Annotated in this window: 46 protein-coding genes; 33 read left to right on the top strand and 13 right to left on the bottom strand. The window is 36.2% G+C overall.

Going from position 1 to position 45,646, the window contains the following annotated elements:
* Nucleotides 1–249: 249 nt before the first annotated feature.
* The gene (locus tag BU038_RS04340) at nt 250–768 is read left to right on the top strand and encodes an AAA family ATPase (protein WP_107604983.1); all 519 of its coding nucleotides are present in this window, start codon (nt 250–252) and stop codon (nt 766–768) included.
* An 89-nt stretch (nt 769–857) separates the two neighbouring features.
* Here the strand turns inward: BU038_RS04340 and BU038_RS04335 are convergent, their stop codons facing one another.
* Complete coding sequence (locus BU038_RS04335) at nt 858–1,748, bottom strand: fructose bisphosphate aldolase (protein WP_107604982.1); 891 nt, start codon at nt 1,746–1,748, stop codon at nt 858–860.
* A 229-nt stretch (nt 1,749–1,977) separates the two neighbouring features.
* On the opposite strand from BU038_RS04335, the gene BU038_RS04330 reads away from it, so the two are divergent.
* Entirely contained in the window at nt 1,978–2,679 is a 702-nt protein-coding gene (locus tag BU038_RS04330; RefSeq protein WP_241963145.1) for an MOSC domain-containing protein, read from the top strand.
* 758 nt (nt 2,680–3,437) lie between these two features.
* Here the strand turns inward: BU038_RS04330 and BU038_RS04325 are convergent.
* Nucleotides 3,438–3,698, bottom strand: coding sequence for a zinc ribbon domain-containing protein (locus BU038_RS04325; RefSeq protein WP_107604980.1), 261 nt, complete (start codon nt 3,696–3,698; stop codon nt 3,438–3,440).
* Nucleotides 3,698–4,891: a formamidase gene (gene fmdA, locus BU038_RS04320; RefSeq protein ID WP_107604979.1), complete on the bottom strand. Its 1,194-nt coding sequence runs from the start codon at nt 4,889–4,891 to the stop codon at nt 3,698–3,700. The genes BU038_RS04325 and fmdA overlap by 1 nt, the downstream gene beginning before the upstream one ends.
* 178 nt (nt 4,892–5,069) lie before the next feature.
* Here fmdA and BU038_RS04315 point away from each other — a divergent pair, with 178 nt between their 5' ends.
* Complete coding sequence (locus tag BU038_RS04315) at nt 5,070–5,423, top strand: DoxX family protein (RefSeq protein ID WP_107604978.1); 354 nt, start codon at nt 5,070–5,072, stop codon at nt 5,421–5,423.
* Nucleotides 5,424–5,502: 79 nt separating this feature from the next.
* On the opposite strand, the gene BU038_RS04310 is transcribed toward BU038_RS04315, so the two are convergent.
* Together BU038_RS04310 and BU038_RS04305 are read right to left on the bottom strand one after the other, a co-directional pair.
* Entirely contained in the window at nt 5,503–6,183 is a 681-nt protein-coding gene (locus tag BU038_RS04310) for a type 1 glutamine amidotransferase domain-containing protein (protein ID WP_107604977.1), read from the bottom strand.
* Nucleotides 6,184–6,234: 51 nt separating this feature from the next.
* The gene (locus BU038_RS04305; RefSeq protein WP_107604976.1) at nt 6,235–7,152 is read right to left on the bottom strand and encodes an NAD-dependent epimerase/dehydratase family protein; all 918 of its coding nucleotides are present in this window, start codon (nt 7,150–7,152) and stop codon (nt 6,235–6,237) included.
* Nucleotides 7,153–7,499: 347 nt separating this feature from the next.
* On the opposite strand from BU038_RS04305, the gene adhE reads away from it, so the two are divergent.
* Nucleotides 7,500–10,121 (top strand): bifunctional acetaldehyde-CoA/alcohol dehydrogenase, encoded by a 2,622-nt coding sequence (gene adhE / locus BU038_RS04300; protein ID WP_107604975.1) that lies wholly within the window; start codon nt 7,500–7,502, stop codon nt 10,119–10,121.
* Nucleotides 10,122–10,253: 132 nt separating this feature from the next.
* Here the strand turns inward: adhE and BU038_RS04295 are convergent, their stop codons facing one another.
* Both BU038_RS04295 and BU038_RS04290 read right to left on the bottom strand, forming a co-directional pair.
* Nucleotides 10,254–11,207: an alpha/beta hydrolase gene (locus BU038_RS04295; protein ID WP_107604974.1), complete on the bottom strand. Its 954-nt coding sequence runs from the start codon at nt 11,205–11,207 to the stop codon at nt 10,254–10,256.
* 93 nt (nt 11,208–11,300) lie between these two features.
* A complete protein-coding gene (locus BU038_RS04290) occupies nt 11,301–11,606 on the bottom strand; it encodes an ArsR/SmtB family transcription factor (RefSeq protein ID WP_107604973.1) in 306 nt (101 codons plus the stop codon).
* 266 nt (nt 11,607–11,872) lie between these two features.
* On the opposite strand from BU038_RS04290, the gene BU038_RS04285 reads away from it, so the two are divergent.
* The 7 genes from BU038_RS04285 to BU038_RS04255 all read left to right on the top strand — a co-directional run bounded on the left by BU038_RS04285 (nt 11,873) and on the right by BU038_RS04255 (nt 18,134).
* Entirely contained in the window at nt 11,873–12,934 is a 1,062-nt protein-coding gene (locus tag BU038_RS04285) for a MupG family TIM beta-alpha barrel fold protein (protein ID WP_107604972.1), read from the top strand.
* Nucleotides 12,924–13,808, top strand: a complete 885-nt coding sequence (gene murQ, locus BU038_RS04280; protein WP_107604971.1) for an N-acetylmuramic acid 6-phosphate etherase — start codon at nt 12,924–12,926, stop codon at nt 13,806–13,808. Before BU038_RS04285 ends, murQ begins: the two co-directional genes overlap by 11 nt.
* Nucleotides 13,809–13,822: 14 nt before the next feature.
* Nucleotides 13,823–15,277 (top strand): PTS transporter subunit EIIC, encoded by a 1,455-nt coding sequence (locus tag BU038_RS04275; RefSeq protein WP_107604970.1) that lies wholly within the window; start codon nt 13,823–13,825, stop codon nt 15,275–15,277.
* Between the two features lie 5 nt (nt 15,278–15,282).
* Nucleotides 15,283–16,143 (top strand): MurR/RpiR family transcriptional regulator, encoded by an 861-nt coding sequence (locus BU038_RS04270; RefSeq protein WP_107604969.1) that lies wholly within the window; start codon nt 15,283–15,285, stop codon nt 16,141–16,143.
* 32 nt (nt 16,144–16,175) lie between these two features.
* On the top strand, nt 16,176–17,039 hold the full coding sequence (locus tag BU038_RS04265; RefSeq protein ID WP_107604968.1) for an alpha/beta fold hydrolase: 864 nt from the start codon (nt 16,176–16,178) through the stop codon (nt 17,037–17,039).
* 110 nt (nt 17,040–17,149) lie between these two features.
* Nucleotides 17,150–17,767: a CadD family cadmium resistance transporter gene (locus BU038_RS04260; protein ID WP_107604967.1), complete on the top strand. Its 618-nt coding sequence runs from the start codon at nt 17,150–17,152 to the stop codon at nt 17,765–17,767.
* Nucleotides 17,768–17,807: 40 nt separating this feature from the next.
* Nucleotides 17,808–18,134: an ArsR/SmtB family transcription factor gene (locus BU038_RS04255; RefSeq protein WP_428843589.1), complete on the top strand. Its 327-nt coding sequence runs from the start codon at nt 17,808–17,810 to the stop codon at nt 18,132–18,134.
* Nucleotides 18,135–18,494: 360 nt separating this feature from the next.
* On the opposite strand, the gene BU038_RS04245 is transcribed toward BU038_RS04255, so the two are convergent.
* The 4 genes from BU038_RS04245 to BU038_RS04230 form a co-directional block, all read right to left on the bottom strand.
* A complete protein-coding gene (locus BU038_RS04245) occupies nt 18,495–19,217 on the bottom strand; it encodes a peptide ABC transporter permease (RefSeq protein WP_107604964.1) in 723 nt (240 codons plus the stop codon).
* An 18-nt stretch (nt 19,218–19,235) separates the two neighbouring features.
* Complete coding sequence (locus BU038_RS04240; RefSeq protein WP_107604963.1) at nt 19,236–19,868, bottom strand: ABC transporter ATP-binding protein; 633 nt, start codon at nt 19,866–19,868, stop codon at nt 19,236–19,238.
* 371 nt (nt 19,869–20,239) lie between these two features.
* Entirely contained in the window at nt 20,240–21,367 is a 1,128-nt protein-coding gene (locus BU038_RS04235; RefSeq protein ID WP_107604962.1) for a 5,10-methylene-tetrahydrofolate dehydrogenase, read from the bottom strand.
* 20 nt (nt 21,368–21,387) lie between these two features.
* A complete protein-coding gene (locus BU038_RS04230) occupies nt 21,388–22,596 on the bottom strand; it encodes a hypothetical protein (RefSeq protein WP_107604961.1) in 1,209 nt (402 codons plus the stop codon).
* Nucleotides 22,597–22,793: 197 nt separating this feature from the next.
* On the opposite strand from BU038_RS04230, the gene BU038_RS04225 reads away from it, so the two are divergent.
* The 11 genes from BU038_RS04225 to BU038_RS04175 all read left to right on the top strand — a co-directional run bounded on the left by BU038_RS04225 (nt 22,794) and on the right by BU038_RS04175 (nt 32,475).
* The gene (locus BU038_RS04225) at nt 22,794–23,678 is read left to right on the top strand and encodes a hypothetical protein (RefSeq protein ID WP_107604960.1); all 885 of its coding nucleotides are present in this window, start codon (nt 22,794–22,796) and stop codon (nt 23,676–23,678) included.
* Between the two features lie 10 nt (nt 23,679–23,688).
* Nucleotides 23,689–24,387 carry a hypothetical protein gene (locus BU038_RS04220; protein WP_107604959.1) on the top strand — a complete coding sequence of 233 codons (699 nt, stop codon included), beginning with the start codon at nt 23,689–23,691 and terminating at the stop codon, nt 24,385–24,387.
* Nucleotides 24,388–24,569: 182 nt separating this feature from the next.
* Nucleotides 24,570–25,130: a tyrosine-type recombinase/integrase gene (locus tag BU038_RS04215; RefSeq protein WP_107604958.1), complete on the top strand. Its 561-nt coding sequence runs from the start codon at nt 24,570–24,572 to the stop codon at nt 25,128–25,130.
* Between the two features lie 46 nt (nt 25,131–25,176).
* Nucleotides 25,177–27,660, top strand: coding sequence for a DUF4040 family protein (locus BU038_RS04210; RefSeq protein ID WP_107604957.1), 2,484 nt, complete (start codon nt 25,177–25,179; stop codon nt 27,658–27,660).
* The gene (locus BU038_RS04205) at nt 27,647–28,072 is read left to right on the top strand and encodes a monovalent cation/H+ antiporter subunit B (protein ID WP_002479965.1); all 426 of its coding nucleotides are present in this window, start codon (nt 27,647–27,649) and stop codon (nt 28,070–28,072) included. Before BU038_RS04210 ends, BU038_RS04205 begins: the two co-directional genes overlap by 14 nt.
* The gene (locus tag BU038_RS04200) at nt 28,069–28,416 is read left to right on the top strand and encodes a Na(+)/H(+) antiporter subunit C (RefSeq protein WP_107604956.1); all 348 of its coding nucleotides are present in this window, start codon (nt 28,069–28,071) and stop codon (nt 28,414–28,416) included. The genes BU038_RS04205 and BU038_RS04200 overlap by 4 nt, the downstream gene beginning before the upstream one ends.
* Nucleotides 28,403–29,899 carry a Na+/H+ antiporter subunit D gene (locus BU038_RS04195; RefSeq protein WP_428843588.1) on the top strand — a complete coding sequence of 499 codons (1,497 nt, stop codon included), beginning with the start codon at nt 28,403–28,405 and terminating at the stop codon, nt 29,897–29,899. Before BU038_RS04200 ends, BU038_RS04195 begins: the two co-directional genes overlap by 14 nt.
* A complete protein-coding gene (locus BU038_RS04190; protein WP_107604954.1) occupies nt 29,899–30,387 on the top strand; it encodes a Na+/H+ antiporter subunit E in 489 nt (162 codons plus the stop codon). Before BU038_RS04195 ends, BU038_RS04190 begins: the two co-directional genes overlap by 1 nt.
* The gene (locus BU038_RS04185; RefSeq protein WP_023015570.1) at nt 30,384–30,680 is read left to right on the top strand and encodes a Na(+)/H(+) antiporter subunit F1; all 297 of its coding nucleotides are present in this window, start codon (nt 30,384–30,386) and stop codon (nt 30,678–30,680) included. Before BU038_RS04190 ends, BU038_RS04185 begins: the two co-directional genes overlap by 4 nt.
* A complete protein-coding gene (locus BU038_RS04180) occupies nt 30,658–31,128 on the top strand; it encodes a Na+/H+ antiporter subunit G (protein ID WP_107604953.1) in 471 nt (156 codons plus the stop codon). The genes BU038_RS04185 and BU038_RS04180 overlap by 23 nt, the downstream gene beginning before the upstream one ends.
* Nucleotides 31,129–31,482: 354 nt before the next feature.
* Entirely contained in the window at nt 31,483–32,475 is a 993-nt protein-coding gene (locus BU038_RS04175) for a D-lactate dehydrogenase (protein WP_107604952.1), read from the top strand.
* 136 nt (nt 32,476–32,611) lie between these two features.
* Here the strand turns inward: BU038_RS04175 and BU038_RS04170 are convergent, their stop codons facing one another.
* Complete coding sequence (locus tag BU038_RS04170) at nt 32,612–33,985, bottom strand: amino acid permease (protein ID WP_107604951.1); 1,374 nt, start codon at nt 33,983–33,985, stop codon at nt 32,612–32,614.
* Between the two features lie 299 nt (nt 33,986–34,284).
* Between BU038_RS04170 and BU038_RS04165 the strand changes: the two genes are divergently transcribed.
* The 4 genes from BU038_RS04165 to BU038_RS04150 all read left to right on the top strand — a co-directional run bounded on the left by BU038_RS04165 (nt 34,285) and on the right by BU038_RS04150 (nt 38,029).
* On the top strand, nt 34,285–34,953 hold the full coding sequence (locus BU038_RS04165) for an NDxxF motif lipoprotein (RefSeq protein ID WP_107604950.1): 669 nt from the start codon (nt 34,285–34,287) through the stop codon (nt 34,951–34,953).
* 122 nt (nt 34,954–35,075) lie between these two features.
* Nucleotides 35,076–35,975 carry an ABC transporter ATP-binding protein gene (locus BU038_RS04160; RefSeq protein ID WP_107604949.1) on the top strand — a complete coding sequence of 300 codons (900 nt, stop codon included), beginning with the start codon at nt 35,076–35,078 and terminating at the stop codon, nt 35,973–35,975.
* A gap of 1 nt (nt 35,976) precedes the next feature.
* Nucleotides 35,977–37,569, top strand: coding sequence for an ABC transporter permease (locus tag BU038_RS04155; protein WP_107604948.1), 1,593 nt, complete (start codon nt 35,977–35,979; stop codon nt 37,567–37,569).
* A 109-nt stretch (nt 37,570–37,678) separates the two neighbouring features.
* Nucleotides 37,679–38,029, top strand: coding sequence for a zinc ribbon domain-containing protein YjdM (locus BU038_RS04150; RefSeq protein ID WP_002479954.1), 351 nt, complete (start codon nt 37,679–37,681; stop codon nt 38,027–38,029).
* A 71-nt stretch (nt 38,030–38,100) separates the two neighbouring features.
* Here BU038_RS04150 and BU038_RS04145 read toward each other — a convergent pair whose 3' ends face one another.
* On the bottom strand, nt 38,101–38,337 hold the full coding sequence (locus BU038_RS04145; RefSeq protein WP_107604947.1) for a hypothetical protein: 237 nt from the start codon (nt 38,335–38,337) through the stop codon (nt 38,101–38,103).
* 185 nt (nt 38,338–38,522) lie between these two features.
* Between BU038_RS04145 and dhaK the strand changes: the two genes are divergently transcribed.
* From dhaK to BU038_RS04110, 7 genes are all read left to right on the top strand, one after another.
* Nucleotides 38,523–39,488, top strand: coding sequence for a dihydroxyacetone kinase subunit DhaK (gene dhaK / locus BU038_RS04140; protein ID WP_107604946.1), 966 nt, complete (start codon nt 38,523–38,525; stop codon nt 39,486–39,488).
* Nucleotides 39,489–39,509: 21 nt separating this feature from the next.
* Nucleotides 39,510–40,088, top strand: a complete 579-nt coding sequence (gene dhaL / locus BU038_RS04135; protein ID WP_107604945.1) for a dihydroxyacetone kinase subunit DhaL — start codon at nt 39,510–39,512, stop codon at nt 40,086–40,088.
* A 4-nt stretch (nt 40,089–40,092) separates the two neighbouring features.
* Nucleotides 40,093–40,455, top strand: a complete 363-nt coding sequence (gene dhaM, locus BU038_RS04130) for a dihydroxyacetone kinase phosphoryl donor subunit DhaM (RefSeq protein WP_107604944.1) — start codon at nt 40,093–40,095, stop codon at nt 40,453–40,455.
* Nucleotides 40,456–40,628: 173 nt separating this feature from the next.
* A complete protein-coding gene (gene tagD, locus BU038_RS04125; RefSeq protein WP_107604943.1) occupies nt 40,629–41,024 on the top strand; it encodes a glycerol-3-phosphate cytidylyltransferase in 396 nt (131 codons plus the stop codon).
* Nucleotides 41,025–41,295: 271 nt separating this feature from the next.
* Nucleotides 41,296–41,688: a glycerol-3-phosphate cytidylyltransferase gene (tagD, locus tag BU038_RS04120; RefSeq protein ID WP_002479946.1), complete on the top strand. Its 393-nt coding sequence runs from the start codon at nt 41,296–41,298 to the stop codon at nt 41,686–41,688.
* A gap of 47 nt (nt 41,689–41,735) precedes the next feature.
* Nucleotides 41,736–44,237, top strand: coding sequence for a glycosyltransferase (locus BU038_RS04115; RefSeq protein WP_107604942.1), 2,502 nt, complete (start codon nt 41,736–41,738; stop codon nt 44,235–44,237).
* 259 nt (nt 44,238–44,496) lie between these two features.
* Nucleotides 44,497–45,591 carry an acyltransferase family protein gene (locus BU038_RS04110; RefSeq protein WP_107604941.1) on the top strand — a complete coding sequence of 365 codons (1,095 nt, stop codon included), beginning with the start codon at nt 44,497–44,499 and terminating at the stop codon, nt 45,589–45,591.
* Nucleotides 45,592–45,646: the final 55 nt, after the last annotated feature.

Below are 45,646 nucleotides of genomic sequence, written 5' to 3'. Positions count from 1 at the left end.
ATATTAGGAAATTAGCAGCTCTACGAGCTGAAAATTTCTTGGACAAAATAAAAAAGGAACGATTTTCATTTTTATATGTGAAAATCGTCCTTTTTATTAGGTTCCAGAACAATTATGTCCCGGCCCCTTTTTGTGTGATAAGATAAATCAGTTTTTCGAACATAGATTTGCGTGTATTCGCATAGATGAATATAATCTTGATTAAACACATGACAACGATTCACTATTAAGAGGAATGAGGCGGATAATATGGCGGAAAGGATTCTGGTGATTGGCAGCCCTGGTTCTGGAAAATCAACATTTGCTAAACAGTTAAGTCAGAAAATGAATATTCCAGTCTTTCATTTAGATAAACTGTTTTGGAAAAATGATCATGAAACAATTAATCAAGAAGAGTTTGTAAGACAAATTGAAAAAGTAATTGCTGAAAATGAATCTTGGATTATAGATGGAAATTATAGGGATACTTTACTTTTACGCTTAGAAAAAGCAGAGCTTGTCATTTGGTTGAAAGCACCACGTTGGAAATGTATTTGGAATGTCACGAAACGTTATGTCAGGTTATTACGAAATGAAGATACTGGCGGTAATCCGAAGTCACTGCGGTTTGAATTTGTAAAATATATTTGGGACTTCCCAAGTAATCATTTTCCTTTTATGATTCAAGCTAAAGCAAATAGTATTAATCGAGTAAAATGGATTGAACTGAATGGTTTTAAAGAAATAGAGCGTTTTATACGAGAAAGTGAAATCAAGATAAACCACTAAACCAAATAATTAATTTGGACGAGTGGAGGTAGTTAACGCAAATAAAAAAGCGAACCTCGGAGGAGATTCGCTTTATCGCATAATTGTGATTATGCTTTGTTTACTGATGCGTCGTAGATTGTATCAATCGCATCTTGTAATTTATTGTTAAATTCTTCGTCTGATTGGTTAACGTTTAAGTCAGTTACTAATGCACGAGAGAAGCTTGCGATTAAGCCATCGTTTTCTTTCAAGATTTTGTTTGCTTCTTCACGGCTGTAACCACCAGATAATGCAACAACACGTACCACTTGAGGGTGTTCGATAAGTTCTTTATAAGTGTTTGCTTTTGTTGGAATTGTTAATTTCAACATAACATGTTGGTCTTTGTTTAAGTTGTCTAATTCAGCTTTGATTGCTGCTGCTAAGTTTTCTTCGATTGCTTCTTTATCTTCTGCGTGAATGTTAACTTCTGGTTCGATGATTGGTACTAAACCAGCCGCAATGATTTCTTTAGCAACTTCGAATTGTTGTTTAACAACTTTTTCAATACCTTCTTTGTTGTTTTCTAAAATGTTAGAACGCATTTTTGTACCGAAGATATGACGTTCGTTTGCGCGTTTCAATAATTCATCTAAATCTGGAATAGGTTTCATTAATTGAACGCCTTCGTTTTGGTCAGCTAATCCTTTGTCGACTTTCAAGAATGGTACAACACCTTTGCTTGCTAGGAAGTCACCAGTGTATTGTCCTTCGATTTCACGATCCATTGTTTGTTCGAATAGGATAGCTCCTAGGATTTTGTCCCCGTTGAAAGCAGGTGAAGTAATGATGCGTGTACGCATTTCGTGTACAAGGTCAAACATTTCATCATCGTTTGAGTATTCATTTTCTTCAATTCCGTAAGCTTTAAGCGCTTTAGGAGTACTACCACCGCTTTGGTCTAATGCTGCGATAAATCCTTTACCATTTTTAATTTTGTCAAATTGTTCTTGGTTCATTTATTGACACTCCTCTTTCCGCATTTTGCTATATCTCTTTCATCTCTAGTATGGTAAAAATGAAGTGATTTCGCAAATAGTTTAACTCAAAATTGTAAAATAAATCACAAACTTATTTTAATTGGATGCATCCGCTTGAAAGTGTGATATGAAACATCTTAGTAGTATTCATTTAAAACTAAAATACGTTACAATAGTGTGAAAGGGATTTGTTGAAAGGGTGAAGACGGTGAGCAGAATAGAAACGTTATTTGTAGGCGGTGTGGAAACAGTAGGGCATCCGCACGCCGTTAATAAACTAGATCAGCAATGGATGACTGCTGCGTATAAGAAAGCCATGCCGATTCCTGTCTTTCTGACTAAAGACGGTCTAGAGGGCGATGATGTAGGAGATAAGAAACATCATGGCGGACCAGAAAAAGCATTATTTGCCTACAGTGCCATTCATTATGATAAATGGGCTGAAGAATATCCAGATGCAGAATTTAAAGCTGGGACAAATGGTGAAAATGTATCTGTTATAGACATGGATGAAACGACTGTATGTATCGGAGATATTTATCGTGTCGGTGAAGCGTTAGTACAAGTTTCACAACCACGCAGACCTTGTTGGAAACCAGGCAGACGTGTGAAATGGATTGATTTCGGTCAACGCATTCAAGATACAGGTCGTACAGGTTGGTATTTCAGAGTGCTTGAGGAAGGACGAATTCAACAAGGCGATGTGTTTGAGTTAGTTGAGCGTCCTTGTGAAACATGGACAATTGCGAAGATGAATGATGTATTATATCATCATACGGATCATCCGCAACTGCTGCGTGAATTAATGGATAATGACTATACACCGCAATCTTGGAAGGAAGAGTTAAGTCAATTGCTTGAAGGAGAAGCGGTGGATCATACACCAAGACTCTATGGTCCGAACATTTAAAATAAATACTTATTATAATAAAAATAAAAGACACATGCGCCGAAATGACGACATGTGTCTCAGACTGTCGACAAAGTCTTATGGACTTGTCGGCATTTTTTTATTTTTTAACATTTTACATGTTTTTATCCGTAAGGACGAGTTAGATTATAGATAGAAATAATATTCAAAAGAGAAATGAATGAGGGCTTTGCATTTCTCTACTAACCAGTGTTATAATACAGATAACGAAAATGATTAACAATTAATGCACCAATCCCCACACTATTGCAGTAGTGTGGGGATTTTTTCGGTGTTGGCTTATAAAGTCGCCTATTAATACGCTATAACGATAGTTTGTCTACAGTTTGAAAGACACATGCGCCGAAATGGCGACATGTGTCTTTCTTATTCATCTTACCTTATAGTCTGTCAACCTCATGGCTGCGAAGGGGAGAAAACAACTATGAGTTATTTATGACAGATTAACCTTTTACTTTTGTGGCAATGATTGGATAGGATTATTTAATCCAGTGGTGTTGCACGTTAACATCTTCAATAGGTTTATTATTTTTAATTATGTGCAACGTTCATATGCCAAGTGTTTAAATGGACATCAAGCATCATTCATTGAGGAGGGTATAACTCAACGTAGATGGATGTACCTGGTTTATTATTTTTAATTTGTAGGTTTATCGTTCGCATGCAAATGGGCTGTAAGTTTGAATGCGATTTTTATCATTTGTATGATGGGTATTCGATTTTTTTGTAGTATTGATTTAGACCATCCAAGGACGGTTATGCGTATTTTGTTGTTTCGGTTTATTTGGGAGTTTATCGTGCGAAACAACTTTTGGTTCTTGACCAGATTCAATTCTTCTCTTCAATTTGGAATCAATTTTTGAAGTGTTGAATGGGACGAAGACGCGCTTAGCGTCTTGATTGCAGTCAGGGCAAACTGCATAATCGTGATTTTCATTCATAGACTGATTTAGCGTAAATTCACCGTGATGTGCGCATGCATAAGTGTAATTGGGCATTACTCATCAGGCTCCAAATTTGGGATGATGTCATCTCTGAAGATTTCACGAGGTATTGCAATCGTACAACAAGCGTTTGGAACATCCACGATACCAGCAACTGTACCTTGGACGGGCGCTGTTCCAAGTAACATATAAGCTTGTTCACCTGTAAAGCCTCGTGTTTTTAAGAATTCAATTGCGTTTAAGCAAGCGTTGCGATAAGCGGTATTCGCATTTAAGTACTCTTGTTTACCGCTGAATTCATCTACTGAAATACCTTCGAATACAATATAATCTGTATAGTTCGGCATAACAGGCCCAGGTTTGAAGGCTGGGTTCTTTTTAATTTGATATTTTTCCATGCCATTTTTAATCACGTTGACACGTAAATCAATCCAACCAGGCATTTCGATACCGCCGCAGAATGTAATTTCGCCATCACCTTGTGAGAAATGCAGATCGCCGACAGATAATTTTGCGCCGTCGACAAAGACTGGGAAATAAATGCGGGAACCTTTCGATAAGTTTTTGATATCACAGTTACCGCCGTTTTCTCTAGGAGGAACGGTTCTGGCACCTTCTTTAGCGACACGGTCGAAATCTTTGCCTTCTAAAGTGCCAAGCACTACAGCATCCGTATCAGGCAAGTTCGCTAATACCGGCTCTCTGTTCGGATCTGTATCTACCAATGCTTGTTCACGTCGGTTCCATTCATCCAACATTTCTTGGGAAGGCGCGACCCCAATCAATCCTGGGTGAATCAATCCGACAAATTCGACACCAGGTACATGACGACTTGTCGCATAAATACCGTTGAAATCCCAAATCGACTTTTGAGCATTCGGATAATGATCGACGAGGAAACTTCCACCGTTTGTCACGTCGAAAATTCCGTTAAAGCCCCATTCGTGTTCTGGGAATGCGCCGATATCTAAGATGTCGACGACGAGTAAGTCGCCAGGCTCGACTCCGTTGACATATACGGGACCACTCAGTACATGTACACGGTTCAAGTTGACATACTTGATATCGCTTGGGTCGTCATTGTTTGAGACTTGACCATCGGTCCAGTCTAAACATTCCACACGGAATGATTCCCCGGGTTCAACTGAAAATGCAGCCGGAATGTCCGGATGCCATCGGTTGTGTCCGGGATGTGCTTGCTGATCCATTTTCTTATTCAAATCCACACTAAATAATTTCTTAGGCATATGCCTACCCCCTTGCCGAAATAATTTGTGACTGAAAGATTCTGACTAGAAATAGTATTCCTCAAAAAGTTACATTTTAAACTCGTTTTCTGAATTTTTGTGAAAATATTTGTTTTTTTGTTAAAAAGTAACAATTTGTGAAATAATAGAAAGATGACTCTAAAAAGAAGGTGACAACATGCGTAAAGGATTACGTTTAGTTTTAGGAGGATTATTCAGTTTAGCAGGTGTCATGCACTTTGTGCGTTCTGACGCTTTTACTCGCATTGTTCCAAAGTATTTACCATTGCGCAAAACTGCAGTAATTGTAACTGGTGTTGTTGAGTTAATCATTGGCGGTGTTCTATTTTGGAAACGTCCAAGCCAAGCATTTAAACGTGGCATCAATGCCTTTTTAATCTCAGTATTTCCAGCTAATATTTATATGGCGCGCAAGCAATTACCGCTAGGCGATTATCAACCTCCTAAGTGGGCTTTATACAGTCGCTTACCACTACAATTTGTTTTAATGGCATTAATTCGTAAATTGTAAATAAATGATAAAAATAAAAGCTTCTTCTTGTCTTGAATTAAGCAAGAAGAAGCTTTATTTATAGTGTTTAATAATTCAATTAAAGAAGTCGACTGACTGCTTGTGCTACTTGTTTAGGTGATTGCGGATTTTGACCTGTTACTAGTCGTCCATCTGTTTCAACTTCAGGTGTGAAAGGTAACACGGCTTTTTGATAATCTGCACCACGACGTTTAATTTCATCTTCTAACATGAACGGTACAAGTTTTTTACGATTTGCGAGCAACTCTTCTGTATTAGAAAAGCCTGTCATTTGTTTTTGGTCAATGAAGTATCTGCCATTGTTGTCTTTAACATTTAATAATGCTGCGACACCATGACATACTGCTGCTACAATGCCGTTGTGACCATAAACTTCATTAATCGCATGTTGGATATCTTTATTATTAGGGAAATCAAACATCACACCATGGCCGCCAGTGAAATAGATGACATCGTATTTTGTCGGATCTGCTTCTTTGATTGATTTAGAGTATTTTAATTGTGCCATAAATTTTTCGTCATCATAATAACGTTTTGTCACTTTATCTAAAAAGACAGGGTTCAAGCTAACTGGGTCTATTGGTGTTTCTCCGCCTTCAACACTGAAAATGTCGATTTCGTAGTTGCCGTCATTAAAATAATCATAAAAGTGAACAAGTTCTCCTAACCAAAGTCCTGTCGGTTTTGAAAATTCACCGAAATGATCTGTACTCGTGTTGACTATCATAATTTTTTTCATACTTTAACCTTCTTTCCATGGAAAAAATCCACTACTTTTAAATTACCCTGTTTATGCTTTAAATACTTCTTTAATTCCTTCATCGTAAGAAGTGATGTTAAATTCTGGGAAACGCTTTTTGAATTTATCAGAATTAAATATATTATTATATTTATATCTTGGTAATAACTCCATCAATTCTTTGACCTGTTCATTAAACAAACTGCCGATTTTAAATGCCCACATCGGTAAAACTTGATAACCGACTTTTTGATTTAAGATAGTTTCTGTTTTCTGTATTAATTTTTCATATGTCAGGCTGCCGGCAGTCGGTAAATGCCAAGTTTGACCATAAGCGTCTGGTGTATTACCAAGCAGTGCTAATGCGCGACTTGCATCTGGTGTCCAAATTAAAGTACGTAACACTGAAGCACTAACAGGAACAATCGCTTTTTTACCTGCTTTGATACGATTAAATACTAAAGTATTGGTGATACTTTGTGTTTTATCAGGACCATAGAATTCAGGTGCACGACCAATGACAGCTTGAAGATTTTGTTCGTTCATTGCTTTGATAACCATTTCAGCCATTTGTGCACGAACCACAGATTTACGTCCAACAGGAACAAATGGACTGGATTCTGTTTGGACATTTGCGTTCTTTTCATACATATAAGTGTTGTCGAAGAAAGCGAGTTTAGCATTTGTTTCAAGACAAGCTTTAATAACGTTTTCCATCATAACAGGGAAGCGTTGTTCCCACATTTCAGAATTTGCGGGTAATCCAACCGCAAAATATACGATGTCGCTCCCTTTAATCGCTTGATAAGCTTCTTCATATTTCATTAGATCCGCTGCGACGAGTTCATCACTGTCGTGAATCTTTTTAGGTTTTCTACCCACTAAACGAATGTCTTTTGTGTAATTATTATATAGTTCATTTGCGATTTCATGACCAATTTGACCATTACTTCCTAGCACTGTTTGCATGCTTGATCACTCCAAATTTGTGTATTTATTTTTACATTTTCCTTAAGTTTAAGTTCGTAAACATAGTTGGTAAAATTTATTTTACCTTGGTCAGGGGCAAATAGGAACTGATATGCTCAAGTCAATTTAAAAACTTTTTGAACAATTAAAGGTGTTAATGTAAGCGCTTAATTACTTGCGGTTCTAAGTCTTATATGAATTTATTAAATTATGATGTTCACACAATCGTAACGAAATAAAATAAAAATATGTGTTTTTCATTTACTCCAAGTAAAAAATAAGATATTCTGTTTGTGAAATAATTCACAAAGTAATTCAGAAGCATTCATGTCGAGGAGGAAATAGAAATGGCTACATCTACTCAAAATGAGAAACAACCAACAGAAGTACAACCTGAAATTAATCCCACGCAACAAATGATTGATGCACTTGCAGAAAATGGACAACATGCATTACGTGAATTAGCAAAGCTTGATCAAACGCAAATTGATCACATTGTTCATGCGATGGCAATGGCAGCTGTAGACAAACATATGGAACTTGCGAAAGCTGCCTATGAAGAAACAGGCCGCGGTATTTATGAAGACAAAGCTATCAAGAACCTATATGCATCAGAATATATCTGGCAATCTATCAAATACAATAAAACAATCGGCGTCATTGATGAAGATGAACAACGTGGTTTGACGTATGTGGCTTCACCTGTCGGTGTAGTGTGTGGTGTAACACCAACAACGAACCCGACTTCTACAACAATCTTTAAAGCAATCATCGCAATTAAAACGGGTAACCCGATTATCTTTGCCTTCCATCCAAGTGCACAACAATCTTCTGCACGTGCAGCGAAAGTCATTTATGAAGCAGCACTTAAAGCAGGTGCCCCAGAACATATTATTCAATGGATTGAACATCCATCACTGGAAGCCACTAAATTATTAATGAACCATGACAAAGTTGCATTAGTACTTGCGACAGGTGGTGCAGGTATGGTGAAATCTGCATACTCAACAGGTAAACCAGCATTAGGTGTAGGACCAGGTAACGTACCTGCGTATATCGAAAAGTCAGCGAAAATCAAACGTGCAGTTAATGATGTCATTGTATCTAAGACATTTGATAACGGCATGATTTGTGCTTCTGAACAAGGTGTGATTGTAGATAAAGAAATCTATGATGAAGTGAAAAAAGAGTTTGAAGCACATCAATGTTATGTCGTGAAGAAAAAAGAATTATCTAAATTAGAAAGTATCGTGATGCGTGAAGACCGTTGTGCAGTTAATGCAGATATCGTAGGTAAACCAGCCACTGAAATTGCCGCATCAGTCGGTATTAAAGTGCCTGAAGGTACGAAAATGTTGATTGCGGAACTTGAAGGTGTAGGACCGGATTATCCGCTATCTCGTGAAAAATTATCTCCGGTACTCGCAATGGTAAAAGCAGAGAATCGTGAACATGGCTTAGAATTATGTGAAGGTATGCTTGATTTAGGCGGTTTAGGTCATACTGCAGTCGTGCATACAGAAGATGAAGCTTTACAAAAAGAATTCGGTATTCGCATGAATGCTTGTCGTGTGTTAGTCAACTCTCCATCAGCTGAAGGGGGTATAGGTAATATCTATAATGAAATGATTCCATCATTAACATTAGGTTGCGGCTCTTATGGACATAACTCAGTTTCTCATAACGTTTCAGCTGTCGATTTAATCAATATAAAAACAATCGCTAAAAGGAGAAATAATATGCAATGGTTCAAACTTCCACCTAAAATTTTCTTTGAGAAAAATTCACTTATGTACTTAACGCAAATGAAAGAAGTTGAACGCGTTGTTATTGTGACAGATGAAGGCATGGTAAACCTTGGTTATGCGAAACGTGTACAAGAAGTACTTGCCAGACGCAATGATGCTCCTGATGTGCGTATCTTCAGCGATGTTGAACCTAACCCATCAACGAATACTGTCTATAAAGGTTTAGAATTAATGGTTGAATTCCAACCAGATACAATTATCGCAATCGGTGGCGGATCTGTTATGGATGCGGCGAAAGGTATGTGGGCATTCTTCGAACACCCTGATTTATCATTCTTCGGTGCGAAACAAAAATTCTTAGATATCCGTAAACGTGCATATAAAATTATGCCAGCACAACGTGCGAAAATGGTATGTATTCCAACTACTTCAGGTACAGGTTCAGAAGTTACACCATTTGCGGTTATTACAGATAGTGATACGCATGTGAAATATCCATTAGCTGATTACGCATTAACACCAGATGTAGCCATCGTAGATTCACAATTTGTATTAAGTGTACCAAGAGGGGTCACTGCTGATACAGGTATGGACGTTTTAACACACGCGATTGAATCTTATGTATCAGTTATGGCGAGTGATTATACACGTGGTTTAAGCTTACAAGCGATTAAAATTGTCTTCGAAGATTTGAAAGCTTCAGCGAATGATGGAGATCCAGATGCAAGAGAACGTATGCATAATGCGTCAACACTTGCAGGTATGGCGTTTGCGAATGCATTCCTAGGTATCAGTCACTCAATTGCCCATAAAATCGGTGGAGAATACAACATTCCACATGGTCGTACGAATGCGATTTTATTGCCACACGTCATTAGATATAATGCGAAAGATCCGCAAAAACATGCGATGTTCCCTAAATATGATTACTTCAGAGCGGACCAAGATTATGCAGATATTGCGAAATTCTTAGGTTTGAAAGGTAAAACAACAGAAGATTTAGTAGAAGCTTTGGCAGATGCTGTTTATGAATTAGGTCAAAGCGTAGGTATCGAAATGAACCTTAAAGCACAAGGTTTAACACAAGAAGTATTAGATGCGACAGTAGATCGCATGGCAGAACTTGCATACGAAGACCAATGTACAACTGCTAACCCGAAAGAACCATTAATCAGTGAACTAAAAGATATTATTATTACTGCTTATGATTATCAAAAATAAGTCGCGATGACTTTTCCAAATGACTAAAATTCAATCATCCATTCAAAACACGTTCCTTCATGCAGGGACGTGTTTTTGGTATATAGAAAAAGACCGATGCCAGAAGCATCAGTCTTAAAGTGAATCATTCATTTATTGTTTGTTTTGTTTATTGATCCAGTCTGTAGATAAATCCATCGCTGCACGTGCTGCGTTTGTTTGGTCTAAATCGTTAACCATCACAAAGTCATGAATTGTACCTTGCATGCGTGCATGTGTCACATCATTGCGAGCTTCTCTTAATTTGTGCGCATAAGCTTCGCCTTCATCACGTAATACATCAGCTTCAGCGTTGATAATCATCGCTTTTGGCAAGTCTTTTAATTCTTCTAATGATGCACGTAAAGGTGAAGCAGTAATTTCTGCACGCTCATTTTCATCTGTTGTATATTGATCCCAGAACCACTGCATACCTTCTTTTGTTAAATAGCAACCTTCTGCGAATTCATTATAAGAATCTGTATCAAAGGCTGCATTCGTTACTGGATAATAGAGTAATTGTTGATGGATTGGTAAGCCATTACGTTGTTTTGTCATTAATGTCATAACCGCTGACATATTACCGCCGACTGAATCGCCAGCTACTGTTAAGCGGTTTAAGTCTAAATTTTTGTCCTCTGCGACATCTTTTAATTGTTGTAAGACATCATAGTTTTGTTCAATTGCTGTCGGATATTTAGCTTCAGGTGATAAATCGTAATCAGGGAAGACAACAACTGAGTTTGTACGTGCCGCAAGTTCTCTGACAAGTTTATCGTGTGTATGTGGGCTTCCGAATACCCAACCTGCACCATGAATATAATAAATCACTGGTAATTTTTCTTGGTTTCCTTTTGGACGAATGAATCGAACAGGAACTTCGCCATAAGATTTTGTTTCAAATGTTGTATCCTCAATATCTACATCATATTTTTGAATATCTGAAGACTGTACATCTTCTAATAATTTTCGACCTTCTTCTGGAGGTAACTCATATATACGTGGATGTGGGTCATTGGCTTTCGCAAAGTCAAGTGCTGCTTGTTCTAAAATAATTTTTTGAGTCATAATCAAGCTCCTTCATATATAGAATGTCTCTTTCTCTGGTAAAAGTATACCACTATGTTTACGAACTTAAACATAGATATGCTCAAAAGCAGCTTAGCGTTTTAAATCATCTTCAAGAGAAGCGGTTAATGCTTTTAACCAATCGAGTGTTGGACCTAAGTCAGAACGATAATAACGTTCAAGTCCTTTTTGTTCAACAGAAAGTATTCCGGCCTCTAACATCAGCTTCAAATGGTGTGAGACTGCAGGGCGTGAAATAGAGACAAGTTCAGTTAATTGGTTTACTGTCAAAGGTCCTTTTTTACATAACAAAACTAACAGCTCTTGTCGTCTGCCATCTTGTAAAATATTTAAAATCGGTGTGCCTTCATTAAAAAGTTGCAGTGTTTCTTTAATCATAGTCGGCCTCTTTTCTAGCGTTAATGTGATATTACTGACTATTGTAGCACGTCTGTTTGGTGTAGTGGAGGGTTGAGTTTAAAAATTAAAATTGAACTGTCATTACAAAAATATCTATAATCTATTTTGATATTGTAATGTAATTTCAATTATGTAATAATGTAAGCGATTACACATGATTGACTGCAGTTGTTTAATTCACAATGTTACATACAAAAAGCAGTTGATTGGGATGAAAATAAGAATAAATAAAAGAGGTGGTTGAATTGAATTTAGGGTTTTCTGTCTATTTAGGAGAAGCATTTGATGAAGCGTATATCGACAAAATGTTGAACCATGGATTTCGGTATATATTTACGTCTCTTCAAATTCCAGAAGATAACCAAGATACGTATTTGACGCGGTTAAAGCAATTAGCAGAGATTAATGCGAACCGTGCACAAATTATCGCTGATGTGAATGGAGAAACTTTGCGTCAACTCGGGCTGTCTTTAAAGGAACCAGAAACGATTCGCGAGGCGGGCATTGATATTGTTCGTTTGGATGAAGCGGTAGATATGGATAGTTTGGCAGAGTACGTAGAAGCGAAATATTCAGTGATGTTGAATGCGAGTACTGATGCATTTCAAATTTTAAGAGAGCTGAGTGATCGTGCAATATCTCAGGAAAACATTTTAGTTGCACATAATTATTATCCAAGGCCTGATACAGGTTTAGCACGTTCTTTCTTTCAACATATCAATGAACGTTTAAAAGGTGCGTTTCCTGAAATTCAAATCATGGCGTTTGTGCCTGGTACTCAATTGAGAGGGCCTATTTACCGTGGTTTACCTACACTAGAAGATCATCGAGCATATCATCCATTAGCCGCATCAGTTGAACTTGAACAGGATTTATGTGATATCGCTTGTATCGGTGACAGCCAAATTGATGCGTTCCTAATCCATCAATTTGATGCTTACTTCAGATTAAAACGTGTTGTTTTACGAACAAATTTAAGCTCAGATAGTAAGTATTTAGGGGTTTATCACAATCGCCCAGATGTTGCACGTGATGTGGTGAGAGCGATTGAAGCACGTAAATCATTTACTGAACAAGTAACGCCAAACAATGTCGTAGAACGTCGTAAAGGAGCTGTGACATTAGATAATGAATTATATGGCCGTTATATGAATGAACTTCAAATTGTAAGGTGTGATTTACCTAAGGATGAAGCGGTCAATGTATTAGGTTATGTCGACGCCCGTGATTTAGATTGTATTAACATAATTGGGTCGAATACCGCATTTGAATTCGTTTCAGTTGAGGAGGAAAGTCATGGACATTAATAAAATGACAACTGAACAACGCAATAAGAAAACGATGCACCTTGATGAATTAAGCACAGAAAATTTTGTTGCTTTGATGAACCAAGAAGATCAAACTGTTGCCCAAGCGATTGCCAAAGAAAATGCATCTATTGCACGTGTGATTGATACTGTTATTGAAGGATTTAAACAAGGTGGCAGATTAATTTATATGGGGGCAGGCACGAGCGGCAGATTAGGTGTATTAGATGCTGCTGAATGTGTGCCGACCTTCGGTGTGACACGTGATGATGTGATTGGGTTAATTGCAGGTGGTGCTAAAGCAATGACTGAAGCTGTAGAAGGCGCTGAAGATAGTAAAGCGCTTGGTGAACAAGATTTAAAAGATATTGAACTTAATAAAGTAGATACAGTGATCGGATTAGCAGCGAGCGGCAGAACGCCTTATGTCATTGGAGGACTGGAATATGCGAACGCGATAGGTGCGAATACAGCAGCGATTGCTTGTAATAAAGATACGGCAATTGGTGCAGTGGCTGAGATTGCGATTGAAATAGAAGTAGGTCCTGAAATTCTGACAGGTTCTACACGCTTGAAGTCCGGAACAGCACAAAAATTAGTATTGAATATGATATCTACAGGCGCAATGGTCGGCATCGGTAAAGTTTATGAAAATTTGATGGTAGACGTGCAACCAACGAATGAAAAACTGAGAAGACGCGCGCTAAATATCATTTCGGAAGTGGTTAATACCTCTGAAACAGAGAGCAAAAAGTTATTTCATGACAGTAAAGGTCACGTGAAAGCTGCGATTGTCATGGGATTACATGATATTTCATATGAAGAAGCTGTTGAACGTTTAAAAAAAGCTGATGGTTTTATCAGAAAAACATGAGGAGCTGAACAACAATGTCAAAAGAAAAAAAGATTGCCCAGGAAATATTAAGTAATGTTGGCGGTAAAGCAAATTTAGAACGTGTGATTCATTGTATGACACGTGTGCGTATGGATATTATTGATTACTCTAAAGTGAATCTTGAAAGACTCAAAGCAATAGATGGTGTGATGGGAGTTGTAGAAGATGAAACGCTACAAGTTATTGTAGGCCCAGGTACTGTTAATAAAGTCGCACATGAAATGAGTGAAATGATTGGCACGCCTTTAGGTGAAAAAATCGTTCATCATGAACCTTCACATCAAACAGATAAAGAGCATGTAGAATCAGAAGCACAACTCTTTAAAAGTCAGATGAAGGATAAGCAGAAAAAATCTAAATGGAAAAAAGTACTAAGAGTCATCGCAAACATCTTTGTACCTCTAATTCCAGCGTTTGTCGGGGCCGGTTTAATCGGTGGGATTGCGGCCGTACTGACGAACTTATTATCAGCTGGCTATATTGAAGGTGCAATGTGGAAACAGCTGACTTTAGTCTTTGATATTATCAAAAGCGGTTTACTAGCTTATTTAGTCATCTATGTCGGGATTAATGCGGCGAGAGAATTTGGCGCAACACCAGGGCTCGGCGGTGTGATTGGCGGTACTACTATGTTGACAGGTATGACACCTGAACAACCGTTGCATAATATCTTTAACGGTGAAGCATTAGCGCCTGGACAAGGTGGGGTTATCGGTGTCATCTTTGCGGTATGGTTACTGTCAATTGTTGAAAAACGTCTGCATAAAATTATTCCGAATGCGGTGGACATTATTGTAACACCTACAATTACGTTATTGATTATGGGACTTGCGACGATTTTCTTAATTATGCCGATTGCAGGGGTAATCTCAGAAGGTCTGCTCGGTATCATTAACTGGGTGTTAGATATTGGCGGCGCATTTAGCGGCTTTATCCTTGGTGCGACATTCTTGCCATTAGTTATGTTTGGTTTACATCAAGTTTTAACACCGATTCATATAGAAATGATCAACCAAGATCATGCTACGTTCTTATTGCCGATTCTTGCGATGGCTGGTGCAGGTCAAGTTGGCGCAGCATTAGCACTTTGGGTAAGATGTCGTAAGAATAAAAAGATTATTCGTTTATTAAAAGGTGCATTACCTGCAGGAATATTAGGTATTGGAGAACCTTTAATTTATGGTGTGACTTTACCATTAGGTCGTCCATTCATTACCGCGTGTATTGGTGGCGGTATTGGCGGTGCAGTCATAGGCGGTATTGGACATATTGGTGCGGTTGCTATTGGACCAAGTGGTTTATCATTGATTCCTTTGATTTATGACAATATGTATTTAGGTTACATTGCAGGTATATTAGCTGCGTATGCAGGAGGATTTATCGCGACGTACTTCTTCGGAACAACCAAAGAAATGACTGCACCTCAAGCTGTTGAAGAAGAGGTGTAAAACCTATGAGAAATGAACAACTATTAATTTATATTGAAGAACAGATGGAACAGCTGACTAAAAATGAGCAGCAAGTGGCACGTTATTTGGTTGAAGCACCAGAAGCAGTATTAGAAATGAGTGCACAAGCGTTAGGCAAAAAGACACAAACGAGTTCAGCCACTGTGATTCGTTGTGTGCACAAATTAGGATTCAAAGGATTAGTTGATTTGAAGTTAGCCATTTCAAGTTATTTACCTAACCATCAGGCAAGTGTGTATCAAGAAATGGAACAAGATGAACCTGCAAATGAAATTAAGAATAAACTGTTCAATCGAGCAGCGTATACTTTGAAAACAACTGAAACTTTATTAGATGATCAAACGTTAGAAACGATTGCTGAAAAGTTAAGACATTGCAAGAAATTAGTAGTGTTTGGCGTAGGGGCAAGCCATATTGTGGCAGAAGATATCTTCCAAAAATTTACAAGAGCAGGGATGAATGTTGTTCATAGTTCAGATGCACATATTATCGCAACAACACTAGCTGGCAATAGCAATGAAGATACTTTAATGATAGGTATTTCAAACTCTGGTCAAAATCGAGAAACATTAAAATTAGCACAAGTAGCACGCCATTATCATGTTCCAGTTATCGGTATGACTAGTCGTCAAAATTCAGACCTCGCAACTTATGCGGATGAGTGTTTATTCCATGACGCAAGTTCAGATCGTAGTTTACGATTAGCCGCAACGAGTTCGTTAATCGCACAGCTCATCACTGTTGATACCTTATTCTACACGTATCTTGCGAAAGACTATACAAACCATATCGCACATTTAAGTCAGACAAGAGATGCAGTTGATTTATATGTTGATGAAGATTGAGGTATGATGATAGTAATGATGGAGTTAAAGGAATGAGAGAAATGTATGCTTTAGAAACAAATAATGCAATCATTCGTTATGACATGATGGGACATGGACCGATTTTGTTATGTATTCCTGGTGCAAGCGGAATTAATGATAGTTACTTGGATTTAGCACATAAGCTAGAAGATGATTTTACTGTAGTCTTACCTGATAGACGAGGATATGGCGCAAGTGAATTGTTAACGGCTTTACCAAGTTCTATCGCAAACACCAAAGATACGTATTGTTTAACCATGGATGTTGAAGATATTAAAACATTAATACAAACATTGAGTAATCATCCTGTTTATCTCTTTGCGACAGACACAGGCGCTGTACCTGCATTAGAATTTGCGTGTATGTATCCTGAATTAGTTCAGACATTACTGATACATGAACCTTTAAATACTTCAGCATTTCCAAATGGAGAAGATTATGTGAAACAAACTGAACAAATTGCACGTACTGCAATGATTGAAGGCGTGTCGGCTGCAATGCGCCAATATGAACGTCTAATCAATCCTTCACACTCAGATATGCAGGTGTTAGTAGAGAATACCATTGCACCATGTGCTGTTTGTTCGCCAAGTACTTCACAAATACGCAGTAGTGAATCCACAAATATTTGGCTTCAATATGAACTACGTCAATATTTAAATTATCAAATTGATATAGAAACTTTGAAGACCAAAGATGTTTCAATCAAGTTCTTACAAGGTGAACAATCGAAAGAATCGTTAGGGTATGAAGCGGCTAAATATTTTGCACATAGCTTAAACACAAATGTGTTTAAAGTTGTAGGTGGTCATTATGGTTATGCACAACAACCTAAACGATTTGCGAAAGAAATTAAAAAGATACTGCGCTCATAATGATAGATGTTAAGACCTTCGCTATATGAAGGTCTTTTTATTATGACCTGTGATTTTAATTTTTAAAGTGTTATAATACATTCAAATTTATTTTTGAATGAGGTGACAAAGTGATACAGACCGCTTTGACTGCAGTTGTGCTTTATACTGCGACTGCTTTAGATTTGTTAGTGATTTTATTAATTTATTTCGCACGTGCGCAAACCAAACATGAGTATCGAGATATTTATATTGGACAATTTTTAGGTTCAGGTGCCTTAATTGTGATCAGTTTGTTTTTTGCATTTGTCTTACACTTTGTGCCTGAAAAGTGGATGTTAGGTTTATTAGGCATTATCCCTTTATATTTAGGAATCAAAGTCGCATTATTTGATGATTGTGAAGGAGAAGCACGCGCAAAGAGAGAGTTGGATAAAAAAGGACTATCTAAATTAGTCGGTATTGTTGCGCTTGTTACTCTAGCGAGTTGTGGAGCAGATAATATCGGTTTATTTGTACCGTATTTTGTCAGTTTGACTTTGGCGCAAGTTATTGTGACATTAATTGTGTTTATCATCATGATTTTCTTATTAGTATTCTCTGCACAAAAATTAGCAAACGTCCCAGGTATTGGTGAAACTGTAGAGAAATATAATCGATGGATTATGGCGATTATCTATATTGGTTTAGGTTTATACATTTTGATTGAAAATAGAACCATACAAACGTTATTAAGTTTTGTTTCATAGAAAGGATGGGAGATAGGTGTCTAATGAACAATGTGACATCATGTATGTGCATGAAGATAAAGTGAAAAATGCTTCTGAATTTTTAAATGACACACATACTATTAAAGCAATGAATACTTTAAGCGCAATCGGTGATGAAAAGAAATTAACGATTTTATTTGCGTTGCTTGAAGAAAAGAAACTGTGTGTTTGCGACATTGCGAAATTACTCAAAATGAGCATCGCCTCTACCTCTCATCATTTACGCATACTCTATAAAAAAGAAGTTATAGATTTTCAAAAAGAAGGGAAAATGGCGTATTATTTCATCAAAGATTCTCAAGTCGATAAATTGTTGCGCTTTATGCTGGCAGAAGTAAAAAGCTAAAAACATTCGAATATATAAAAGAATAACTATTGTGAATCACGATTGAAGAATGATAGACACAACAGTTGTTGAAAAATATATAATGCTATTTATCTTGCCTTTTGCGATTAGCATTATAAATGATAGAAGCACCAGCAATATAAATTAATGGACCAACAATCAAAATAATAGAAGCCATGTTTGCTTGGATATAAAATTTAAATAATAGAAAACCTAAAAAGGCAACAATTAAATAGACAGGTATCATGAAGGGTTTCCAAAACGTTGAGTCATTCATATTTGATGTACACACCTTTCTATTAGGAAATATACAGAAAAAAGAGGCGGATTAAACTCTGCCTCTTTTATATATAGCCTCTTTTATAATCCTAGCTGCAACCAACGTTTTCTCGCAAAGAAAAGTACGAGGAAGTTGATCGCAAAAAGTAAAAGGAAATACACAATCAGCAATGTAATATCGTAAGAAGTCAGTGCTAAGGTATCTCCATTCAATGTAGCATCAACGTTAGGATACATGGCATTGCTTGCTTCAAACGGGGCAAGGATGCCGAAGATAGTAGGGTTAAGTATGACTAAAACAATAGAAATAACCCAATAGATTAGACTAGCAATAACGCTGATTAAAATTCTGGAAATTAAAATACTGATAGTCCCAATGATTAAGATATACTGCAATATTAGTAAAGAAAACATGATGATTAAAAAGAAATAATGTGAGAAATTACCAAACATTAAAGAAATGGCAGTGATGCCTATACATACGAACACAAAACATTCTAGGAAAATGACAAACATCTTTTTGTAAAAGAAAGTAAAGTCTGTATTTCCTAATAGCTTATAAAATAAGATATTTTGATCTGCATACTCTTTATTGAAGTAGTAAGCGATGATGAATGAAAAGAGTATGAATCCAGTTTCTACCGCAATCGTATAAGTGTTGAAGAAATATTCTCCATAAGATAGACTTTGACCGTCATTCATAAAGGTGGTAAAACCATAACCTAAAACGAATAGTAATAAAAAAAGCGAACCAAGAATCAGTGTTATTTTGTTAAACGCTGTTTTTCTTAACTCTAACCTCATTTTGTACACCTCAAGTTTTTAGAAACAAATGTATTCATCGACAACTGCTTCTTTAGAATCATATTCTTCAATCGTCAGGTCTTTAAATAAAAAGTACTTACCAGGAAGGTATGTTAAATCTTTTGCGCTATGTGTAATATTGATAATTACTTTTTCAGGATTATCCGAAATATAGTTATTAAAGAAAGTATAGAAGTCGTGTACTGTTGTTTCATCTAAGTCTTTTGTGATCTCATCTAAAATAATGATAGGTTTGTCTTCTGATAGAAAACTTAATAGCTTCAGCTTTTCTTGTTGTCCTTTGTTTAATTTTCGAATAGGGATATAATTAGGAATCGATTCAATTCCTAACATCTCACCTAAGTAATCGATTTTGACGGTACAAATAAAATAGCTCTTGAGTAATTGAACGAGAAAATCTTTAGTGATATCTCTTGGAATACATGATGCATTACTAATCAAAGTTGTATTTTCTGTAATCTCTGGGCTCATATGACCGCTGTGATTAAGTACGAAATCTTTAGCTAATTGAGACTTGCCAACTTCATTTCTTCCAATAATATGATTGATTTCACCTTTGTGAAATACCAAGTCAGTTGGCTGTAATAGGATTTTGCTTTTGATACGCAATACATACTGTTTGATTTCCATTTAACTCGGCTCCCTCGCTAAAATTGTAAAGTTTTCGAGTGATTCTGTTTAACAAGTTTTAACAAAATTTTTAGGAATTCTTAAATATAGCGTATCATAAATATCAAATCATTATAATTTGTCTTTTGGTAATAATTTGTGAATTTTTTGTCATGCGTGAGAAAATTACAAAAAATAATTCGCTTACAAGACAAACCGATTATTTCTTTGATAATCACTTGGAGATTAAAGTGTTTTGTATAGAAGTGTTGATATTAAGCGGTTTTAAGAGGTTCGGATGTCTGAACGCAGACAACCGTGAGGCTACCACACTTCAAAAAGAATAGTAAATAAAAAAGAAACCAAGATGTCATTGCATCTTGGCTTTTCAATTAGTTATTATCAGAGCGTTCTTTAATTAGTGCTTTTCTCATTTGTTGTCTAGAACCGTATGTGCTTTCACGCACCAGTTCTTCGTTACGCATACCTGCACCGATGGCACCAGCGATAGTTGAAAGAGAAGCTGCGAACCATGCGATGGAAAGATAGAGTGTAAATGTAGCAGGATGTCCAAGCTCTAATGTCTTTCCTAAGAAAGGTGCTGGTAATAAAACGGAAGATGCGATCAAGTATATCGTAAACAACGTGACGTAATAAATAACGACTGAGGTAGTTAATGTTGTTAGGGTCGTTAAATTATATAACCGTGTAATACGTTTGTTAATACTGAAGCGTTCACTTTCCCATAAGTTATGCGCTAAGATAATCCATAAAATCATGCCGAAAATCGCAAAGAGTGACATGACTGTTAATCTCCATGTTGTAAAGGTATTACTTAGAGACCACATAGTAGAGAAGATTAGACCGGATGCACCAGTTGTAAATGCGATCGCAATCACACTATTCATACTTTGCATTAATCTTAAAGGGTTGTTCGCAAAAGTCATGCCACTGAGTAAACGGAAATAACCGGAGGCTTTTGATGCGACAATATAACGAATATGCATTGTATGGGTATCATCAGTGTAAGTACGGATTTTCCTTAATTTTGAGAAAGGGAAAATCTCACGATAAGTTGCTTGATGATTTTCATCTTCATTCTTTTGGTTAGGATTGTCACTGAAAAACAAGTTGATTTCATGAATGATTGTCAGCACGGTTTTTTCTAAACGTTTCGTAACCGGACGCCAACCGTATGCGGGGATAGAAATAATACTTGCTCCGTTTTCTTCGTTAATATCAACTGCGATGACTGATTGATTATCATGAAGTAATGGTAAATCAGTTAAACTGATAATATAGTTCCAGTTATAACGATCTAAGTAATCTTCAGTTTTTTGATAAGCTTGGTCTGCGTCTTCAGCAGAACCTGTTAATGCATCAACAATCACTTCGATTTTCCATTCGTATTGAGATGAAATGTAGTCGCTTAATAAACCCGGTAATGTTTCTACAAGTTTATGCGAGAGCTTATTTGCAATACCAGGTGAAGCGATGATGCCTACGACAAGTTGTTCCATATACATAGAGCCTCCTTTCTTTAATTGTTTTGATTGTTGTCATCATTTTTCTGATGTGATTCTGATGAATAGTATTTAGAAGCTTCCCATTCTTTTGCTTCTTCATAACGTGCACGTTGACGATAAGAGTATGTCATAGCACGAATTTTCTTTTCGTTCTCCACAGATGCACCTAAGGCACCCGCTAAGAAACCGAGTGAAGTCACAAACCATACAAGATATAAGAATTGTCCAAGTGTACGGTTGCCTTCATTGATGGTCTGCATGTTATATAAATCATTCGGTACGAATAAAGCGACACTGATTGTAAGCAGTAAGAATAAGATAAGATAACTAACTACAATAATAATTAATAAAGTTAAGACAGTTGTTATATTATAGACTGTTCGATAAGTTGAAGTTGTTAATGAAGTTTCGTGTTCCCATAACGAGTGTGCATACATAATCCAAAGAGTCATACCGCCGATAGCCAGTGTAGTCATAAAGATAAATCTTAAGTTAGTATATTCAATACTTAATTGCCATGGAGTAGAGAAAATGGTTAAGTATGTAGCTGACGCAAAGGAAATAGAGATAATCTTTTTGAAGTTCGGAATTTCTTTTAGTGGCTGATTCGCTCTAGTCATTCCTGCTAATAATAAAATCCAACTTATAATAAACGGGTTTAAAATAAACTTAGTTGTCGTTTTTGAATGTGAAGTATCATCACCAGATTCTTGATTGTCTTTCGTTTCCATATCATTCTCTTGTTTATCATCGAATATATTTCTAATCGGCTTCACACGTGTAAATAATGAAAGATTGAGTTTTTTCGTTTGATAGTCTTCATTTATTTGGTGTAAGTATATGATTTCTGCAAAATAAAGCAGACATTGTTTCAATTTGCGTTTCACACCAAATAAACCTAAAGCCGGAATAGAAATTAATCCAGTAGCCATAGGTTCATCTAAATTGCCGACGATTATTTTTCGTTGTTCAACAATCGGTAAATCCGTCACAACAATTGCGTAGTCCCAGTTATGTTGTTTTTTGAGGGATTGTGCCGCATCTAAACTTTTATTGACATCTTCTGCGGAACCGATTAATGGATCGGAAACACATTCAAATGTCCATTTTATATCTTCTTTCAATTTACTGTTTAGTGACGTTGGCATTTGTTCAGCCAATGTTTCTGATAAATCCATAGGAAACCCTGGTGCAGCAATGATTCCTACTTTAATCTCACTCATAAATTGCCTCCTTTCTATCTACAAAGTTATGAACAAAATTAATTTTGAATTCATTTATAATTACATAATTAATAAGTTCCCACAATGACGTGAAACAAAACTTATTAAAAAGAGGATTTTGATAAGGATTACATAGTGAAACAGTATCTTCTAATGTATAATATATTTAAAGAATAAAGTATCGGGAGGTATACATCATGAAACGACATCACTTATTGCTTGGACTGCTTTGTTCGACCCTGCTTTTAGCAAGTTGTGGGCATAAAGAAAATAGTGAAAAACAAGCAGACCAAAAACAAGAAGAAACAACCGACACACAACCACAAGACGAATCATCTAAAGAGAAAAAACAAACACATACGACATACCATACAAAACAAGATATAAAAATAGAAGTGCATGAAGCGGAGAAAAAAGACAAAGGCAATTCTAACACAGAAACAAATAAGAATGAACAAACTAAGCAAACGCAACAAGAAACTGATAAAACAACACAAGCCACTGAAAAAGATACACAATCCTCAGATTCATCAGAGAAAAGTGAAGAACCAAATTTAGAAAGAGATGGTGGTAAAGTCAAAGGACCTGAGTCGCTTGCACCTGGCCCTGAAGCAGAAATGGATAGAAAACATATCGCGATGATGTTGTTAGACCCTAAGTTAAACAAAACTTATGTTAACGCTAAAGATTTAAAACAAAAAACTTATAAAACAGATGACGGTCAACAAGTGCGCATTCCGAACTATGTACTTTTCCAATCTCTAGAAGTACCGCAAGTTGAAAATGGTCCTGAAGGCATGCAGTATTATTTTGTAACACATACAAAAGACCCTGACAAGAAAACAGTAATTGGTGTATCTGATAATGAAATCGTAATTGGTAAATCAACAATTAGTTCTGAAGACGCCGTATCTCAAAAAGTGAAATTAGATTACAATCAATTCATTCAAGAAGAAGAGACACAAGTGTTTAAAGTGAAAGATCTTGAACAGTTGAAACTCGATTCAAATGAAATCAATGCGCTAACACGACATATCTATCAAGCAACACCGCACACATTACAGTTTGTACCTGAGAATTGAGGTGTGAAAGATGAAACAACTTAGAATGATAATACCAACGACCTTGAGTCTGCTTCTATTAGCCGCATGTGGAACACAGTCACAAGAAGATAAACAATCCTCTAAAGCACCAGAACAAAAAACAGAGAAAAAAGAAACAAATGCTAAGCAAGACAAAGCAACACAAGAAACCAAAAATAATAATCAAACGAACGATTCAAAAGAAAACACAGCTAATCAAAAAAAAGAACCTAAAACACAGACAGGTCCTTTAACAGAACAAGAAATCAAACATAATGTAGCATTGATGATATTGAACCCAGATTTCGGAGAAGATTATATTTCAGGTCAAGAAGTGTTAGAAGGTAAATATTCAGGTAGAACAGATGATGGTAAAATACATCATTTCAAAGTAAATGAAGTCCATTTAATTCAGCCTGAAAACGAAATACAATTAACTCATGCGCCGACAGATATGGTTTATTATATATTTGACCCACGTTCTTGCCCATGTTCTGTTTTAGTAGGTATTTCACATGAAAAAGTTATAATATGGGGAACACAAACATATTATGCAGATTATAATCAAGAGATTGAAAATGGATTTATGAAAGAATATAATGTTGCAGATTTAAAAAAGTTAAATATTCCTAAGTCACAAATACAAGCAGTAGAAAGTAAAATCAAGATAGGTAATAATGAAGAACAACCTATTATTCGATTAGACTAATAAGAAGAAGTGAGCTTCGGCTCGCTTCTTTTTTATGCTCTTTTGACAAATAAACGATTTTAAAATTTTTGAAAAAATGAGACTTCGTTACTTTAATGTTACTTAAATATGAATTATAATGATTAAGTATCATTAATTTATTTTAGCAATATTTTGTTATCTAGAAAGGAGTGGGCGATTTCATGGAATGTGTGCTGCCGATTAAAGAAAAATCGGATATTGAAGCGATGTATGAAACATTGCGTCAACATAATCAGCGTGATTATTTATTGTTTCGCTTAGCGATACATACAGGTTTAAGAATTAGTACGTTAATTCATTTAAAAGGATTGGATGTTTTAACCCAAGATGAGAATTGCCAAGCTGTGATTAATGTTTGGCGACAACCTGGAATGTCTGACATTAATGTGCCGTTGCCTCAATCGTTATGTGAGGAATTGGATATGTTCATGAAAGATAAGGGAATAGGTCATGATGATTACTTATTTCGTTCTATGAAGACAAAGCGCCCGCTTTCTCGTCAACAAGCGTACCGTATTATTCATGATGCCGCTGTCCAAAATGGACTCTCTCAAATCGGTCTTCAATCTTTGCGTAAAACTTTTGCTTATCATGCGTACCAATCGGGTACACCGCTTACAGTGATACAAAAATACCTCGGTCATCAGACTTTATCTGAGACCCTCAAATTTATAGATGTTCCGCAACAAAACCGCACGATTACGATTCAATTAGATCTTTAATTTTTTACATTATTTAACTCAACTATAGAAAGGAGTCTCACTTCTTATGAGCCTTATTTGGCTGTTTGTCTTTATTATTGTTGTGATGTCGGTTGTACTCATGACAAACCTGCCGAATCGCTCTGCTCGACCTGCGTCTACTTCAGAACAAGCACAACAAGAAATTACCCATAACACGGGTCGGTACAGAACAACTTTAAGCAGGCAAGCTGGATGGATAGCGTTAAGTGCACCCGTTATCAGCGCAATTTATTTTATAACGATGATTCCACGCATCGCCGCCAATCAACTGATTATGGTTTCATTGCCGTGGATGCCGTCAATCGATGTGAACTTTGCGTTCAGATTAGATGGCTTGTCTATAATCTTTGCCTTGTTGATCACTTTAATTGGTACAGGTGTTGTATTATATGCGAATGCATACCTATCGAAAGCACATGATGATTTACCAAGGTTCTATGTTTATTTATTAATGTTCATGTTTGCGATGTTAGGCGTTGTGTTAGCAAATAATACCATATTGCTGTACGTGTTTTGGGAGTTAACCAGTATTGCGTCTTTCTTATTAATTGCTTATTGGTATAACCGACCTGCAAGTCAGGCAGGCGCAATGAAGTCTTTCTTGATTACCGTCTTTGGCGGCATGTTTATGATGGCAGGGTTTGTTATTTTATTTAACATTACAGGTACAAATACTATTTCTGAATTAGTAAAAATTCCTGTTCGTCAAACGATGTATGAATCTCCATGGTTCCCGCTTGCGGTTGTCTTTATTTTATTAGGTGCCTTTACAAAATCTGCACAATTTCCATTTCATATCTGGCTGCCAGATGCGATGGAAGCCCCGACACCTGTCAGTGCTTATCTGCATTCTGCGACGATGGTTAAAGCTGGATTATATTTATTATTCCGTTTTACACCGATATTAGGCTACGAGCCGTGGGTGGCTTATATAGTTATCACAATCGGTATTATTACTTTAATGGTGGGCTCTTTTGTGGCAGTCGGACAACGTGATTTGAAAGGATTACTTGCGTATTCCACAATCAGTCAACTCGGCATGATTATGTCGATGGTCGGCTTCGGATTCTTAGCATATAGCCACCAAGCACAAGGATTCCAAGCTTTCTATGTAGCTAGTCTATTTGCGGGTCTGTTTCATTTAATCAACCATGCGCTGTTTAAGAGTGTGCTCTTTATGGGTGTCGGAATTGTGGATCATGAAACAGGAACACGTGATTTATCACGCTTAGGGGGATTACGTAAACTGTTGCCTGTGACTACTGTGATGATGACCATCAGCGCAATGGCGATGGCAGGCTTACCATTGTTTAATGGTTTCTTATCAAAAGAAATGTTCTTTGCGACATTGGTCAGTGCGAAGAAACTGACAATGTATGACCAAGTCTTTGTTTCAGTCATGTTGATTGTAGGTGTGATTGCCAGTCTCTTTACTTTCATTTACAGTTTACGATTAGTTAAAGATACGTTCTTTGGCCCGCTGCACAAAGAAGGATTACCACAAGTACCTGAACATGAACCAGCAGGTCTTTATATTGCGCCGGCCATTATTACCTTAGGTATGCCATTATTCTTTATTATTCCGAACGTCTTAGGCCGTTATTTAATTGGACCTGCTTTACGTGATATTGGTCATTCAGATAAAGTGGCACCCTTTATCCCGCATATTGCTGCGTGGCACGGTTTAAGTCCAGAATTATGGATTACGTTAACGATTTATGTTGTTGGTATTTTATTATTATGGCGTTCTCGTTGGATGAACGTTTACAACAAATTACCTGAGTTTCTATCTATTAACAGTATCTATCGCGGTATGTTAAGCGGAAGTGAACGTTTTAGTAGAAGCGGGATGCAGTTGATGATGAATAACCGTTTGAACCAATATTTACATGTGATTTACTTCTTATTCTTCGGCATGTTGGCTTATGGATTTATCCGTGTCGGTTGGATACCGGTTGAAGGTTTCAAAGTGAAGCCGATTACTTGGTTTGAAATTTTAGTCACTGCCAATATTGCTTTCTTATCAATTGCGTTAGTGTTCCTACGTGAACGTATGGCGATGATTATTATTAATGGTGTTATCGGTTATACGATTGCGATTGTCTTTGTTTTAATGAGAGCACCAGACTTGGCGATGACGCAGTTAGTGATTGAAACGATTACGACTATCTTATTCTTGTTAGTCTTTTATCATTTGCCGAACGTACGACGAGATAAAGTACATGTCGGGAAAGAAGCGGTTAAGTTATTGATTGCTTTATTGATGTCACTCTTTGTGGTGACATTCGTGATTATTGCGCAACAAGAACAAGCATTTAATAAGATTTCAAGTTTCTATGAACATAGTGATAAACTGGCAGGTTCTAAAAATATTGTCAACGCGATTCTCGGAGACTTCAGAGCGTTAGATACCATGTTAGAAGGCATTGTGATTATGATAGTAGGTCTTGGTATCTATTCCTTAATCAAATTCAAAATCAGAAAGGGTGATTCAGATGCACGAAAATGACATTGTATTAGAAACGATTTCTAAAGTGGCGGTTTTCATTATCTTGACCTTCGGTTCTTATATTTTCTTAGCGGGTCATGATAATCCAGGTGGCGGCTTTATCGGCGGCTTGGTCTTCAGTTCAGCGTTTATCCTGATGTTTTTAGCCTTTGATGTTGAAAAGGTCATTCGCTCACTGCCACTAGACTTTAGAGCGGTTACGATTACAGGTTCTTTATTATCCATTGCTACCGCAATCGTGCCAATGTTTTTTGGACACCCTTTATTGTCGCATGAGGATGTTTATGTCACATTGCCTTATTTAGAGAAAGTGCATCTTTCAAGTGTGACGTTGTTTGAATTCGGTATTTTATTAACAGTCGTCGGTTCAGTAACGACAATTATGCTTGCGATAAGTGGTGATAAAAGTTGAACGTCATACTCATTATCATTATTGGTATTTTAACTTTCGCAGGCACGTATATGATTTTATCGAAAAACTTAATTCGTATTGTATTAGGTACTGCTATCTATACACATGTCGCTAACTTAGTCATTTTAGCGATGAGTGGCTTTGATGGCACGAAAGTACCGATTATTAACGATGAAGGCAGTAATTATGTAGATCCTTTACCGCAAGCGTTGATTTTAACCGCGATTGTTATCGGGTTTGCGATTTCAGCATTCTTACTTGTCTTGGTCTATCGTACGTATAAAGTGACACGGGTGAACCGAATAGAGGCGTTACGCGGTGAGGATGATGATGTCGATGAATAATTTGTTATTAATCCCACTGTTGTTGCCTTTAGTCACAGGTTTAATTTTATTCTTCTTTAAAGAACGATTAATAGTCACAAGACGTATTGCGATTACCATCCAAGTGATTAACACAGCGGTCTCAGCGTATTTGTTAGCGTACGTTTATCAACATCAGCCTTTAGTGATTAACTTTGGCAATTGGCAACCGCCGTTTGGCATTCAATTTGTCGGTGATACATTAAGTGTTTTCTTTGTCACAATTGCGAACTTAGTGGTCACATGTGTGATTTATTTCGGTTTCGGTAAGCGTGAACATATTGCGAACCGTTACTTCTTACCATCCTTTATTCTATTTATGCTGACAGGTGTCAACGGCAGCTTCTTAACTGCTGATATCTTCAATATGTATGTCATGTTTGAAATTATGTTGATTGCGTCATTCGTCTTATTAACATTAGGTCAAACACTAGAACAATTACGCGCGAGTGTTATTTATGTCGTAACGAACGTTGTCAGTTCATGGTTCTTCTTAATCGGTGTCGCTTATTTATATGGCACACTCGGCACATTGAACTTCGGTCATTTAGCGATGCGGATTACTGAAAGTGATCAACCGCCAATGATGACGATGATTGCGATTATTATGATATTCGTCTTCGGTGGTAAAGCAGCGTTAGTGATGTTTATGTGGCTGCCTAAAGCTTATGCCGCATTAAACACAGAATTAGCCGCATTATTCGCGGGACTGATGACGAAAGTCGGTGTGTATGCGTTAATTCGTGTCATGGTATTGTTGTTTGATCAACAACCTGATATTACACATCAACTTATGTATTATATGGCGATTATTACTATGATTATTGGTGCCATAGGTGTGCTCGGTTATGAAGATGTGAAGAAAATAGCCGCATATCAAGTCATCTTGTCTATTGGCTTTTCAGTCATGGGCTTAAGCACATTAAACCAAACAGGTGTCACAGGTGCGATTTTCTACGCTGGTCATGACATGATTATTAAGACCTTATTATTCTTAGTCATGGGCGTCTTTGTGGTCTTGACAGGCTACCGCAGTTATAAACAAATGGGCGGTTTGATTCATACACATCCATCATTAGGTATTATTTTATTTATCGTCACATTATCTATTGGTGGAGTTCCGCCATTCAGCGGATTTCCTGGGAAATTACTGATTATACAAGGGGCACTTGCTGAAGGATATGTAGTCGGTGTAGCACTGATGATTATCACAAGCTTGATTGCTATGTATAGTCTATTGAAAGTCTTCTTCTATATGTATTTCGGCAGAGAAGAGATGCCTGTGGTTCAGAAACAACCGATTTTACCGCATAAGTTAATGGCGATGATTCTGTTAACGATTGCGACTATCTTAATGGGACTTTGTGCCGAATGGATTTTGGACGTGGCACACCACGCAGCAGAGTTTAATTTAAATCCTAGCGACTATGTTAAATCAGTTATCCCGAATGTGGAGGTGGAATAATGTTAGCCCAATTAACACTGAATATCTTAATTGCTGTTTTATGGACGCTCTTTCAAGACGAAGACAAATTCCACTTATCTACGTTTATCGCGGGATATCTGATTGGGATTGCGATTGTATATTTAATCCATCGGTTTTTCTTTAAACGTATTTTCTACTTAAAGAAAGTCTGGATTATTTCTAAGTTCATCATGATTTATAATATGCAGCTGTTGATATCAAGTTTATCAACCATCAACTATATCTTATTTAAATCACATGACATGAACCCTGGGCTGTTAATTTATGAAACGTCATTAAAAAGAGACTGGGCGATTACCTTATTAACACTGTTAATTATGTTGACACCAGGATCGCTCGTACTCAGGGTATCACCAGATGGCAGTCGATTCTTCATCCATGCGATTGATGTATCCGAAAAAGACAAAGCTGTTTTAACCAAGCAGATTAAGAAATATGAACGTTTGATATGGGAGGTGCTCAAATGATTGAAATGGTTATAGATTGGATGATACGCAGTGCTTTGGTCATTTACGGTATTGCGGTGATTATTGCTTTGATACGTGTGATTAAAGGACCAACAACACCTAACAGAGTAGTCGCATTTGATAGTATCGGTGCAATGATTATTTCTATTGTAGGTTTGCTTAGTATCGTCTTAAATACCTTAACTTTCTTAGATGCGAGCTTGATTATCGCTATCCTCGCATTCTTGAGTACCATTGGTATCTCACGTTTCGTAGAAGGAGGACGAATCTTTGATAATAAACGAAATCGTTAGTTTATTCGCTGCTGTCCTTATCTTGTTGGGATCCATTGTCGCATTAATCAGTGCCATCGGTATTTTAAAGTTTGACGATATCTTCTTGCGTGCACACGCCGCAACGAAAAGTTCAACATTATCTGTGTTGTTTTCCTTAATCGGTGTGTTTATTTATTTCTGGTTTACACGTGATTATTTCAGTGTCAGAACTTTATTAACTATTTTATTCTTATACATGACATCACCAGTGGCAGGACAAATGATTGTCCGTACGGCGTATAATGTCGGCTCGTATATGTATATGAAAGATAATACGCAAAAAGGGGCTTCTTTGAATATTGCTTATAATAAAAGAGAGGCTAAGAAAAATCGAAAGCTACGGGCAGAACGCAGACGTAAAGCAACGGAAGAATTTACTAAAGGTGAACGCCAGCCGACTATTCGTTATAAAAAGAAAGATGATTAATCTAATACGCACGCTATAGTGAGTTTTCAAGCTATAGCGTGCGTATTTTTAATTTAATCAAGATCAATGCTGTTTTGTCGTATTTATCTCAAAAAGTGAAAGTGGCGTAGGTGTTGAATATCTAATAATTGTTCTGTAATCACGGTATATAGACGGAAGTATATACAATGTTATTCTAAATTTTAAAAGTATTGAACAATCATATATGCAAATGTGCGCAAATGGAGTATAATCAGTTTGACAGATTATTCAGATTAATTTATAACCTATTGACTTTGTGAATGTATTCACATAACATACTACATAGGATATGAATTACTCTACTATACAACTTTTAGAATTGAGGGAGTAATTATGACAAAAATTAAATTTTTTGGTACACGTGATTATGAAAAAGATGTAGCTTTGAATTGGGCTAAAGAGAATGATGTTGAAGTTTCATTCTCAAATGACTTCTTAAGCTATGATACTTTGGATCAGCTTGAAGGGTTTGACGGCGTTACAACAATGCAGTTCGGCAAACTTGAAAAAGAAGCTTACCCTAAATTAGAAGCAATGGGCATCAAACAAGTCGCACAACGTACTGCAGGTTTTGACATGTATGATTTAGAATTAGCGAAAAAACACGGTATTATTATCTCAAACGTGCCTAGCTATTCTCCTGAAACAATTGCGGAATACTCAGTAGCTGCTGCATTAAATCTTGTACGTCGATTCCCACGTATTGAAAAACGTGTTCAAGACTATGACTTTACTTGGGATGCGACAATTATGGCAAGACCAGTAAAAGACATGACAGTCGCAATTATCGGTACAGGACGTATCGGCGCATTAACTGGTAATCTTTTCGCAGGCTTCGGTGCTAAAATTGTAGGTTATGATTTATATCCAAATGATTCATTAGACTTCTTAGAGTATAAAGATACGATTGAAGAAGCAGTTAAAGATGCGGATATCGTTTCTTTACACATGCCAGGTTCTGCAGACAACCACCACATCTTCAACAAAGAAATGTTTGCGAAATTCAAAGATGGCGCAATCTTAGTTAACGCAGCACGTGGTGCAGTTGTAGACACAGAAGCATTAATCGATGCGGTCAATGAAGGTAAATTAACAGGCGCAGCTGTCGATACTTACGAGTTCGAAATGCCTTACTTCACATTTGACTTTACTGGTAAAGAAATTGAAGATGAAACATTCAAAAAATTAATCGAAAATGACAGAATTCAATTAACACCACATATCGCATTCTTCTCTGATGAAGCGGTACGTAACTTAGTTGAAGGCGGATTAAACGCTGCACTTAATGTCATCAAAACAGGCGATACACCAACACGCTTGAACTAATTATTGTGAGTCGAAGTTATTTTATTATATAAAAGAGTCGGATCAGCTTAAACTGGTCCGGCTTTTTAATTTGCATCCCATATAGAAATAGGTTGAGACTTCATGAGAAATCTCAACCTGTTTTATGTGTTGTGTATTAATGTTTAATACGATTCAAACCACGGTTTTTAAAGCCGCCGACTTTATATGCGATGAATAATAAGATTAACCAGAATGGTGAGAAGTATAAAGCAACTCTTGTGTCTTCCGCTAAGAATAAAATCGCAATCACGATAACGAAGAAGACAAGGGGGCTGTATGAACCAATCACACCAAAGAAGTTTTTGAATTTTGAAGCGGCATGTAATTCAGGATGCGCTTTACGATATTTAATATAACAAACTAAAATGATTGTCCAAATAAAGATGAAGAAAATTGTTGCGACTGTAGTTACAACTGTGAATACTGTATCTGGAATAATATAGTTCAATAATGCGGCTAAGAATAATACGACCCCTGAGAAAATCAAAGCATTGTATGGTACCCCATGACGGTTGGCTTTACCTAAAGATTTAGGTGCGCTGTCTGATACAGCTAGACCATAAACCATACGACTGTTACTGAATAATCCGCTGTTTGCGGCACTAGATGCTGAAGTTAATACCACAAAGTTAACGATACCCGCCGCAGCTGGAATACCGGCTAAAACGAATAAGTTAACGAATGGGCTTTCTTTAGGATCTAATCTATCCCATGGTGTGATACTCATAATAACCATTAAGCTTAATACATAAAAGATGATGATACGAATACCGACACTGTTGATGGCTTTCGGTAAGTTCTTTTCTGGATCTTTTGTTTCACGTGCTGTAACACCGACTAATTCAATCCCTACGAAACTAAATACTGCCATTTGGAAAGCGAGTAAGAAGCCCATTACCCCATTAGGGAAGAATCCGCCGTGTGAGTAAAGATTGCTGAAACCACTTTGAATATGGTTAGGTGATGAGAATCCAGTAAAGATTAAATAAAGACCGATGACGATTAAGAATAAAATCGCAATTACTTTAATAATCGCAAACCAGAACTCGATTTCCCCGTAAGCTTTCACTGTCATTAAGTTCAACGCGAGTAATAAGAAAACTGTGATAATCGCTGTTAAGTAAGGTGGGAAAGACGGCCACCAGAAATTAATATATTTGGTTACAGCTGTAATATCCGCAATACCTGTGGCTACCCAACAAAACCAGTACGTCCAACCTGTAAAGAAACCGGCCATATGGCCTAAATAATCTTCCGCAATATCAATAAATGAATTGTATTGACTATTTGATAAAAGAAGTTCACCTAATGCACGCATCATAATGAACAAGAAGAACCCGATAATGATGTAGGCCAAAAGAATGGATGGCCCAGCTAACGCAATACTTTTCCCTGCCCCCAAGAAAAGCCCCGTACCGATAGCGCCCCCGATGGCGATCAGCTGAATGTGACGATTGGTCATACTGCGTTTTAAATCATTGTTTTCCATGATGTTACACCTCTTTGTAGTTTTTATATAGAGAACGGATGGCGTGCAGAGTGAAACTGCGAACTGCATATCATCTATTTTCTTTTTATGTTGTACGGAATAGAATATGTGTATGGAAGTATTATACACTAACTTTAATGAGTTGCGTGACTAATTTTTAATTTTTCTAAATCAAATTTCAATGAAAGCGTTTTATATATGATTTTGAAAGACAACATCATACATCACGAGATTTAGGGTAAAAAATGACTGAGTGAGCGAATAGATAATAAGACGCAGAATCAAAGGAGAAGGTAACAGTGAAGAAACATATAGCGGGATTGCTTTTTGCGTCTATGACACTGACATTATCAGGATGTGCTTCTTCAGAAGTAAAAGAAGTAAAACAAGAAGCCAAACAAGAACCGACGCAGAAAGCACCAACACAACAAGAACATAAGAAGGACATGGGCCCTGCTAAAGCAGAAGGCAAACAATTAGATTTAAATCCAGATATCTTTGATAAAAAGAAAAAGAATCAGAAGTTGACTAAAGCGGAATTAAAACAAGATATTCAAACGTATTTAAATGCTGACCATGATATCACGCGCATTTATGAGCATTATCAACAAAAGCTCCATTCAAAAGAAGGAATTTCTAAAAGTGATGCGAAACATATTGAAAAAGCGAGCGCACTCGCAAGTACCAATGATAATAACTTTGCGCAATACATTAATGAAAATCGCTTGCCAAAAGGCTATGATGGACATGCGCATAAAATCAATCGTTATATTACGAATTCCAATCAATACCTCAGAGATATCGATGAGAAAATAGATACCGCAATGGCATCTTCAAAGAATGGACGTGTTTCTGTGAAAGAAGTCGGCGCTATTGAAAAAGGTAACGATAAACCTAGTCAGCGTGAACAAAAGAAAATAGAAAAAATATTAAAAGAAGAAAATATTGATACACGGGCATTCAAATAATAGTGTTAAGGACATTCTTTCTAGGGATGTCCTTCTTTTTAAAGTCAGTTTTCATAAATAAAACAAGTGTATAATGGAATCAAGTTTTATAGATGGATAATAGAAATAAGAAGGTGATCTATATGGCATCAGTTTTAGAAATTAATAATCTTACAAAACGCTTCGGTAAATTTGAAGCACTTTCTAAATTAAATATGGCCGTTGAAGAAGGAGAAATTTTTGGCTTTATCGGTCCAAATGGCTCAGGTAAATCTACGACTATTAAGACAATTCTAGGGCAGTTAAAACCAAGTTCTGGGACTGTCACATTGTTTGGCAAGGACGCGTTTAAAGAAGCGGTCTCTATACATGAACATATTGCGTATGTACCTGGTGATGTGAATTTATGGCCGAATTTGACAGGCGGAGAAGTCATTGAGTTCTTATTGAGTTTACAAAAATCTGTGAATCATGAACGTAAACAAATGTTGATTCGAGATTTTGAACTGGATATTCATAAAAAATGCAGCACGTATTCAAAAGGGAACCGTCAAAAGGTTGCGTTAATTGCCGCATTAAGTATGGATGTGGACCTTTATATTTTTGATGAGCCCACTTCTGGTTTAGATCCATTAATGGAACGTGTCTTTCAAAAACATGTGAAAGGGTGTCGTGACCGAGGGAAAACAGTTTTGTTATCGAGTCATATTCTTTCTGAAGTAGAACAACTATGTGACCGTGTAGGGATTATTCGTAAAGGTGAACTCATAGAAACTGGAACATTGGATGAGATGCGTCATTTAACACGTATACGCTTTACTGTCGTGACCGAAGCGATACTGACACATTTAGAAACGCAACCCGGAGTACATGATGTAACCAAACAAAATGAAACCTATCAATTCCAAGTGGATACAGATCAAACAACTGCAGTGATTCAATATTTAAGTCGCTTCAATATTAAAAAATTAGAAAGCCAACCGATGACTTTAGAAGATTTATTCTTACGATACTATGGCGAGCAGCTAAAAGAAGGTGAGTAAGATGACACAAAAGCTACTGACACTTTCTAGGATAATGTTGTTTTATTTAAAGCGAAATAAATGGGCAATCATATTTTGGTTAGTGGGATTAGTCGCATTAACGCTTATGATTCCGCAGTCATTTGCGAATTTGTATCCAGATCAACAAGCTTTAGCACCGCTGTTTGAAATGTTTAAAAATCCTGCCATGGAAGCAATGCTTGGCAAGTTTTCTTTGGATCAAATGAATATCGCGACGATGTTCAGTTATGAGATGTTAATGTTCACTGTGATTTTAGTCAGTATCATGAATATCTTATTTGTTTCGAAAGATTCAAGAGGGGATGAAGAAGCGGGACGTTTAGCTTTGTTGACTGCTTTGCCGGTAGGACGTGCTACATTAATCTTAAGTACGATAATTCAACAAGGTCTTATCAATTTAATATTAGGTGTTTCAATCACCATAGGTTTGATGTTTACCGGCATTGATCATTTTACTGTTGAAGGTGCATGGTTATATGGCATGATTATTGCGGTATCAGGTTTTATGATAAGCATGTTGGCATTACTTGTAGCGCAATTTACTACAACACAAAGTCAGACGACAGGAATCAGTATCAGTTTATTACTAGTGATGTATTTACTGCGTGCCATTGGAGATGTTTCAGCTTCATGGTTATCCTATATTGTGCCGCTAGGTTGGGTAACACGTGCAGATATTTACAGTCATAATCATTGGTGGCCGGTTACAGCGTTATGCGTAACTTCTGTAGTCTTAATGCTTTTGGCTATGGTAGTGAATGGCCAACGTGATATGGAGTCTGGATTATTGCCGACCTTTAAAGGGCATAGACGTTTGTCATTATTATTAAAATCACCTTTTGGCTTACAGCTACGTTTACAACGTACAGGTATAATCGTTTGGGCAATCGGTATGTTGATGCTAGGTTTATCCTATGGTTCAGTATTCGGTGATTTGGAAAGTTTCTTTAAAGACAATCCGCTTCTGCAAAGAATGTTGACGGGCAAAGGAAATAATTATGCTGAACAGTTTGTGCCGATATTGATGGCAATTATGGGAATGGTTTCAACGATACCTGTGTTAATGGCAATCTTTAAAATTCAAAAGGAAATCAAATTAAGTCATACAGAAAGTGTACTGGCATTGCCTATACATCGTACGCGTTATTTTATGAGCTTTATTTGGATTGGGCTGATCAATAGCTTCTTGATGATTAGCTTAGCTGCACTAGGTATGTATATCGGTGCTGTTTCAAGTATGGATAAAGCCATCGCTTTCCATAAAATAATCACTGCAGGATTAGTATTTGTTCCAGCGATATTAGTCTTTGCGGGATTGGCTGTCTGTATTGTCGGTTGGTTTAAGAAGGGGAGTTTATTGGTTTATCTCTACTTAGCTTATTCTTTCTTAGTCGTATATTTAGGCCAATTATTAAACATAAAGCAATGGTTGAAAAAAGTGACACCGTTTGGACATGTGCCGCGCTTACCGATTGCGGATATGGATTGGTCTGCGACCATTATTATGCTTGTAATCGCGTTAATATTATTCATTTCTGGTATTGTCGGCTTTAAATACAAAGATATTTCTTAGCTAGAAATATAGAAAGCAATTTGAAAAACATAGATTCTAATCGCTGATATATCTTTTTCTTAGGAAATATGGTAGATTTAGAGGGTCATTACAGAGCATGGAGGAGAACATGGAACAAACATTACCTAATTGTCCGAGCTGTGGTTCGGAATACACGTATTTAGATGGTGCGTTATTTGTCTGTCCAATGTGCGGACATGAATGGACGCAAGATTCAGTAGAAGAAGCTGAGGAAGCGTTAAAAGTACGCGATGCCAATGGTCAAGAATTACAAGATGGTGACACTGTGACAGTGATTAAGGACTTGAAAATCAAAGGTGCTTCATCGGTGATTAAGCAAGGTACGAAAGTCAAAGGTATCCGTCTGGTGGATCCTGAAGATGGTCATGACATCGATTGTAAAATTCCAGGTGTCGGACAAATCGGTTTAAAATCGATTTATGTGAAGAAAATCAAATAGTCTTGCGTTGATGTAAACAGATGTCAGCGTAGTAAAGCCTTCCTATTCAAACCGAGTAGGAAGGCTTTTTGTTAATGTTTGTATTTAAGCTTTCGTTTTAAAACGGTACTGATGATATCACTGACTAAACAAATAGCGAATAATAGTGATACAAAAATAATGTTAGTGGTGCTTTCGATTTTGAATCCTGCTGAAAAACCATTTGTTTGCACATTGAAGTAGAAGTTAATGGACAATAAAACTAATAAGGCAATAAAGCTGACAATTGTCACAATATCGGCAACACGTTTAACTAAAGAAAGATTCATAGTAGGCACACCTTCTTTGTATTTGATTTATATTGCTTTTCTTAATTGTAATATAACATATTTTTTAATTGAATGATTGTAGAACCTGACCTCTTATTACATGAATATTCACTGGTCAGACTATATAATAGAGATGAATGTAAAATATGAATTGATGATTGAACACAAAAAGGGGTTGTGAACATATGAAAAAATTAATTCAAGATAAAACCACAATACTTTCAGATATGTTAGAGGGTTTAGCACTTTCAAATCCCGATCAAACTGTCATTTCTGAGACGGTTGTTGTTAGAAAAGAGAAAAAGCAACAAGGTGTTGCGTTAGTTTCTGGCGGAGGAAGCGGACATGAACCTGCACATGCAGGCTATGTCGCACAAGGAATGTTAGATGCGGCAGTATGCGGTGAAATCTTCACATCACCGACACCTGATAAAATTTTAGATGCAATCAAAGCTGTCGATAATGGTGACGGTGTCTTATTGATTATCAAAAATTATGCTGGAGATGTCATGAACTTTGAAATGGCGCAAGAAATGGCTGAAATGGAAGGCATCAAAGTCGGTAAAGTGATTGTCAGAGATGATATTGCGGTAGAAGATAAAGAGATGCGCCGTGGTGTAGCAGGCACAGTCTTTGTGCATAAGTTTGCCGGTTACCTTGCGGAACAAGGAGAATCGTTAGAAACAATTGTAGAACAAACTGAAGCATTGTTAGCTGATATGCGTACGATTGGTATGGCATTAACACCACCATTTGTGCCATCAACGGGTAAATATGGCTTCGATTTAGAACCAGGAGATATGGAAATCGGTATTGGTATTCACGGGGAACGTGGATTGAAGCGAGAAGCGGTTAAACCCATCCGAGATATTGCGACTGAACTGGTTCAAGCTTTGAATGAAGAAGTCAAAGCTCAGGAAGTCATTGTGATGGTTAATGGCATGGGTGGTACACCACTTTCAGAATTAAATATCGCAGTGAAATATATAAAGGAAGCGCTTGAAGCTGAAAATATAACAGTCAAAGACTGGTTTGTCGGTGATTATATGACATCGTTAGATATGCAAGGTTTCTCATTAACGTTATTAGAAAGTACTGAGGACCGTTTGAACGCATTAAACGCACCGACAGCAAGCCGTTATTTCGGATAACGCACAAGGAGGAAATGAACTATGAATGCAGAAACTTTAAAACAACGTTTAATTCATTTACAAGAAATTTTTCAGGAACGTGAAGATACATTAACAGAACTAGATCGTGCCATCGGTGATGGAGACCATGGTGTCAATATGGTTAGAGGTTTTAATGCTTTACCAGAAGCATTAGAAAATGCGGACACAGTGCAAGATGTTTTGAAAACAACAGGAATGACTTTGATGTCTAAAGTCGGCGGTGCTTCAGGACCATTATACGGCTTCAGTTTTGTTAAAATGGCACAAGTTGCGGGAGATGAGATTACAGAAGATAACTTACCTAAGTTGTTAGAGGCGTTCTCACAAGCCGTGCACCAACGTGGCAAAGTCGAACTTGATGAGAAAACAATGTATGACGTTATTGAGAGAGCGAGAGAAGCGGTTGAAAATGGAGAAAGTGTGGATATCGCATATCTTCAAACACTCGCTGATAACACAGAAGATTTAATTGCGACAAAAGGACGCGCAGCTTATTTTAAAGAAGAGTCTAGAGGTCATACAGACCCAGGTGCACAAAGCAGTGTATATATTTTAAACGCATTAATAGGAGATGAGTAAATCAATGACAGCGATTATTGTGGTCAGTCATAGCGAAGAAATCGCAAACGGCATCAAAAAACTCATTAGCCAAATGGCTGAAGGTGTTCAAGTGATTCCGGTCGGCGGCAGCGACGGTACAATCGGAACATCCTTTGAGCCTATTCAACAAGCAATTGAAGGTTTAAAAGACGATGCGATTTGTTTCTATGACTTAGGTTCAGCAGAAATGAACTTAGATATGGCTATTGAAATGTATGATGGACAATATAGAGTAGAGAAAGTAGAAGCACCTATTGTAGAGGGCAGCTTCCTAGCAAGTGTCAACATCTCTACTGCTATGAATTATGAACAAGTGGTAGAATCAGTTGAAAGTGAATATAGATAAAAATAACGGCGCATTTGTGTAGGCAAGTGCGTCGTTATTTTATTTAGTGTAGAGCAGAAATGTGTTAAGTGGTATAATTTTGTAAAGGAATTGTGAGAAATAGAAAAGTATCAAAATATAGATGTTTAATTTTTTAATATTACATCAATAGAAAATACGAAAGAGTGAAAGTTATGAAAAGAGTGATTACATACGGTACATATGATTTATTGCATTATGGGCACATTGAATTGTTAAGAAGAGCAAGAGAAATGGGGGATTATTTAATAGTCGCTCTCTCAACTGACGAATTTAATAAATTAAAAAATAAGAAGTCTTATTATAATTATGAACAACGAAAAATGATGTTAGAGTCCATTCGTTACGTTGACCTAGTAATTCCTGAAAGTAATTGGGATCAAAAAATGAAAGATGTTGATCGTTATGAAGTAGATACTTTTATTATGGGACATGATTGGGAAGGTGAATTTGATTTTCTCAAGGATAAATGTGAAGTCATTTACTTAAAACGTACGGAAGGCATATCTACTACTCAGATAAAAAAAGAACTTTATGGAGACAAAAGATAATATATTCAAATTAAGAAGCTGAAATTGACCTACAGTTAGTAACTATTATAGGCAATAGAGGCTTCTTTTTTAAATTAAATGTAAAACTTCAATACAAGTGTTATACTTTTGTAAAGATTCATTAAACTCTATTAAATATATTAAGTTTATACTAATGAGTAAATGTGTTTATGAACGTATTTTCAGAATAAATGCATGATTTCTTGCAAAATACATAGTAGAGTATGTGTTTCATTATAAATAAAGAAAAAAGAATGAAAGAGTGGACAGAATGAAGAGAGTAATTACTTACGGAACTTATGATTTATTACATTATGGACATATTGAATTATTAAGACGTGCGAGAGAAATGGGAGATTATCTTATAGTAGCGTTGTCTAGTGATGAGTTTAATAAAATTAAGAATAAAAAATCTTACTATAGCTATGAACAAAGAAAGATGATGTTGGAATCTATTCGTTATGTAGATTTAGTAATTCCTGAAAATGACTGGGGTCAAAAGCAAAAAGATGTTGATCGATATGAAGTAGATACATTTGTGATGGGCCATGATTGGGAAGGTGAATTTGATTTCTTAAAGGAACAGTGTGAAGTCATTTACTTAAAACGTACAGAAGGGATTTCTACGACACAAATTAAGAAAGAGCTCTACGGCAAAGAATAAAGCTTTTGTTTTAATGTTGATAAAAAAGATAAATAGGAGTGTCTACATTGAATAAAGTAAGCGGATTTTTACTGAATCAAGCAAAAAGAAAATACAAGTTTATTGAGCAACCTGTCAAATCAAAGTTTAAAAGTAAGTATGTCTTAAAAACAACTAAATATGCGAACTTATATAAAAAAAACAAAGTTAATGACAGACAAGTAGTTTATCAAGCACGTGATGGAAAAAGTATGACAGACAGCCCTTATGCAGTTTTTAAGTATCTATTAAAAGATAAGAAGTATAAAAAATTAGAACATATCTGGGTTGTAGATTCTGAGAAAAAACGTAAAGTGTATACTAAACAATATAAATCATTTAAAAATGTGCGATTCATTGTAAAAGAAAGTGACGATTATTTAAATATACTTACTACTGCAAAGTATATTATTAACAACTCAACTTTCCCTGCTTATTTTACAAAGAAACCAGAACAAGTGTATGTAAATACTTGGCATGGCACACCTATTAAAGCTATGGGCTTAGATGTAGAAGATAACCTAGTCGGTTCACAAAATATTATCAAAAACTTTTTAAGCGCAGATATATTAGTCAGTCCGAACCCTCACACAACAGAAGTGTTCAAAAGAGCGTTTAGTTTAGATGGTATTTATAATGGTGATTTAGCTGAAATTGGCTATCCAAGAATTGATTTAACGTTGAATAGTGATAAAAAAGAAGTACGTAAACACTTAAAACAAAATGGTCTTAAATTAAAGAAGCGTAAGACACTTTTATTTGCGCCAACATGGCGTGGAACTGATGTTAATGACCCTGAAGATAGTGTAGCTGACATTCATGAAATGGTTTTAGAACTTGAAAAGAAAACAGACTATCAAGTTATTGTGAAAGTACATCCTTTTGTATATAAAACAGCATTAAATTATAAAGAACTAAAACCGTATCTTGTTCCAGATTCATTTGATACGAATGAATTGTTAGCAGCTGTAGATTTGTTAGTGACAGATTATTCTAGTATTTTCTTTGATTATCTTGTGACAGAACAACCTATTGTTTTTTATTCGCCAGATTATGAGGACTATAATAGTGACCGTGGACTTTATATTAATACTGATCTCCTTCCTGGACTTTCGGTCTATGATGTAGATGAGCTTGTTTCAGCTGTTAATGAAGCGGAAGCAAACCAAAATGTTTATCAAACTAAATATGAACGTTTTAAAGATTTATATGTTCCTTATGAAGATGGACATGTAACTGAACGTCTTGTTAATAAAATGTTCCAACCGATTGTCAGCAACCAAGAAAATGTTAAGAAGAAAATATTGATGTATCCAGGCGGAATGAAAAATAATGGTATTACTACATCAGCAATTAATCTATTAGAAAACATTGATTATGATAAATATGATGTAACGATTTTCTTAGGACACACGAAGAATCGTGAAATCTTAGATAATTTAAAAGAAGTAAATGAAAACGTACGTATTATCTTAAGAAAAGGACCACTGTTAGGTACTACCTTAGAGAAATACAGAGATATCTTTGTAAAAAATAGAGGTGTTAAATCTGTACTTGAAGAATCTGTATATCCCACGGAAGTATTTGAACGTGAATTTAGGAAGATATTTGGCATTTCGAAGTTCGATGTTGTGATAGACTTTAGTGGTTATTCTATGTTCTGGTCAAAAATTTTATTAGGTACAGAATCTAAACGTAAATTAATGTACCTGCATAGTGATATTAAGAGCGATATGAATCGTAATGTAAATGGTGTACGCCCGCATTACCAAAACTTAAAAGGTGTCATCAGCTTATATAACCGTTTTGACTATTTAGTCAGTGTATCAGAGGAAACTTGTAGAATTAATAAAGAAAACTTAGCAACTTCTAAAACAAAAGATAAATTTACATCAGCAATGAATACGATTAACTTAACGCGTATTAATGATTTAAAAGACGAAGACACAGATTTCTTTATGCATCGTGGCCAAAAAGTATTAGCATATCTCAATAATGGTGAAATCAAGAGTGTTCCATTTAATGATCAAGATTTCAAAGTTATGGCAATGGGTAGACTCTCCCCTGAAAAAGGCTTTGATATTTTAATTGAAGGCTTCAAATATGCGGTCAAGGAGAACCCAACAGCGAAATTGTACATTTTAGGCGAAGGGCCGTTACGCTCTAACTTAGAGTCATTAATTCATAAACTAAAATTAGAAGACAACGTCTTTTTAGTAGGTCAAAAACGTAATCCGTTTAATATTATGAAGCAATGTGATGTATTTGCGTTAACTTCACATTATGAAGGGCAATCTATGGTATTACTTGAGGCATTAACAATTGGCGTTAATGTCCTTGCATCAAATATTCCAGCAAACCGTTATGTATTACGCCATGGTGATTTTGGAATTCTTACAGAAAATGAACCAGAAAAAGTCGGCGGAAATATTAAGAGTTTCATGAACAAACAAATTCCTGTTTTTGAAACATTTAAAGGTGAAAAGCATAATAAAACTGCATTAAGTGAGTTTTACTCATTATTAGATTAATAAAATAGTAAAACATAGACTTGCGCACCCGCACCATGCGCGAGTCTATTTATTTTTAAAATATAACTTTTGATAGAACAGAATATTATTATTAACTCTATTGCGTAAATGATGTAAGTTACATATAATTAATGATGATGAACGTATTTGTGAAGACATATTTCTTTTAAATATCCCTTGATGATATTTAAAAGAATTTTTTATGTGTTTGTTGAAAACGTTTTAAATAAAAGGGATAAATATTAAGGGAGTACGCAAAATGAAAAAGAAAGTAGAACTAACATATGCGCGTGCTATTTTTTGTGTCATTATCGTCATTGTTCACGCAATGACAGGATTTGTGAATGATCCGCATATCACTGAGTTCCAAAAACAAAGCGCAAGTTATATTCAAGTCTTATTGTTTAGTGCGACACCGTGTTTTATTATGCTATCAGAAATGTTGTTAGGTATGAGGTATTCTAAGCATATACCTAAAAACTTCTTAACTAAACGAGTGAAGTTTATTTTAATACCATACATTTGCTTTGCATTATTCGTGATTGTCGAGATATATTTTGATCCAAATAAAGATTTCTCAATGAGTCATCTATTGATTAATATTTTGTTAGAAGGCAAATTCTTTGGATGGTTTGTACTGGTTATTTTCCAATTCTTTGTATTACATATGTTGTTTTATAAAGTGTTAGATCGTATGAAACCACTCATACCTATTGTTATATCGCTAGTTATTAGCTTTGGACATGCTTTTCTAATGTACTATAGTACGGCATATTTAGAGTTTTGGAATACGTATTATCCATTGTTTAATCGAACAATAATTTTAAACTGGTTGTTTTACTTTGTTATCGGATTCTATATTGGTAAGAATTTTGATATTGTGATGCAATATGTGCAACAAAAAGTTTTATATGTACTTGGTGTACTTTTGATAAGTGGACTGGTTATTGCATTTGATTTCTTTGTGCTAAACGTTACATGGAGAGAATCAAATCGTTTTGATCTTTTCATCTTCACAGCAGCATTCTTTGTTTTAGCTATCTATGTCGCAAAACAATTAAGCCGATATCACTTAACAGCTTTATATATGATTAGTGAAATATCGTTCTTTATCTATTTATCACACCAAATTATTATTCAACATATTTCTAGAGGGCTAGCTTCATTTGTGAAGTATCCTTTCGCATTCTTTACATTAACTACTATATTTACACTAGGTTTTTGCGTAGGTTTAGCAATCATATTATCATTTTTCCCATACGTAAGAATTGTCGTTGGAAGAAACACATTATATCCGATGGTGTTGAATAATTATGGTATTAAACCTGAGCCGGAAGTACCGATAAAAGAGTAATTTAAAACATAAACGTATTATGGCAGTAGAAGGTCTATCTTCACCGTCGTAATAC

Source organism: Staphylococcus simulans (assembly GCF_003043455.1).
GTDB classification, from domain to species: Bacteria; Bacillota; Bacilli; order Staphylococcales; family Staphylococcaceae; genus Staphylococcus; species Staphylococcus simulans_A.
This window is presented reverse-complemented; position numbering and strand designations above follow the sequence as displayed.

Excerpts from the sequence above, each read along its gene's own strand:
- BU038_RS04255 (WP_428843589.1), top strand. The coding sequence starts at position 17,808 with ATGTATGTGCATGAAGATAAAGTGAAAAATGCTTCTGAATTTTTAAAT.
- dhaM (WP_107604944.1), top strand. The coding sequence starts at position 40,093 with ATGACAGCGATTATTGTGGTCAGTCATAGCGAAGAAATCGCAAACGGC.
- tagD (WP_002479946.1), top strand. The coding sequence starts at position 41,296 with ATGAAGAGAGTAATTACTTACGGAACTTATGATTTATTACATTATGGA.
- BU038_RS04145 (WP_107604947.1), bottom strand. The coding sequence starts at position 38,337 with ATGAATCTTTCTTTAGTTAAACGTGTTGCCGATATTGTGACAATTGTC.
- BU038_RS04175 (WP_107604952.1), top strand. The coding sequence starts at position 31,483 with ATGACAAAAATTAAATTTTTTGGTACACGTGATTATGAAAAAGATGTA.
- BU038_RS04195 (WP_428843588.1), top strand. The coding sequence starts at position 28,403 with ATGTCGATGAATAATTTGTTATTAATCCCACTGTTGTTGCCTTTAGTC.
- BU038_RS04325 (WP_107604980.1), bottom strand. The coding sequence starts at position 3,698 with ATGCCCAATTACACTTATGCATGCGCACATCACGGTGAATTTACGCTA.
- BU038_RS04190 (WP_107604954.1), top strand. The coding sequence starts at position 29,899 with ATGTTAGCCCAATTAACACTGAATATCTTAATTGCTGTTTTATGGACG.
- BU038_RS04215 (WP_107604958.1), top strand. The coding sequence starts at position 24,570 with ATGGAATGTGTGCTGCCGATTAAAGAAAAATCGGATATTGAAGCGATG.
- BU038_RS04150 (WP_002479954.1), top strand. The coding sequence starts at position 37,679 with ATGGAACAAACATTACCTAATTGTCCGAGCTGTGGTTCGGAATACACG.
- BU038_RS04230 (WP_107604961.1), bottom strand. The coding sequence starts at position 22,596 with ATGAGTGAGATTAAAGTAGGAATCATTGCTGCACCAGGGTTTCCTATG.
- BU038_RS04210 (WP_107604957.1), top strand. The coding sequence starts at position 25,177 with ATGAGCCTTATTTGGCTGTTTGTCTTTATTATTGTTGTGATGTCGGTT.
- BU038_RS04220 (WP_107604959.1), top strand. The coding sequence starts at position 23,689 with ATGAAACAACTTAGAATGATAATACCAACGACCTTGAGTCTGCTTCTA.
- BU038_RS04275 (WP_107604970.1), top strand. The coding sequence starts at position 13,823 with ATGTCAAAAGAAAAAAAGATTGCCCAGGAAATATTAAGTAATGTTGGC.
- fmdA (WP_107604979.1), bottom strand. The coding sequence starts at position 4,891 with ATGCCTAAGAAATTATTTAGTGTGGATTTGAATAAGAAAATGGATCAG.
- BU038_RS04185 (WP_023015570.1), top strand. The coding sequence starts at position 30,384 with ATGATTGAAATGGTTATAGATTGGATGATACGCAGTGCTTTGGTCATT.
- adhE (WP_107604975.1), top strand. The coding sequence starts at position 7,500 with ATGGCTACATCTACTCAAAATGAGAAACAACCAACAGAAGTACAACCT.
- BU038_RS04270 (WP_107604969.1), top strand. The coding sequence starts at position 15,283 with ATGAGAAATGAACAACTATTAATTTATATTGAAGAACAGATGGAACAG.
- BU038_RS04160 (WP_107604949.1), top strand. The coding sequence starts at position 35,076 with ATGGCATCAGTTTTAGAAATTAATAATCTTACAAAACGCTTCGGTAAA.
- dhaK (WP_107604946.1), top strand. The coding sequence starts at position 38,523 with ATGAAAAAATTAATTCAAGATAAAACCACAATACTTTCAGATATGTTA.
- tagD (WP_107604943.1), top strand. The coding sequence starts at position 40,629 with ATGAAAAGAGTGATTACATACGGTACATATGATTTATTGCATTATGGG.
- BU038_RS04225 (WP_107604960.1), top strand. The coding sequence starts at position 22,794 with ATGAAACGACATCACTTATTGCTTGGACTGCTTTGTTCGACCCTGCTT.
- BU038_RS04290 (WP_107604973.1), bottom strand. The coding sequence starts at position 11,606 with ATGATTAAAGAAACACTGCAACTTTTTAATGAAGGCACACCGATTTTA.
- BU038_RS04110 (WP_107604941.1), top strand. The coding sequence starts at position 44,497 with ATGAAAAAGAAAGTAGAACTAACATATGCGCGTGCTATTTTTTGTGTC.
- BU038_RS04315 (WP_107604978.1), top strand. The coding sequence starts at position 5,070 with ATGCGTAAAGGATTACGTTTAGTTTTAGGAGGATTATTCAGTTTAGCA.
- BU038_RS04155 (WP_107604948.1), top strand. The coding sequence starts at position 35,977 with ATGACACAAAAGCTACTGACACTTTCTAGGATAATGTTGTTTTATTTA.
- BU038_RS04170 (WP_107604951.1), bottom strand. The coding sequence starts at position 33,985 with ATGGAAAACAATGATTTAAAACGCAGTATGACCAATCGTCACATTCAG.
- BU038_RS04205 (WP_002479965.1), top strand. The coding sequence starts at position 27,647 with ATGCACGAAAATGACATTGTATTAGAAACGATTTCTAAAGTGGCGGTT.
- BU038_RS04240 (WP_107604963.1), bottom strand. The coding sequence starts at position 19,868 with ATGGAAATCAAACAGTATGTATTGCGTATCAAAAGCAAAATCCTATTA.
- murQ (WP_107604971.1), top strand. The coding sequence starts at position 12,924 with ATGGACATTAATAAAATGACAACTGAACAACGCAATAAGAAAACGATG.
- BU038_RS04245 (WP_107604964.1), bottom strand. The coding sequence starts at position 19,217 with ATGAGGTTAGAGTTAAGAAAAACAGCGTTTAACAAAATAACACTGATT.
- BU038_RS04235 (WP_107604962.1), bottom strand. The coding sequence starts at position 21,367 with ATGGAACAACTTGTCGTAGGCATCATCGCTTCACCTGGTATTGCAAAT.
- BU038_RS04265 (WP_107604968.1), top strand. The coding sequence starts at position 16,176 with ATGAGAGAAATGTATGCTTTAGAAACAAATAATGCAATCATTCGTTAT.
- BU038_RS04310 (WP_107604977.1), bottom strand. The coding sequence starts at position 6,183 with ATGAAAAAAATTATGATAGTCAACACGAGTACAGATCATTTCGGTGAA.
- BU038_RS04335 (WP_107604982.1), bottom strand. The coding sequence starts at position 1,748 with ATGAACCAAGAACAATTTGACAAAATTAAAAATGGTAAAGGATTTATC.
- BU038_RS04305 (WP_107604976.1), bottom strand. The coding sequence starts at position 7,152 with ATGCAAACAGTGCTAGGAAGTAATGGTCAAATTGGTCATGAAATCGCA.
- dhaL (WP_107604945.1), top strand. The coding sequence starts at position 39,510 with ATGAATGCAGAAACTTTAAAACAACGTTTAATTCATTTACAAGAAATT.
- BU038_RS04340 (WP_107604983.1), top strand. The coding sequence starts at position 250 with ATGGCGGAAAGGATTCTGGTGATTGGCAGCCCTGGTTCTGGAAAATCA.
- BU038_RS04295 (WP_107604974.1), bottom strand. The coding sequence starts at position 11,207 with ATGACTCAAAAAATTATTTTAGAACAAGCAGCACTTGACTTTGCGAAA.